Genomic DNA, 57671 nt, shown 5'->3' on the forward strand with positions numbered 1-57671 from the left:
CAACGACACCGCGCGCGGCATCCGCAGCAGCGTGAAGGAAGTGCAATCGACGCTGCTCGAAGGCGCATTCCTGACGGTGGCGATCGTGTTCCTGTTCCTCGGCTCCTGGCGCAGCACGGTGATCACCGGCCTGACGCTGCCGATCGCGCTGATCGGCACCTTCGGCGTGATGTATATGTGTGGCTTCACGCTCAACGTGATCACGCTGATGGCGCTGTCGCTGTGCGTAGGCCTGTTGATCGACGATGCCATCGTGGTGCGCGAGAACATCGTGCGCCACAATCTGATGGGCAAGGACCACCGCACGGCAGCGCTGGACGGCACCAACGAGATCGGGCTGGCGGTGCTAGCCACCACCTTCTCGATCGTGGCGGTGTTCCTGCCGGTGGGCTTCATGGGCGGCATCATCGGGCGCTTCTTCCACCAGTTCGGCATCACCGTGGTGGCGGCCGTGCTGATCTCGATGTTCGTCTCGTTCACGCTGGACCCGATGCTGTCCTCGGTCTGGCACGATCCCGACCTGCACGGTACCGGCAACAAGAAGAGCTGGTACGGACGCACGGTGGGGCGTTTGCTTGACTGGTTCTCGGCGCGGATGGACCGCCTCGGCAACGGCTACGCCGCCATGCTGGGCTGGGCGCTGAAGCACCGGCTGGCGACCGCGTTGATCGCGGTGGTGACCTTCTTCGGCAGCTTTGCTCTGGTACCGCTGATCGGCACGGAATTCGTGCCCAATGCGGATCTTGGCGAGACCCAGGTCGGCTTCACTACGCCGGTGGGCACGTCCATCGAAGTCACCGAGTCCAAGGTGCGGCAGGTGGAAGCGGCGCTGAAATCCTTCCCGGAAGTCGCCTACACCTACGCCACCATCAATTCGGGCAACGCCTCGGGCCGCAACAACGCGCTGGTGTCGGTGCGGCTGACCGAGCGGCGCGCGCGCAAGCTGACCACCGCGCAACTCAACCCGCTGATCCGCGAGCGGCTGGCGAGCATCGCCGGCATCACGCTGACCATGGTCGGCATGCCCGACGGCGCCGGCGGCCAGAAGGCGATCCAGGTATCGATCCAGGGCGACGACCTGGACGAACTGCGCCGGCTGTCGCAGGAGGCCAGCCGCCGCATGCGGGCGATCCAGGGACTGGCCGACCTGGATTCGAGCATGAAGGATGACCGCCCCACCATCGAGGTCCGCATCCGGCGCGAACTGGCCTCGGACCTGGGCGTCGGCGTGGCGCAGATCGGCAACGCACTGCGCCCGCTGCTGGCCGGCGACGCCATCAGCTCGTGGCGCGCACCGAACGACGAGAACTACGACGTACGCGTGCGCCTGCCCAAGGACGCGCGCACCGGCATGGCTGATCTGAACGGGCTGATGATCGCCAGCAGCCAGACCAACGGCGACGGCTCGCCGAAGATGGTGCCGCTGCGCCAGATCGCCGAGCTGGTGCCCACCACCGGCGCCAACCAGATCAGCCGGCGCGACCTGAACCGCGAGGTCGAACTGACCGCCAACGTCGCCGGGCGCTCGGCCGGCGAGGTGGCGCGCGACGTCAAGAGCACGCTCGACGGCATGACCTGGCCGGCCGGCTACAAGTACCGTTTCGGCGGCTCGACCAAGTCGATGAACGAGTCCTTCGGCTACGCCGTGTCGGCGCTGGCGCTGGCGGTGATCTTTATCTACATGATCCTGGCCTCGCAGTTCGCCAGCTTCTTCCAGCCGGTCGCCATCATGACCTCGCTGCCACTGACGCTGGTGGGGGTGTTCGCGGCGCTGCTGCTGTTCCGCTCGACGCTGAATATGTTCTCGATCATCGGCTTCATCATGCTGATGGGGCTGGTGACCAAGAACGCGATCCTGCTGGTGGACTTTGCCAACCAGGCCCGGCACGGCCATGTGGACGGCGCCGACGGCCGGCAGCCGCTGTCGCGGGAAGCGGCCCTGGTGGAGGCGGCGCGCGTGCGGCTGCGCCCGATCCTGATGACCACGCTGGCGATGATCTTCGGCATGGTGCCGCTGGCCTTCAGCCTGGGCGAAGGCGCCGAGCAGCGCGCGCCGATGGGCCAGACCGTGATCGGCGGGATCGTCACCTCGTCGATCCTGACGCTGGTGGTGGTGCCGGTGATCTATACGTATCTGGACGACCTGGCGGCGTGGTTGCGGCGGCTGTGGTTCGGCAAGGCCGCCGTGCAGCCCGCGGCGCACCCCTCAGGACATCCGCAGGCAAGCTCCGGCCAGCCCGCGGCCCCGGAACTGCCGGCGCCCAGGGAGGCCAGCGCGGAATGAGCCTGGCGGCGTCCGCAAGGTTAAAATAAAGGGTTTGATAAGACTGTCCGGCCGTGGGCACCGCGCGGCCGGCGCACAGAACGACAGCGGTTGGCCTTGGTAAGGAATGGCAAGATGGATCTCGAAAAAGCCCGATTCAACATGATCGAACAACAAATCCGCCCGTGGGACGTGCTGGACCAGGAAATCCTGGACCTGCTGGCGGTGGTCAAGCGGGAGCAGTTCGTCCCGACCGCGTACGCCTCGCTGGCGTTCGTCGACATGGAGATTCCGCTGCCCGCCGGGCAGAACATGCTGCCGCCGCGGGTGGAAGCCCGCATCCTGCAGGACCTGGCCGTGCGCAAGCATGAAAACGTGCTGGAAATCGGCGCTGGCTCCGGCTACATGGCCGCCCTGCTGGCCAACCGTGCCCGCCACGTGCTGACCGTGGACATCGTCCCTGAGCTGGTCGAGCTGGCCCGCACCAACCTGGCCAACGCCGGCATCACCAACGTCGACGTGGCCGAAGGCAACGCCGCCGACGGCTGGAGCGCCGCCGCGCCGTACGACGTGATCTGCATCTCGGGCTCGCTGCCGGCCATCCCGCAGTCGATCCTGTCGCAGGTCAAGGTGGGCGGGCGCATCGCCGCCTTCGTGGGCGAACTGCCGGTGATGGAAGCGCGCCTGATCACGCGCGTGTCCGAAACCGAATACCAGGTCGTCAACCTGTTCGAGACCGCGGTCAAGCCCCTGCAGGGCGCGGCCCGGCCCTCGCAGTTCCAGTTCTGAGGACGGAGTCATCATGCAGGTCATCAAGCCGACCGAACTGGCACAGTGGCTGGCCGACGCCAGCCGCGCCAAACCGGTCCTGCTCGACGTGCGTGAAGGCTGGGAGGTGCAGACCTGCGCCATGCCCGGCATCACCCACATCCCGATGCGAGACATCCCCGCGCGCGCAGCCGAGCTGGACGAGGACGCCGACATCGTCTGCATCTGCCACCACGGCATGCGCAGCATGCAGGTGGCCGCCTACCTGGAGCGCCAGGGCTACGCCAAGGTCTACAACCTGACCGGCGGCGTCGACGCGTGGGCCAGCGAGGTCGACCCGGCCATGCCGAAGTACTGAAGCCAGCCGCGGCCTGCCGGTAACCGACCGGCGGGCCGGCCGCGACCGCGGCAGTCCTGGGCAGGCACCCAGGCAGCAATCCGAAGAAGAAACGACCGTAGGCCGTGGCTGTGCCCGGCAACCTGGAGGTGTCATGACGTTTGCGCCCAACGCCCTGTCCGGAGCAATCCGGACACGCCTGGCGATCGCGGTTTCCCTGCTTGCCCCGCTGTTGGCCGTGATGCCCGCGGCATCGGCAAGCGCGGCCGACCTGCTGCAGGTCTATCGCGATGCGCAAGCCAATGACGCGCAGTTCGCCAGCGCCCGCTCGCAGTTGCTGGCCACGCGCGAGAGGCTGCCGCAGGGGCGCGCCGGGCTGCTGCCGCAGGTCATCGGCACCGCTGGCGCGTCGCGCACCAAGCTTGACCAGACCGCGTCGCTGCCGCTCGGCACCGGCGCCAGTGCCTCCGGCACGCGCTTCTTCAACAACAACAACTGGCAGCTGCAGCTGAGCCAGCCGCTGTTCCGCTGGGACCGCTGGGAAACCTACAAGCAGGGCGAACTGGCCGCGCTGGCGGGCGAAGTCACCTTCCACCAGGCCGAGCTCGACCTGATCACGCGCGCAGCGCAGGCCTACTTCGACGTGCTGGCGGCGCAGGACAACCTGTACCTGGCGCGCGCGCAGAAGAAGGCCATCGGCGAGCAACTGGAGCAGGCCAAGCGCAACTTCGAGGTCGGCACCGCCACCATCACCGACACCAACGACGCCCAGGCCCGCTACGACCTGGCGACCTCGACCGAGATCGCCGCGCAGAGCGACCTGGAGATCCGGCGCGCCACGCTGCAGCAGATCACTGGCAAGCCGGTCGACGAAGTGCTGGGCCTGCGCCCCGAGGCGCCCATCCCCGGCCCGCAGCCGCCCGATGTCAACGCGTGGGCCGCGCAGGCGGAGAGCAGCAACCTGCAGGTCAACCTGGCCAGCTACAACCTCGAGACCGCGCAGCGCGAGACCAACAAGGCCAAGGCCGGGCACCTGCCGTCGGTCGACCTGGTGGCTTCGTACGGGTACACCAACCAGACCGGCAGCGCCACGCAGGCGATCTCGACCCACTACAACGCGTCGCAGATCGGCGTACAGCTGACCATGCCGATCTTTGCCGGCGGCCAGATCCAGTCGCGCGTGCGCGAAACGCTGGCGCTCGCCGACAAGGCCGCCAGCGACCTGGAATTTGCCCGCCGCACCGCCGCACAGACGGCGCGGCAGACGTATTCGGGCGTGTCCAACGGGCTGGCGCAGGTGAAGGCGCTGGAAGCCGCGGAACGCTCGGCGCAGAGCGCGGTGGAGTCCAACCAGCTTGGCTATGAGGTGGGTGTGCGTATCAATATCGACGTGCTCAACGCCGAGGCGCAGCTATTCTCCACCCGCCGCGACCTGGCCAGGGCGCGTTATGACACCATCATGAACGGGCTGCGGCTGAAGGCTTCCACCGCCGTGCTGCAGGAGTCGGACGTGGTGCAGATCAATACGCTGCTGACCTCGTCGCCGGGCGCGTTGTACAAGCTGCCGGTGCCAGCGCAGGCGAACGGCAAGGTGCCGGCAAAACCCGCGTCCGCGGCCGAACGCCGGGGCGGGCGGCGTGAAGCGGTTCCGACCGGCACGCCGCGCTCCTGAGCGGCGGTCACAAAGCAAAACGGGCCGCGATTGGCCCGTTTTGCTTTGGTGACGGCTTACCCTACCGTGCCCGCGTGCGCGACTCCACATTCAGCAGCTGCCACCGGATCGACGACGCATCCGCCGGCGGGTTCGGCACCTGGTACTCGCGCACGCGCAGCTTGTAGGACACGCCATGCTCGAAGTCCAGCCCTTCGATCGGGCCATACCAGAGCTGCCACGGCGCATCGGGCGATTCGCGCCAGCGGTAGCACATCATCTTGCCGACGCCCGTGCACTCCACGCGCTGCGAATCGATATAGACGGTCTTCTCCACCCCGCCCGCATCCGTGCGCGCGCCGCGCTTGCCCACGCCTTCACGCTCGACAAACTGCAGCAGGTCGCCACTGGCGGTCTTCCAGACGATCTGCCGGCCGGTGCTGCCCGCCGACGGCTGCGTGCCGACGGTGGCGAACGGCGTCTGCATCGCTTTGAGCAGCGCGGATTCGAGCTCCATGCGCGCCGGCGGGCAGGCCATGCGCGTGCCGGCGACGCGGTCGAAGCGGATGCCGGTGTCGGTCTTGCCATAGCTGCCGGTAAAACGGTTGCAGCCGCTGGTGCCGCTGACCGTGCCCTGCGCGGCATCGATGCCGTCGTTGAACTCGAAGATGATGGGCTCGCCGTTGTCGCCATGCGGGATGTCGCGCAGCGTACCGTCGGCTTGCTGCCAGCGCACCAGTTCCCAGCGGCTCGGGCCGGAGGGCTGGGTCTGGTTCAGGCTGGCGCCGGCACTGGGCAGGCCCGGCGCCGGGCCGGTGGTGCAGGCGGCAAGTGTGGCGGCAACGGTGACGAGGGCAAAGGCGGCGCAGCGCAGGCCGATCGTCCGACAGTTACCACGAAGGGATGTCTGCATAGGGGAAAGCTCCTGTGACAAGGCGCCGGGGCCATTTGCGGCCATCGACGCTACATGCTGGCTTAGAGCCTGGCGGATTCGAGCAAGTTCAGCATTGCCGGCTGCACAATGCTGCTGGGTAGTGTACCGCGCTGGCATTTCATGCCACGATCCGCCACCATCGCGGCGCAAACCCAAGGATAATTGCGGACCCACCCTGCCCTCCGACTCTATCGCCCTGATAGCCATGCATCGCCACAACCCGCGCGCAGCCAGCCGCTACGCTGCGCCACAGCCGCACCCATGACGGGCCGCCGTATCTGCTTCCTGACCGGCACGCTCAACGCGATGGCGGGGGCCGAGCGCATGACCGCGACCATCGCCAACGCGCTCGCGGCGCTCGGCCACCACGTCACCATCCTGAGCCTGTGGGATACGGCCAGCCAGTTCCCGCTGCATCCGGCCATCCGCCATCAAGCGCTGTTCGCGCAGCGGCCGTCGTTCCGGCGCGAATATCTCGCCACCGTGGCCGGCATCCGCCGCCATTGCGCCGCGCACCGGACCGAGGTGCTGGTACAGGTCGACACCATGCTCGCGCTGTTCGTGCTGCCGGCCACCGCCGGCATGGGACTGCACCATATCGCCTGGGAGCATTGCCACTTCGACGAGGATCTCGGCAAGCCGGCACGCAAGCTCGCCAGGCGCCTGGCGGCGCGCTTCTGCCGGCAGGTGGTGGTGCTGACGGAGCGGGATCGCAGCCGCTGGCTGGAAGCCCTGCGCCCGCGCAGCGACGTGGTTTGCCTGCCCAACCCGCTGCCCTTCCCCATGCCCGCCGCGCCCGCTCCGCGTACTCGGAAGACCGTGCTTGCCATGGGGCGGCTGGTGGCGGCAAAGGGCTTCGATGTGTTGCTGCGCGCCTGGCAGCAGGTCGCGGCACAGGAGCCGGAATGGCAACTGCTCATCCACGGCGAAGGCGAGGAGCGCCCTGCCCTGACCGCGTTGGCCGCGCAGCTCGGCCTGGAAGGCCGGGTCAGCCTGCCGGGCGTCTGCCACGACCCGGCGCAGGCCTATGGGCGCGCGTCGGTGTTCTGTCTGAGTTCGCGCTATGAAGGCTTTGGCCTGGTGCTGATCGAAGCCATGGCCTTCGGCCTGCCGATCGTATCGACCGATTGCGAGACCGGGCCGCGCGAACTGCTCGCGCCGGGACAAGACGCACTGGTCGTTCCCGCGGACAACGCCGAGGCGCTGGCCTCGGCGCTGCTGACGGTGATCCGGGAGCCGGAAACCGCAAGCCGGCTTGCTGCCAGCGGCCGGGCCAAGGCGAACGGATTTGCGCTGGAGCGGATTTCCGCGCAGTGGGACGCGCTGGTCAAGGCGCCGCCATCCAGCGCGGCGCCTTAGTCGTCAGCTCAGTCTTCCAGCACGGGCGCCAGCGCGGCCAGCGTGCGGACGGTCGCGCCGCGATGCAGGCCGGCAAAGGTCTGCGCATGCGCATGCATGTCGGCCAGGCGCGCCGGCTCGGCCAGCACGCCGGCGGCGGTGCGTACCAGCTCATCGGCATTGCCGACGCGCAGGCAAGCACCCGCGGCAATCGCATCCTCCGTCGCCTGCGCGAAATTGAAGGTATGCGGGCCGATCAGCACCGGCGTGCCGACCGCGCAGGCCTCGATCAGGTTCTGCCCGCCTAGCGGCATCAGGCTGCCGCCGATGAAGGCGAGGTCCGATGCGGCGAAGTACATCGCCATCTCGCCCATCGAATCGCCCAGCACGATATCCGCCGTGATCGGAGCCTGCACCTTGTCGAGATCCAGCGCACTGCGGCGTTGGACCGAAAATCCCGCCCGCGCAGCCATCGCCGCCACTTCATCGAAGCGCTGCGGATGGCGCGGGATCAGCAGCAAGGCCGGACGCGGCACGTCGCCGGCCAACGCCTGCCAGCGCGAGAAGGCGTCGAGCAGCAGAGGCTCCTCCCCTTCGCGCGTGCTGGCGGCCGCGAGCACCTTGCGTGCGCCGAACGCCTTGCGCAGCCGTTCGCCCAGCGCCACGCCCGCCGGTGCGGGCTGCATGTCGAACTTCAGGTTGCCGGTGATCTGTACCGCCGGCACGCCCAGCGCGCGAAAGCGCTCGGCATCGCCAGCCGTCTGCGCCAGCACGCCCGCAAAGTCCCGGTACATCGACGCCGCCGCGCGCCCGAAGCGCGCCGTGCGCCGGAAGCTGCGCGGCGACAGGCGCGCGTTGACCAGGTACAGCGGCACCCCCGCCTTGCGCGCGCCGTGCACGACATTGGGCCACACCTCGGTCTCCATCAGCATGCCCGCCTCCGGCCGGAAATACCGCATAAACCGCCCCACCAGCCACGGCAGGTCATACGGCAGGTAGCACTGCAGGATGCGCGGCTCCTTGCCGAACAGCTGCGCGCCGGTATGGCGGCCGGTCGGCGTCATGTGCGTGAGCAACAGGCGGTGGTGCGGATAGGCACCGAGCAGGGCTTCGATCAGCGGCTGCGCGGCGCGGGTCTCGCCGACTGACACGGCGTGGACCCAGAGCCACGGGCCCTTCCTTGGCAGGTTGCCGTAGACGCCCAGGCGCTCGCCGACATGCTGCACGTAGCCCGGCTCCTTGCGCGCACGCCATGCCAGGCGCAACAGCGCGAGCGGCAACACGGCCAGCCACAACAGGCTGTAGATCAGGCGCAGCATCAGGCAGGCACCCCGCGCACGCGGCAGGCCGCCTCGTAGACTTCATCGACCGACGGCACCACGCCGTCGTCGCCGACATTGGCGATGCGCCCGGACCAGTAGCCCTCGGTCTTCCAGCGCCAGGTGGCGGTGTAGATTTCCACCGTGGGGCGGCACAGCGCCGCGGCGATATGGACCAGACCCGTATCGACGCCGATCACGACCTCGGCCCGGTTGATCAGCCCGAAGCCCTGCATTACCGAGAATCGCGGCAGCACCTGTGCCTGCGGCACGCCGGCGGCGATCTCTTCGGCGGCCTGGCGCTCCTTGTCATTGCCCCACGGCAGCAGCATGGCCAGGCCCTCGGCACGCAGCCGGTTGCCCAGCGCGTGCCAGTTCTGCACCGCCCACTTCTTGCGCGCGCCGGCCGTCGCATGGAAGCACACGGCATAGCGCGCAGGCAGGTTCGCCCACAACGGATCGTCGACATGCAAGGACTGCGCGGCCTGCCCGAAGAACCGCGGCGGCTCCGCCGGCGCCATCCCGGTCAGCGCCGCGCCCAGCAAGCGCGAGCGGCGCACCGAATGGGTCTGGCGCGGCACCTGCACCGGATCGGTGTACAGCAGCCGTGCCGCCGGCTCATAGCCCGAGCCCTGCGTGGCATTGCCCAGCCCGATGATCGGCGCACCCGGCGCACGCGTCGCCACGCGCGCGACCACCGCGGTCTTGAGCAAACCCTGGCTTTCGATCACGGCGTCGTAGCGCTCGGCCCGCAGCGCATCGCGCACCGCGCCGATCTCGCGCCAGGTGCCGCCCTGCAGGATGCGCTTGCGCCAGCGCCGCAGCGCGAACGGGATCACGCGGCGCACATCCGGCAACAGGCGCACCAGTTCGACGTAGCCCTCTTCCACCACCCAGTCGATCTCGGCGTCCGGCCAGCGCATGCGCAGGTCGTGCACCAGCGGCATGTTGTGGACCACGTCGCCCAGCGACGACACCTTGACCAGCAGGATGCGCGGCCGCTCCGGCAACGGGAACGGCGCCGCCGCCGGCATGGGCTGCACCACCCCGGACGCGTCCGGCGATGCCTGTGGCACCGCCGCGCGCTCAGAACGGGAGCTGAGCATCCGGCTTCTCGGCCAGGATCACGCGCTTGAACTCCGCCTGGATGCGCGCCAGCGCCGCGTCGTTGTCAGCCTCGAAGCGCATCACCACCACCGGCGTTGTGTTGGACGGACGCGCCAGGCCAAAGCCATCGGCATATTCCACGCGCACGCCGTCGATGGTGATCACCTCGCGTGCGCCTTCGAATTTGGCGTTCGCCTTGATCTTGTCCAGCAGCGTGAACGGCTCGCCCTCGGCGCACTTGAGCTGCAGCTCCGGCGTATTGTTGGCGTTCGGCAGCGCGTTCAGCACCGCGCTCGGATCGGCGTGGCGCGACAGGATTTCCAGCAGGCGCGCGCCGGTGTACAGGCCATCGTCAAAGCCGTACCAGCGGTCCTTGAAGAACACGTGGCCGCTCATCTCGCCGGCGATCGGCGCACCGGTTTCCTTCAGCTTGGCCTTCACCAGCGAATGGCCGGTCTTCCACATCAGCGGCTCGCCGCCATGCTGGCGGATCCATGGCGCCAGCTTGCCGGTGCACTTGACGTCGTAGATCACCTGAGCGCCCGGATTGCGCGACAGGATCTCCTCGGCGAACAGCATCAGCTGGCGGTCCGGGAAAATCACCTGCCCATCCTTGGTTACCACGCCCAGGCGGTCGCCGTCGCCATCGAAGGCAAGGCCCAGCTCGCAGTCGGTCTCGCGCAGGCACTGCATCAGGTCCTGCAGGTTCTCCACATGCGCGGGATCGGGGTGGTGGTTGGGGAAGTTGCCGTCGACGTCACAGAACAGCTCCGTCACCTGGCAGCCCAGGCCGCGGAACAGGTCGCCGACGAAGGCGCCGGCTACGCCGTTGCCGGCATCCAGTGCGATCTTCATCGGACGGGCCAGCTTGACGTCGCCGATGATGCGGTCGAGGTACTTCTGGCGCACATCGACTTGCTTGTAGGTGCCGCTGCCGCTGGCGAAAGCGCCGGCCTCGATGCGCTGGCGCAGCGCCTGGATCTGCTCGCCGTAGATCGCCTGGCCGGCCAGGACCATTTTGAAGCCGTTGTAGTCGGGCGGGTTGTGGCTGCCGGTGACCATGATGCCGGAGGTGGCGCACACGCCGTCGATTTCGATGTTGGTGGCGAAATAGACCATCGGGGTGGCGACAAGGCCGATGTCGATCACGTCCAGGCCGGCGGCACGCAGGCCTTCTACCAGGCCGGCGATCAGGTCGGGGCCGGAGAGGCGGCCGTCGCGGCCTACTACGACGGTTTTCTCGCCGAGCTCTGCAGCGGCCGAACCGAACGACAAGCCAATCAGGCGTGCGACGTCGCGGTGGAGCGTTTTGCCCACGATGCCGCGGATGTCATAGGCTTTGAAAATAGAAGGTTCGATTTGCATATGGCTTCCTGTCAGTCTGTCGGGCGCGACGCACACTGCCAAGACGTGGACGACGACACCAGATCGGGCTCTTGGAACGAATCAAAGGGGCTATTTTGCCGGATTGCGCGACTGGCGGGCGGTATAATCGCCGCAATATACCGGACCGGCGCAATTTTCAGCGTCTGTCCTACACCTGAAGCTACACTTCGCCGCCCGCTAGGCCGCGCCTTTCGCTATCCGGTCGCATTGGACCCGACGGCGATTGCCCGACAATACGGAAGCTGCCATAACTCGCCGGTGCTTTCCGGCCAAGTGGCGGTTGCGACCTAGCTAATTTCGTACGCACACTTGACGTCCACCGCACAGCCTTCGCCGCGCCTGCGCATCGCTTATCTGATCACCAATTCGGAGATCGGGGGGGCGCAGTCGCATGTCGGTGACCTGCTGCAGTCAATGCAGGGACGCGCCGAAACCGTCTTGCTGGCGGGCGGCGAGGGGCCGCTGTTCGATATCGCCACCCGTACCGGGGCGAAAATCATGCGGCTTTCCCGGCTCGACAACGCCCTTTCTCCCTGGCGCGCCGTTACCGCATTGCGCGAGCTGGTGCAAGCGCTGAAGACGGCGGCCCCTGACCTGATCCATGCGCACAGTGCCAAGGCAGGCGCGCTTGGCCGCATCGCCGGCTTCCTGCTGAGAATCCCCGTGGTCTACACGGTGCATGGTTTTGCCTTCAAGCCCGAAGCGCCATGGCGCCAACGTCTAGCAGCGCGCGCGGCGGAGTGGCTGCTGGCGCCGCTGGCGTCGCGCGTGATCTGCGTTGCCGAGGCCGAGCTCCGGCTTGCCCGGTCACTGCCGATTCCCGCCGATCGCATCGCGGTGATTGCCAATGGCATTCCGGACACCGATCATCGCGCGGCACCGCAAGCGCCGCTGCGCAGGATTGTGATGGTCGCGCGCTTTGCCGCGCCAAAGCGACCCGACGCGGTCATCCGCGCGTTTGCGCGAGCAAATCTTCACGATTGCGAACTGGTGTTGGCAGGCGACGGCCCGCAGCGCAAAGCCATGGAGCAGCTCGCACAACAGCTCGCGCCCGGGCGCGTACGTTTTCCGGGCAATGTAGCGGACATTGCCGCCCTGCTGGCGTCCGCGCAGGCCTTTGTGCTGGCCTCGGACCATGAGGGCTTGCCGCTGTCGGTGCTCGAAGCCATGCGGGCCGGACTGGCCGTGATCGCGTCGGACCTGCCCGGCATCCGCGAACAGATCGGGCACAACAAGCATGGGCTGCTGGTCGACCACAATGACGAGCCCGGGTTTTCTGCATCGCTGGAACGCCTTGCCTCAGACGCCACACTGCGCGGCGCGCTCGGCAGTGCTGCGCGCCTGCGTTGGGAGCAACACTATGGACTGGAACGGATGACCGAAGCGACTTGGTCCGTCTATCGCGATGCACTGGTGCGCACGCCTCGCGCCGCTCGGGTGCCGACATGATGAACACAAAATCCGACAGCCTGCGCCGCCACGCCCTGCGCCGCCACATCGGCGGCTCCGAGACGGTGCGCCGCGTGAGCCGGATGCTGACGTGGGCGGTGCTCGGCCTGGCGTTGTTCGCGATCAGCGCGGTATTCGCCGAGATGGCCCATCGCGCGGGCTTTGTCACCTACGTGTTCACGCGCACGTTGCTGTGGTCGGTGGTGCCGTACCTGTTCGCGTTCATGCTGCTCAACCGCTCGCTGCACCTGCCAGCCATGGAAGGCAACAGCCTGGCGGGGCTGGCGGTCACGCTGCCCTTCTGCGGGCTGCTTTTTGCCTTTGCCGCGTTTCATATCGAGTATTCACGAGGCGCCCTGCTGCTGGCATATGTCATCACGCTGGCCTGGATCTGGGCCGGTTACCGCCGCTTCGTGCAGAACTACGTGCCATTGTTCGGATATACCGATTCGCACACATTGACGCAGCTCGAGGCAATACTCGCCATGCCCGGCGCCGCACCGGCAGCCCGCATCCGCTTCGAGCCGGTTGGCTCGCTGGAGGACGCCAGGCATTTCGACGGCCTGATGGTCGAGCGCAGCGTCACCGGCGATCCGGAACGCACGCGCCTGCTCGCGCACTACAAGATGAGCCATGTGCGGATGTATTCGGTAGAGCGCGTAGGCGAAATGCTGACCGGCCGGGTTGGCCTGGCACATATCGACGAGAACTTCCTGGACGACTACGCGGCCCATTACCTGTACGGCTACCTGAAGCGTGTGGTCGATATCGTCACCGTCCTGTGCCTGGCGCCGATCGCCGTGCCGCTGGGCCTGGCCGTCGCGCTCGCGATCCGGCTGGAAACGCCTGGCGGCGCCATCTTCCGCCAGCAGCGCGTCGGCCTCTTCGGCAAACCGTTCGTGATGCTCAAGTTCCGCAGCATGGGCGCCGACAGCAGCGCGCCCGCCATGTTCGCCGCACGCCGCGATCCGCGTATCACGCGCGTCGGCCGAGTCATTCGCAAGTATCGCCTGGACGAGATCCCGCAGCTGTGGAATGTGCTGCTGGGGCATATGAGCCTGATCGGTCCTCGGCCAGAACAGGCTCCGATGGTAGATCGCTTCTCCGAGACCATCGCCTATTACCCCTACCGCCACCTCGTGCGGCCGGGCCTGTCGGGTTGGGCACAGGTGCAGCAGGGCTATGCCGGCAGCCATGAGGAAACCGTGACCAAGCTTAGCTACGACCTGTACTACGTCAAGCACTGTGCGCTGGCGCTGGATTTGCTGATTGCGGTGAAGACGCTGCGGACGCTGGCAACCGGCTACGGGGCGCGTTGATGTCTGCCGTTGGCGGACGCGCTGGACAGCGGCCCTTGCGTATCCTGCTCGTTACCACGGGGCTCAAGCTTGGCGGCGCCGAGCAGCAGGTCGCCGCCCTTGCCCGCGCCTTCGTCGAACTTGGCAACGAGGTTGCCATCCTGAGCCTGACCGCGGGCCGGGAAATCGAACTGCCCCCCGATATCGCCGTCACCGAACTCGGCATGCGCAAGACACCCCAGTCGATGCTGGCGGCACTGCGCAAGGCCAGACAGATCGTGCTTCGGTGGCAGCCCGACGTCATCCATGCGCACATGGTCCACAGCAACCTGTTTGCCCGGGCGCTGACTCGGCTGGGCCGCACTCCGCCTTTGATCTGCACTGCGCACAGCGCGCGGGAAGGCGGCAGGCTGCGCGCCATGGCCTATCGCATGACTGACCGGTGGTGCACGCTGACCACGCATGTCAGCGATGCCGGCAGGGACGCCATGATCGCCAGCGGCGCGGTACCGGCCCGACGCGTCACGGTGATCCCCAACGGCATTGATACCGGCTGCTTCCGGCCAGACGACGCCTCGCGCGAGCGCGCACGCCGCGAACTCGGCCTGAGCCCCGGGAATGTCCTGCTGCTGAACGTCGGCAGGCTGGTCCCCGAGAAAGACCAGGCCATGTTGATCGAGGCATTCCGTGAAGTGGCCGCGCTGATTCCCGGCACAAGGCTGATGATTGCCGGCGATGGACCGCTGCGGTCAGACCTGGCGGCCAAGATCGCGCAGCATGGGCTGAACGGCTCCGTCCTGCTGGCCGGCGCAAGAAGCGACGTCCCCGAGCTGTTGCGGGCGGCCGACGTCTTCGTGCTGTCGTCGCGAATCGAAGGCATGCCACTTGCGGTGGGCGAAGCGCTGGCCAGTGGCCTGCCTGTGGTCTCGACGGCCGCAGCAGGCGTATCGGAACTGGCGGGCGGCACCGCCACGCTGACGCCCGTAGGGGATGCGCATGCCCTGGCGCGCGCCCTGCGCGAAGCGATCGCCCGGCTGCCAGGCACGCAGGCCGAACGAGACCGCCGCCGGCAGCAGATCGTCAGCCGCTTCGATGTGGCAGCCGTGGCCCGGCAATGGCTAGCGCAGTACCAGGACCTGAAGGAAAAACACTGATGCGCCGCAGAGTCGCAGGCAATCTGCTCTGGATGCTAGCCGACCGAGGCCTGCAGGTGGCCGTGGGGATCGGCGTCGTCGCCATGCTGGCACGCGCCCTCGGCGCCGAGGGCTTCGGGCACTTTCAATACGCGCAGTCGCTGGTGTTCATAGCGGCGTCGATACCGCTGCTGTGCTCGGCGGAGGTGGTGGTGCCCCGGCTGGTGGCAATGGCCACGCCGGAGGCCAGGCATGTTCTGGTCGCACACGCCTTCGCGATTCGGCTGACCGCCGGCATAGCCGGCTACGCGCTGATGTGCCTCTGGCTGGCGATCACCCAGCAGCCCGCCGACACCTGGATTCCTGCCGCCATTCTCGGTACTGCCGTCATGATGCGCGAGCCGTTCGGCGTCGTGATCGCGTGGATGCAGGCGCGCACCCACAACCGGCCCAACGTCGTGTTCAACCTGGTCGCCCTCGCGGCAAAGGCTGGAATGATCGCAACGCTGTTCTTTGCCGGTGTGGAACTGGTACCTGCCTATGCCACCGCATTCGCCATCGAGCCGCTGATCGCGGCAGTGCTGCTCACCTGGTACTACTTGTCCCGCGCCCCCCGGGTCGTCCCGTCGCACGAACCGGCGCTCACTCGCGAACTGGTGCGCGACGGCTCGCTGTTCTGGATCAGCTTTATGCTGATGGTCGCCGCGCGCCGCGCCGACCAGTTGATTCTGAAGCCGGCCGTGCCGCTGGCCGAACTGGGGACTTATGCTGCCACCATGCAGGTGCTCGACAACTTCACCACCATCGCCACCATCCTGGCCGCGGGCGTGGCGCCGATGTACGTGTTCGCGCAACAATCAGCCGCCGCTGCGCGGCGCAACGTGCTGCGCGTGGCGGCGGGCATGTCGATCATCGGCGTAACTGGTGCCATCATTCTTGCGCTCTGCGCCGGGCCCGTGGTGCGGCTGCTCTACGGCGAGGCCTTCGGGGAAACCGTGGTGCTGTTGCGACTGGCGGCGCTGGCGTCCACACTGATCTTTGCCGACGTTGGTCTGAGCTTGTTGCCCGTCTACCTGCGCAAACCACGCTGGGTGGCGATCAAGTGGGGACTTGTCCTGGCGACCACGGTCGTCGTCGACATTGTCGCGGTCCCGCGTCTTGGCGCCCGTGGCGCGGTCCTCGGCTACGCGATTGCCAACGCCGTCGCCGTCATCTTTGGCCTGGTCCTGGTGCTCCGTACCAGCCGCGCCACCACTACCGCGACGGTCTCTGCTTAAACCCGGCCGGAATCCACAGCAAGGGTCTTACTCAGAGTCGTCCCGAACGCCGAGCCCACGCTTGCCGCGCAAGACAATGCGACGACCAACCCGGAGGCAACGCCATGCGTTGCGCATCAACAGCAAGTGAACCGCGGTGACGCCCAGGAACGCAAGGAACAGCACCTGCTCCGAGACCCCCTGCTTCCAGCCATAGACGCCGATAAAGCCCAGCAGCGCATTGCTGACAAGAATGACCCACACGATCGCGTCGGGACTCAGGCCAAGGCGAAGCAGCACATGATGCAAGTGTGTCCGGTCTGCGGACAAGGGATTGCGACGCTTCATGGCCCGGCGGATGACCACCACCAGCAGGTCGATCAGTACGAATCCGAGCACCCAGAGCATCACGACGGGCGGAACACGCTGACCATTGTTGTATGGCTTCTGGGACAGTTCCACCGCGAACCAGACGATGCCATATCCAAGCATCAGGCTGCCGGCGTCCCCGAGAAACACGCGCAGACTGCCCCGGAAGGGATTGCGCATATTGAAGATCAGAAAGCCGAGAATTGCGCCGCAGAAGATCACGCAGACACGCTGGGCGGCCAGGTTCCCGAGTTCACCGGCGAGGTAACTGAACCAGCCAAAGACAATGAGCGACAAGCCACCTGCCAGCCCATCGAGCCCGTCGCTCATGTTCATGGCATTGATCACGGCGACCACGGCAAAAAGCGTGAGCGGGATGGCCCAGTTTGCCAGTTCGACTTCGCGCCTGCCAAAAATATCGCCCAGCGACGTCAGGTAGACGCCGCCCCATGACGTCATCAGGATGGCGGCAAACAGCTGTGCGGCAAGCTTGGCCACCGGCGACATGCCTTGCATGTCATCGATCAGCCCGACGAAGGCGAGCAACGTCAGACCACCCAGCAATGCCACGTAATAGCCCTGGTTGCGCATGAACAGCAGGCAACCCGCCCATATGGCCAGCGTTACGGCAATGCCCCCGACCAGCGGCACGGCGCCATGGTGACGCTTGCGGTTGTCGGGGCGGTCCAGCAGACCGCCGACCATTGCCACCGGGCGCAGGAGCAGGACACCCAGCGCCGAAACCAGGAAGGCAAAGGACGGGACCCAGAAAAAGTCGAACATGGAATCGTTTTAATAATTGTTCATTTGCCGGGCTGCTACATTGCCGAAGCGGAACCGCCAGTATGCGCTGGATGTGAACAACCTCAGCATGCTGGCCGAATGCCATCGCAGGTAACGGAACCTGCGATGACTGTCGCGGCGCGCATCATGCATCACTATTGCCTCGTTAGCCCAAGAGACGGTTCCGCCATTCAGCCAGGTCCGGAGGCAGACGTCCACATCCTCACAATAGAGATGATATCGGTCGTCGAAGCCACCCAGTCGCTTGAATACCTGCGCATCGAACAGAAGAAACATACCAGCAGCCCAGTCCACCGGAATCGTCCCTTCACTTTTGTAGTCCGGAGGTAGGCGCTTTTTCGTCAGCCTGGCGAGCGCACGCTGAAGGAGGACGGAAGGCCGCGGCACTTTCCGCGCGCTGTCTTCGATGGTTCCATCCTCCGCCACCACACGCGGCGCGACAACGCCCGGCATTGCCCGCGCTTGCGCCAAGAGTGCAGGAAAGGGATTCTCGATTAGCCGGACGTCGGGATTGACGACACAGAAATACGGCGTGTTGCAGTAAGCGAACGCGGCATTGTGGTTGGCGCCAAAGCCCTTTGGTTCTGTATTCTGGATATACAGGACATCCAGGCCAGCGAGCCCGTCATCGGCGCCGCGTTGCTCGCGCAGATTCTCGGTGACAATTACCTGAAGCGGCAGTTCCCCGGCGATCGCGGACAATTGCCCGATCAGCGGGCGCATCAGTTCCCACTGTCCATGACTGACCAGGGAAACCGTCAGCAATTTAGCGGTCGGTTCCACGGCCTTGCCTCGCATCCACCAGTGCGCCGCCACGGCCTTTTATGCCGTCGATGATGCCTTTGGTCATCAATCGGATCCGCCTGAGGCGCGGCGACATGCCGAGACCGAAAAACACCGCAAACTGCGACAGGCGGTACAGATGCGTAATCCGCCAGGCAATGCTCATCGGCGTCGTCAGCAGCATGCGCACCGTATTCCGGAACATGTAGTAGTCGCGCACAGGCGAGTGCACCGGCACCTCGCGCCAGCGGCCCAGCCAGACGCGCACGACATGGTCGCCCAGCGCATGCTCGAGCCGTGCGCCCGGCACAGCAAAGAGCCGCATGCCCTGCGCCTTCACGCGCAGGCACCACTCGGTGTCGACGTGGTCGATAAAGTAGCCCTCGTTCATCATGCCGTGGCGCTCCAGCACGGAGATGGCGATCATGGTGCCGGAGGCGATCAGGAAGTCGGCCTCGACATAAGACTCCGAGGGCGAGCAGGCAAGCCGCTGCACGCGGCCGCGCACCATCCGCAACACCTTGGATGTGGTCCCGGTGCGGCGATCGAAGGTCACCGCGCCCACGGCGCCCACCTGAATGCCGGCATCGCGAAGTTGCCGGTCGGCCTGGCACAACGCCGCGACCATGTTGTCCTCCGGTACGCTGTCGTGGTCCAGCAGTAGCACGTATTCCGCACCAGCAGCCTTTGCGGCTTCGATGCCGCGGTTCTGGGCAGCGGCGATGCCTTGGTTAGCGCCCAAGGGAACATAGCTGATGCGACCGGCTTCGGCGTCTTGCGACGCGCAGATTGCCGCGACGTTGACATGCTGAGAGCCGTTGTCGACGACCACCACAGATCGGACTTGGAGGAGCGTAGCAGCCAGCAATTTTCCGAATACCGCCACATCAGGGTTGAAGGTGACCACCACCGCGGCGACGTCACTTTTGAGCTTGCCTGCCGCTTTGCTGCAGTCAATCTCGCCTGCGGAGAGACTCATTCGCTAACTCCCACGTGGCCGGCTCGGATAAGCCTCTTCAAACCAAGCTTCACACGGATCAACTTCAGGTGAACTCGCAGAGCGGTACGGGCTACCCAACCGTCCATGCGAATTCTCAAAGTTGCCACGGCCAGGGCACGTGTTCCGATGTTTGGAAAACGAGTCGAAGACGCAAATTCGGCCAGTACCGAGCGCCATTGCTTGGCGACAACCGACTGGGCATAGTTCGACTTCACATCGCTATATGCCGCCTCAGCGATAGCTGAACGCAGCGTCGAGTCAACCACAAGGCGCGCCATTGCCTCATACCAATCCTCTTGACGATGGCGGACCAACAACCCGGTTTTTTCGTTCTGAACAGAATTTCGATACGGCGGGCTGTCAGTATAAATACCTGCAATACGTAGCGCACCATATTCCCGGTACTTATTATTGGTTTTGTATCGGTTTGACTCGATTTCTGCGATCGGCGCAATTCCTATATCTAGAGCGGCGCCCTGCTTCAGTTTGATGAATTTCTCGTAACTATCCACATGGGGGTAAAAGTTTACGCGAGCATGCCCTGACAGCGCTGGCGGGCAGTATCCGAAAAAATATAGCACCACTTTTTCGAAATCCTGCAATATGCGCTGCAGTGCTGGAATAACCTCGCAAAAATCTTGCTCCCTCGACACACTGCCCGCGAAGCCAATTCTGATCTCCGACGATTTGTTGCACACGTCATCCTCTGTCAGGAGGCTGAAATCGAAGGGGGCATGCAGAATCTTTACATTGGCCCCAAACCGCTTCTGAATGAAGTCACCCAAAAGCTGCGAATTCACAAGAACGGCATGGGCATTTTTAACCGCCAACTCAAGCGTATCCCGAACTTCTTTTGCCTGATAATACAGCGCCAAAGGAGATTCCCCCTTCAGTGCCCAAAAATTATCATCAATATAATATAGAAAAGGAATATTGTTTTTCGCCATCCACCTAAGCATTGGAGCAACGCTGGGATCGCCAACACGAACCAACATCGGAATAACATCGCTACCAAGTGCAGATGGAGTAAACAGATGCGCATACATCTGCTGGACACGAGCGGCGTCGCCTGTTGCTTCTTCGAGGAGCCGGCGAACAATATGCGTTGTCGGGATCTCCCCTTCGATTACGACCTTTATGCATCGTGCATCTAGCGATTCTAGCAATTCGTCACTCATTATCAAGTTTGAGGCTACCAGTTTTCCCCTTATTTCCGTTTCACGAACAAACAGAAAAGAGAGGAACCGCGCCTCGACGGAGCTATACCAGGAGTACTAGGCAACTGATGGGCGGTTGGTCGCGTAAAATGTAACTGTACGGTGGGTCATGTCAGCACTCCCTCATCACCCACGGAGTTGCCAACGCCAGATTTTTATGGCAACAGCGAAAATTACCGAGCGGCATGGGCTGAGTACTCAGCCAATACTTCTTTGACCGGTCCATCCATCGCCACCTCTCCACGACGCAACCAGATTGCGCGCTCGCAAAAATCTTCCACAAGCGACAGGGCGTGACTGGAGAATACGAGTATCTTCCCCTGCTCCATGAACTCATACATCCGGCGCTTCGCTTTTTCCGCGAACACCAGGTCACCGGCCCCCATGACCTCATCGAGCAGGAGAATTTCCGGATTGATCGCTGTCGAAACGGAGAACGCCAACCGGATAAACATTCCCGCAGAATACGTCTTCACGGGATAGTCTAGGAAATGGCCCAACTCGGAGAATTCCGCAATATCGTGAATTCGGTCTTCCACCTCTTCGGGGGTGAGACCCAGCAGCATGGCTCTTATGCGAATGTTATCCCACCCGGTTTGAGTCATTTCGAAACCCGTGGCCAACTCAAACATCGGCGATACATGCCCGACTACTTCAGTTTCACCCGACGTCGGAGGATAAATTCCTGCCATCACTTTCAGAATGGTGCTCTTACCTGCCCCATTCAGCCCCACCAAACCAACGCGCTCCCCGTGATTAATCTCCACGTTCACACCCTTGAGCGCATCAACATACTGACGGTCGTTCGCCCCGCCCCCGCGCAAAACGTTCAGGAGCGCTCCTTTTAAACTATCCTGCCGCAAAGAAACGTCGAAGCGAACTCGCACGTTTCGTAAGCTAATTTTCAAGTCGGTTGTCATAGAACGTAGACGATCCGGTGCGACATCTTTTTCACCACTGCGATTGCAACAACTCCAACCACGACGGCATATGCCAATGCCATCCAACATACTTGCTCTGGTGGCGCACTGCTTCTCAGCAGGGGATACCGGACAATCTCCATCACGTAATAGAGCGGATTAAGTTGGTACACAAGACCGATACCCCGATCCTTCAGCATCTCCACCGTGTACATTACCGGAGTAACGTAGTAGGCAATCTGCATCAAACCACCCAACAGATGCGGAAGATCTCGATACCTTGCGGCAAGATGCGCCACAATGACCAAGTGGATGAAATTAATTACGAGAAACAACAGAAATCCAGGTATCACCCAAAGCACACCCAAGTCAAAATGGCGCCCATAAGAAAGGGAAACCACCAAGAAGACGAGAATACCAACACCAAAAACAAAGATGTATGGCACCATTGCGCGATAGAGATACGTCACCTTCGGGAACGAGAACTGCTTTATGTAGCCTTCCGCATTCACAAAAGCATTCCCACCCTCAGTCAGAGCGGCCGTCATAAAAGTCCATATGGCCAGTCCTAACGTGAGAAAAGGTAGAAACTCCTCCATTGGCTGATGAAACAGCTTGCCGAATATGATACCCACCGCAGCCATCGTGGCCGACAGATTTACCAATATCCAAAGCGGGCCAAGAACCGAATTTCTGAATCGTCCTTTTACATCTTGAACGCCCATATGGAGCCAGACTCGCCACAGTTTCGCTGCAGCTACATATTCAGACAGCGGATGATTCCGGCTACTCTTATATGCCGCCATCTAAATTGCGCTCCATCTTGATTAATGCACCATCCCTTCCAAGTTCTCGAAAACCCAATCGCTGGTAGAGGCCGAAGGCATGTGTATTGGACTCCAGCACTTCAAGATACGCCGCCGACAATCCAAGCTTGTCGCGCGCGAACACCAGGAGTGCCTCAATTGCCCGGCGCATCTTTCCTTGGCCGGCAGTTTCCGGCGCCACGACAAAGCGGCCGATTTCGGCACGCCCAGACACCACATCCACGTCGTAGATTGCCACCTGTCCGACCAGTGCGCCGGTTTCCGTATCGTGTACCACGAATACGAAATCGTCGGGCTTTTCTGAGTACTTCCGGAACCAGCCTTGGTGGCCTTCCAGGGTAAGCACGTCAGAGAAAATGAACTGCTGCCTGACGCCCTCGCGGTTGCGCCAGGCAAGCGTCAACGGAAGGTCTTCCGTCGCAAGAGGGCGCAGTTGCACCCCCTTGGCTTCGAACGGCTCGAAGTTTGGCTTCATGCTGCGTACTTGCGAACCAGTTCACAGACGAATTCAACATCCTTGCGGCTGACACCCATGTGCATCGGCAGCGAAAGCACTTCGTTGCTGGCAGCGTGGGCGCGCGGGCACTTACCCTTGCCGCTTGCGTACATGCGGTACTCGGTGTTGTCCCGATAGTGGACTCCCGGGTACACCTCATGCTCGTGCAACGCCAGCATCAGTTCATCACGGTTCTTGACTCGAATCTGGAACAGATGGCGCGACGAGTCGCAGCCCTTGGTGATCGGCGTCAGACGGATGTTGCCGTGGCCCGACAGCAGTTCCTCATACCAGTTGGCCAGTTGGCGGCGGTAGGCATTGTCGTTGTCCAGGTACTTCAACTGGACCAAACCGATGGCCGCCATGATCGAATTGCCGTGGTACTTGTAACCGACCTCCTCCACGTCGTACATCCACTTGTACGCGCCTTGCGTGGTGGTACGGGCGAACGTGTCCTTGTTGATGCCCAGCCACGTCATCTTGCGCACGCGCTCGTCGTCCTCAGCTTCCTGGAAGCAGATCATGCCCGAGTCGGCCGTCGGCAAGTTCTTCACGGCCTGGAAGCTGAAAACAGTCACGTCGGCGTCATGGCCGACGTGGCGGCCGTTATGGCGCGTACCGGACATATGGGCCGCGTCAAGCACCAGCTTGATGCCCTTCTCCTTGCACATTGCGACCACCTTGTCATACTGGCCGACGTTGCCACCCAAGCCAACGAAGATCACGGCGCGGGTACGGTCCGTGATGCGTTCCGCGATGCTGTCCGGATCCAGGCACAGGGAATCATCGACGTCCGCGAAAACGGGGGTCAGGCCCGAATACAGGATGGCGTGGTTCGTGGAAACGAACGTCAGCGGCGTGGTAATGACTTCGTCGCCGTCGGCCCAGCCATACTTGGTCTTGAACAGTTCAAAGGCCAAGTGCAGGCCAACGGTATTCGAGCCGAGGAAGTGGGCGTGCGGCAGGCCCGTGTAGGACTTCCAGGCTTCTTCCATGGCGTTGGTCTTGAAACCCAGGCCAGTCCAGCCCTTCTCCAGGCATTCCTGGATTTCTTTCAGGCATTCCTGAACGCGAAAATTGGGTACAAACAGTTGGATCGCCATCTTTTTTCTCCCAGGGGAATTCATATGTAATTAGTTACGCAAACAACTCTGCGGCCGCAAGCGCAGGCGCGTCCTCATCCTTCTTCGACAGGCTCGGCGCGCCCTCGAATGGCCACTTGATAGCCAGCGCCGGATCATCCCAGCGCAGCGAACGCTCGAACTGGGGTGCGTAGTAATCCGTGGTCTTGTAAAGGAACTCGGCACTCTCCGACAGCACGACAAAGCCGTGCGCAAACCCCTCGGGTACCCACAGCTGGCGCTTATTCTCTGCCGAGAGCTCCACGCCCACCCATTTGCCGAAGTTCGGCGAACTGCGCCGGATATCCACGGCCACGTCGAACACCGTGCCGGCCACCACCCGCACCAGCTTGCCCTGCGGCTGCTGGATCTGGTAGTGCAGGCCACGCAGCACATTCCGTGCAGAACGCGAATGGTTGTCCTGCACGAAATCCCGTTTCAGGCGCGTGGCATCCTCAAACTGCCGTGCATTGAAGCTTTCGAAAAAGAACCCTCGGTCATCGCCGAATACTTTTGGCTCGAGGATCAGGACCTCGGGAAGTGCAGTCTTGACAACGTTCATGCTCATGCAATCGACTCCTTCAGCACCTGCTGCAGGTACTGGCCATAACCATTTTTGGACAATTCAGACGCCACTTTCTGCATCATCTCCGCAGAGATCCAATCGCTGCGGAATGCAATCTCTTCCGGGCACGCCACCATCAGGCCCTGGCGTTTCTGCAGCGTCGCGATGAACGTTGCCGCTTCCTGCAGCGAATCATGCGTACCGGTATCCAGCCAAGCATATCCGCGGCCCATGATTTCCACGTCGAGCTGGCCGGTCTCGAGGTAACGCTTGTTGACGTCGGTGATTTCCAGCTCGCCGCGCGCGGACGGGCGGATATCGGCGGCGATATCGCAGACCTGGTTGTCATAGAAGTACAGGCCGGTAACCGCATAGTTCGAGCGCGGCTCGCGGGGCTTTTCTTCCAGTGACAGCGCACGGAAGCTCTCATCGAACTCGACCACGCCATACCGCTCGGGATCGTGCACGTGGTAAGCGAATACTGTGGCGCCGGTATCGCGCGACGCAGCCCGCTGCAGCTGCTTGGCCAAGTCGTGGCCGTGGAAGATGTTGTCGCCCAGGATCAGCGTGGACGAATCACTCCCGACAAACGACTTGCCGATGATGAATGCCTGAGCCAGGCCGTCCGGAGACGGTTGCACTGCATACTGCAGATTCAGACCCCACTGGCTGCCGTCGCCGAGCATTTCGGTAAAGCGCGGCGTATCCTGCGGCGTCGAAATGATCAGGATGTCCCGAATACCCGCCAGCATCAGTGTGCAGAGCGGGTAGTAAATCATCGGCTTGTCATAGACGGGGAGCAGCTGCTTCGAAACCGATCGAGTAATAGGATAAAGGCGGGTGCCAGAGCCACCGGCCAGAATGATACCTTTGCGTTTCATTTTCTGTCTTCCGAAATCCTGTTGGCTGTCACCAGGGCAAACTCTGCGATATCGATGAACTCACGCAGCGTCCGTTCAACGTCTCGGTTCCATTGTGGAATGGCGATGCCGAACGCATCGCGCAGCTTGGAGGTATCGAGACGAGAATTCGTCGGGCGGGGGGCCGGGCTGCCGTACTCCTTCGCACTGATAGCGTGGATCCGCTCCGGCGAGAGCGCCAACGGCACGCCATTTTCCAGAAGATAGCGAACGATATGCCTCGCATACTCGCACCAGTTGGTCTCACCCAGCGCCGCGAGATGGTAGATGCCAGGGACGAATCGCTGTTCCGCACGGTTGAGGTATCGTGCCACAGCAAATGCCGTGACATCGGCGACCAGCGACGCCGGCGTGGGTGCCCCCCACTGGTCAGCGACGACATTCAGCGATTCCCGCACGGTTGCGGCACGTACGATACTCTTGAGAAAGTTGCCCCCATGCAGACCGTACACCCAGCTGGTGCGGAAAATCAGGTAGTTGTCAGTCGCGGCTTCAACCAGCCGTTCCCCACCCAGCTTAGACTTGCCATACGCCGAAAGCGGATTCGGCGCATCGGTCTCGACATACGCCCCTGCCTTCTCGCCGTCAAATACGTAGTCGGTCGAGTAGTGAACCATCAGTGCACCCACCGACTCAGCTTCCTCGGCAAGGACGCCAGGTGCTACCACATTGACGGCGTCGGCCAAGTCAGTTTCCTCCTGAGCACGGTCCACTGCCGTATAGGCGCCAGCATTGACCACGACGTCCGGCCGCACATCACGGACTGCCTGCCTGACACTTTCCACGTTGGAAAGGTCACATTGACGACGGTCCATCGACACCACGGTACCCTGAAGTGACAGGCTGCGCGTCAGCTCAAATCCAAGTTGACCATTGCACCCGGTAAGGAGAATGGTAGGAAAGAAGCCTTTGTCAAGCGGCATACTGTTTCGCCACCCAGTTCCGGTATTCTCCCGACATCACGTCCTGAACCCAGGCCTGGTTTTCCAGGTACCACTGCACCGTCTTGCGCATGCCTGTCTCGAACGTCTCGGCGGGCTTCCAGCCCAATTCGCGCTCCAGCTTGCGGGCATCGATCGCATAGCGGCGATCGTGTCCGGGTCGGTCCTTAACGAAGGTAATTTGGTCGCGGTACGAGCCGTGGGCCTTTGGGCGCAGTTCGTCGAGTAGGTCGCAAAGCGTATGCACGACGTCGAGGTTGGTCTTTTCGTTCCAACCGCCAACGTTGTAAGTTTCGCCGAGGCGGCCGCGAGCAAGCACTTCACGGATCGCCGAGCAGTGGTCGCCAACATACAGCCAGTCGCGCACATTTTGGCCATCGCCATAGATTGGTAGTGGCTTGCCGGCCAGCGCATTGGCGATGATCAAGGGGATCAGCTTCTCTGGGAAATGATACGGTCCGTAGTTGTTAGAGCAGTTGGTCGTCAGGACCGGCAGACCGTAGGTATGGTGGTAAGCGCGGACCAAGTGGTCCGCGGCGGCCTTGGAAGCCGAATATGGGCTGTTGGGCGCGTACGGGGTGATTTCCGAGAACTGCGGGTCCGTTTCGCCAAGCGAGCCGAACACCTCGTCTGTGGACACGTGCAGGAAGCGGAACGTAGATGCTTCCAGCCCTTTCAGGCTGTCAAAGTAGGCGCGCGCGGCTTCCAGCAGCGTGAACGTGCCGACAATATTGGTCTGGATGAACTCGCCCGGCCCGTGAATGGACCGGTCAACGTGGCTCTCAGCTGCGAAATGCACAACGGCGCGGGGCTTGTAGGTGGCAAACAATTGATCCAGCGCTGCCCGGTCGCAAATATCCGTTTGCGAAAAGACATGACGCTTGTCGCCATCCAGGGAGGCCAGCGTCTTCCGGTTGCCAGCGTAGGTGAGCTTATCGACATTGACGATGCCGTCGGCTGCCTCGTCGTGCAACCATGTCAGAACGAAGTTAGCGCCGATGAACCCTGCGCCGCCGGTGACCAAAATATGCGACAAAGCTTTGCTCCCTGCTTCGAAATGTTTCGAGGACCCGACAAAAGCCGAGCGCCCGCCTGATCCTCTTCCGGATGGCGGGACATTAAGTACTTGCAGAAGTGGCGGTATTCTATCCGACTGGCTGGCTCGCCCAGCCGATGTCCCGACTCTTTTTGTAGCCTGTTGTAACGATTTGGCCGGTTAACGGTCACATCGCTACAAACAGAAGCGACTGAATTTCCTTGTTACGTATCTTCAACGCACAAAAGTGATATTAACAGCACCTTACGCCATTGGCGACCTTCAGGGCTGCGCGGACTCACTGGAGCAGTTGCTTAAGCAACTGCCGCCTGATGCTCCCCTGCGCTTCGTCGGCGACCTCGTCAACCGGGGCCCCTTGTCGCTCCAGACACTACGAATGGTTCGCGATATGGGAGCGCGGGCGAAAACCGTACTCGGCAATCATGACATTCATCTTTTGGCCGTCGCGGCCGGTGTGCGCAAGAAGGGCAAATCCGACTCGCTTGACGACATCCTGGCCGCCGCCGATTGCAGCGAGCTGTTAGCTTGGCTGCGCCACCAGCCACTGGCGCTGTGCGAAGAAGGCTTCCTGCTCGTCCATGCCGGCGTACTACCACAGTGGACCGTCAGCCAGGTCATGGACCTCGCCGCGGAAGTCGAGCAGCAGTTGCAGGGACCTGATTGGCAGAGCTTCCTAGGCGACCTATTTGGCAACGCGGCTGACCGCTGGCATGACGGGCTACATGGCATCGAGCGCCATCGGGTAGTGGTCAACGCACTAACGCGCCTGCGATACTGCGATACGAACGGGGTGATGGACCTGGCCACAAAAGAAGGCCTTGGCAAGGTGCCGCCCGGCTTCTGCCCGTGGTTCGACGTGCCAGGCCGTCGCACCAATGGCACGCCGATCGTCTGTGGGCATTGGTCGACCCTAGGCCTCGTCGTACGGCCCGACCTGATCGCGCTCGATACCGGGTGCGTCTGGGGCGGCAAGCTCACAGCAGTGCAGCTCTCACAACCACCACAAGCTCGCACTGTTATCCAAACAAGCTGCCCAATGTATCGCAATCCCTAAACGAACACCGCGAGAAGCGGCTGCTAGCCGATGCAACCAGCCGCAATCCCATTGCCAAACGCCGCTTACGTCACGGAGACAAAGGGCAACTTCCGAGCAGGCAGAAGTCCAGCTAGCCGATCACGTACCACTTCATAAACCCAAATGGGTCCTTCGCAATCCTTCGCGAATAGCCGCAAAAAATATGTTCTCCTTCCTCCTTTTACTGCAGAGCGAAGCGGGATGGAAACGGGAGCAGACGAGTCGATAGAAGAAACCGGCAGCGTTTCATGTGAAACTATCTCACCTTTCTCATCGACAAGTTCCATACCAAAAATCCCGCTCATACCGGCAACCGAAATACTCACCGCCGTGCTGACGGTATGAAAGTCTAAAGGCAAATTATCAATCCGATATTCTCTATAGGGAACGGAACGCAGGTCGTCGGACAGTAACAACCTCGTACCATCGCGCATCCCCCGGTCAGAAATGAACCGAACAATATCGTCGAATTCACGAGAAACACTGGCCCAAAGGTCTTCTTTTCCCAAAAAACGCCGGCGGAAACGGTGAATACGGGAATGCTGCATGCCCACGAAATACTCAGCGAACTCTATCGCGCGAGCCTTATGCACTGACGATTGGCCGGTTATCAACATCGGTGCGGCATAAGTTGCACCATGCCCGATGAGTGGCATGGTGACCGCGCGCTTCAATCCGGTATGCCGCATCGCAATGTGCCTCTTATTTGTCAGGGCATCGTGCGTTGCGCCGTCAACCACCTCCAGCAGGCGGTTAGCGTACAAGTTCGCCAGATATCTAATCTCATATCGAGATTCGGCAAGCTCTCGGCCGCTGTTTCCCATTTGGCGCGCGACTTCGCGATTCTCGGCGAGGAACTTTATCTTCTCCGCCAATGCCGATACATTGTTTTTTTCGATCAGGAACCCAGTGACGCCATCGTCAATAATGGCTTCTGGACCACCACATCTTGTCGCAACAACCGGTCGACCCCGACTCATGGCCTCGATCGTCACAAACGAGAAGGATTCTAACTGACTCGTTACGATAACCGCTGCCGCGCTGTCATAGATCTCATTGATCTTTGTGGATTTCTTATGGATATATACGATCTTGCCCAGGCGCGCCTCCCATATGAAGTCAGCCAGCAATGACGCATATGCGGGGTCGCCCTCTCCATAAATATGGAACTCAAAATTGGTCAAGCCGTCGTCCCTGAGTCGCTTGGCCGCTTCAGCAAACATTAGAACGTTTTTGTTTACTTCCAGCGAGCAAAGCATAACGAACTTGAGCGGACCTTCAGACTCCGTTTCAACTTCCGACCACGTCGAGCAGTGAGTACCGTTTGGAATGACCTCAATCGATTCCCGGGGAACACCGTAAAAATCCACATATAGATCCGCCACCATCTGGGATGGGCAAATAACAGTCATGGCAGAGAGCATCTGCGCCGGATCTTCAAATGACCACAAACTTGCGTTGAGGCGCCCGTAGAGCCTTTGACTAATCATCCCGTGAGAATGAAGGACGACCGGCAGCTCCAATTTCGCTGCCGCATATACCGCAGCCGACAGCGCATTGGTGTTGACTACCACCGCATCAAGTTCTAATTCTTTGAATAAAGTGGTAAAGCGATCCTCAATAACACGGGCCTTCTCCTCCATCGCATGTAGGTGAAACAGATCGCCCGTACTTGGCAGAATCGTGTCGTAGTCCAATTCTATGGTAGGGATTCCTGCATTCCGCACCTCATCCTGAATCGGGCCTGACAGCATCGGAAAGATGGCGACAGGCTGTATGGAATCAGGGAGGTTGGTAATAAAATTCGCAAAAGCCCGCTCTGCACCGCCCGTCCTCGGGGAGTGCGAAACAAATGCAATCCTAGTTCCTCTAGTCATGACCTTTCTTCTTCCCCTCAGCGACGCACCGCCTCAAGGAGCAGCCCGTAGAACTCATCAAGAACAACCGTCGTGGAGAAGTGCTCCCTAACATCTTCCATCGCACGCTTCGCAAGCCTTGAACGCAAGGGCCTGTCGTCTACCAACTCTTCGATGGCGGCTACCCACGCATCCTTGCTCTCCTCTACTAGCAGTCCCGTCTCATATGGCTTAACAAAGCTACGATAGGGTTCGACATCGCTGTATATCCCCACAGCACCGATAGCTGAGATCTCTAAATACTTATTAGGACACTTGGAGGCCTCGGTTCGTGTTGAGCCTAACGGCGCGATGAGAATGTCAGGCACTCGATTGCTCAAAAGACTTGCATAACGCCGATAACCGAATACGTAAGGCTCTATCTTCACCTTCTCTTTTGGTAGGCCCACGAATTCCCGCGGAACTACCGTCGTCATCACGAACAGCTCAATATCATCCCGCATCTCGGCAACTTCCCGGAGTGCAGCGAAAGCAGTTGTAGCCTGCCGAGCGGTACCAACATAACCAACCATGGTCTTCTGCCGGCCATTCCGATTTGCAGGATTGAACAGAGAAAGATCAATATTTGTTGGCAACAATGTAACTCGCTTTGCATAAGGGGCTATGTCTTCCGCGAGGATCTTGTTATAAGTTAAGACCGAATCGGCGTTACGCAGGCAATGAAGGAAATTCTCGTACATTTCCGCACCCGGCGAGAATAATGCAGCGTACTCAGGCCACTCCTTCCCAACCACAAACCAGTTATCATCCAGCATGTAGATTGTGGGAATAGAATTAGCGACACAGAAATCCATCAGCCTACAACCCTCCTCCGACTTGACCCTGCTAAAAAAGACCAAGTCACTCTTGAGCAAATCTGCTTGCGTCGCTGCGGTATCCAGTATCGTGCGCCACGTAATCTTACTCGATTTCTCCAGAATGGAAAAATAATTGAAGAAACAGAGCTGATTATGTGCCGGCTCATTCGGCCCACCCAAAACCGTAACGCGAAGGGGCAAATCTTCCGACGCCTCTCTGGAAAAAGTAATATCGCCAGCCCTCTTTACAATTCCGCTAGATAGCGCAAATCGCTGCAATTGAGAAAACAATCTCGCACTATCACTCGGCGATAGGCTTTGCGAAAATTCGGACACGTCATCCCAGTCGATAGATTGATTCGACCTTATGACCTCAGAGTTTTGGCCACGCATTATACGACGCGCCATGATATCGCCACTTACTCCCACATCACAGGTAAGCGGATATGAATACCAGGTCCAAACGCTCGATGGGACGCCCAACGACCTACATGAGAATGGGCTTTCCCTACTAGCCCTTAGCGTAAAGTCCCACCAGAAGCCTCGCTGAAGCAGCGGAGATGACGAAAATCCTCCGATACGCTCAAACATCTCCCTGCGAACCAAACATGAGTTCATCGGAACGATATCCGCTAGTTCAATCCATCCGGGTGGATACGAATCGGGTCGCACCGAAGGGCAATGCCACAACCAAGACTCCAATCTTTGTCCATTCGCATGAAGCGCGGAAGGCCCGGCAAGTAGATCGACGCTCTCGTCGATTCCGTCGGCCAGGTTTCTTAGAGCGCGTGCCCAGGCTCGGCTATCAACGCCTGGCCAGATGAACGCCAAGAACTCACCATTCGCTTCGCAGGCCGCAATATTAAATAAATGACTCGGCATTGAATTACAATGCGCAGTCAAGAATTTGAACGATTTATTCTGTGGAATTGCCGAGAAATCCGCAGTTTGACTCCAGTGCTCACCGTCCGCAACGAAGATAACCTCAAGGCGAAGCGTTTCAATTGCATAGGCTTCTGCGAGCCCACTCAACAACTGCGGCAAGTGAGGCTGCACTTGCAGGTAGTCACCAAGCAAAGGAACTATTGCAGTGATGCTTTTCTTCATAGGCTTGTAGCTTAAGGTAGGTAATCAAAATAATGCCAGAGACTTCTTGGCCACATTTCTACTGAAGACTCCACGATGATAACGAATCCAGGGAAAACTCACTGATTCGGATCCCTCATGGCGAGAGCAACAGTGCAGATACTGAACCCAAAGGCCGTGCCCAACGGCATCAGAGCCAGTTCGGTCACAGACTATTTCGATTCGGACGCTCCAGCCTCCACCGACATCTCAAGCCGGTCGGAGCCGCGGGGATGTATGGGCGACGAAGCGGTTTCACAGCTTAGGTCGACGTCCGGAAACCGTAATCTCGTCACCAGCTCCTGTGCTGATTCCGCCAGCTCGCGCCGGGTTACCGATGTGGCGTACAACAACGGCCCCACCGCCAGCCGGACCTTGATCCGCGGCGCGCGCAGGATGGCCTCGAGCGATTGCAGCAGCGTGGTGTCACCGATGTAGGCGGCCGCCAGCGTCGGCTGTCCTGTTGCCGCATCGAGATAATTCAGCCCCAGCGGCTGCACCGGCAACCCGCCGGAGATCGGCGCCTGCATCAGGTTCGCGTGGAACGGCAGCACCGCGGTGCCATCGGTGGTGGTGCCTTCCGGGAACACCCCGACCAGGTCGCCCTGCAGCATCACGTCGGTGATGTTGTGCAGCACGCGGTGCGCGTCACGCTTGCGGCCGCGTTCGATAAAGATGGTGCCGGTCTTGTCGCACAGCCAGCCGATCACGGGCCAGTCGCGGATCTCGGACTTGGCGACGAAGCGCACCGGCCGCCAGCAGTGGATCACGTAGATATCCAGCCAGGAAATATGGTTGGAGACCACCATCGCGCCCTGGCGCGCCGCGCCGTGCACCGCGGCGCCGGTGGCGTCGACCACTTCCAGTTCCACGCCCAGGATGCGCAGCAGCCGGCGCGACCAGCGCCGGATATGCCAGGCGCGCGAACTCACGCCCAGCCACGGGAACAGCACGGCGCAGGTCAGCAGCCCGCGCAGCAGGTGCAGCACCAGCGCGGTCTTGCGCAGCCAGATCATGCGTTTGCGTGGTTTCCGTAGACGACCTGGCCGCCGACCAGCGTCATGCGCACCTTGCCTTCCATCTCGTAGCCGAGCCACGGCGAGTTCTTGCCCTGGCTCTTGATCGAGCGGCGGTCGACCTTCCACACCTGCTTCGGATCGAACAGACAGATGTCGGCGGCGCTGCCCGTGGCAATCGTCCCGGCCTTCAGGCCGATCACGCGCGCGGGTTCCGAGGTGATGCGCGCCAGCGCCTGCGCCAGCGGCACCTTGTGCTCGGTGGCCCAGCGCAGCGTCAGCGGAAGCAGCAGTTCCAGGCCGATGGCACCGGGGGTGGCTTCGGCGAACGGCAGCAGCTTCTCGTCGTCGTCCACCGGGGTGTGGTCGGAGCAAAGCGCGTCGATGGTGCCGTCGGCCAGCGCGGCGACGATGGCGTCACGGTCGCGGGTGCTGCGCAGCGGCGGCGAGAAGCGCATCTGCGAATTGAAGTAGCCGATGTCCATGTCCGTCAGCGAGACGTGGTGGATATTGACGTCGCAGCTCACCGGCAGGCCTTCGCGCTTGGCCTGGCGCACCAGTTCCAGCCCCGCGGCCGAGGACAGGCGGCACAGGTGCACGCGCGCGCCGGTGCTGCGCATCAGTTCGAAGATGGTGTGCAGGCGCACGGTCTCGGCGATCACCGACACGCCGGACAGGCCCAGGCGCGACGCTACCGCGCCGCTGGCCGCCACGCCGCCGCCGAGGAAGGGGTCTTCCGGGCGCAGCCACACGGTGAAGCCGAAGGTCTGCGCGTACTGCAACGCGCGCAGCAGCACCTGGGTGTTGCGCACCGGCTGCTCTGCCTGGCTGAAGCCGACGCAGCCGGCCTCGGTCAGCTGGTTCATCTCGGTCAGGATCTCGCCCTTGAGGCCCAGCGTCAGCGCACCCAGCGGGTAGACGTGGGTCTGGTTCAGCGTGCGGGCGCGGAACTTGAGCATCTCGACCAGGCCGGGCTCGTCCAGCACCGGGTCGGTGTCAGGCGGGCATACCAGGCTGGTGACGCCGCCAGCGGCCGCCGCGGCGACTTCGGATTCGAGCGTGGCCTTGTATTCGTAGCCGGGCTCGCGCAGGCGCGCGCACAGGTCGACCAGGCCCGGGCACACGATCAGCCCCTTGGCATCGATGGCCTTGTTGGCGGTGAAATCCACCGGGGCGCTGCCCACGCCGACGATCTTGCCGGCGGCGATATAGAGGTCCTGCGTGGCGTCGGTGTTGCTGGCCGGATCGATCAGGCGGCCGCCCTTGATGTGAATCTTCATAGCTTGGCTTGTCGTGTCGCTTGGCGTGTTCGGTATGTTGTGGCTCGACGGCATCGTTATTCGTCGCTGTTCCCGGCCACGATGCCCATCACCGCCATGCGCACGGCGATGCCGAAGGTCACCTGGTTCAGGATCACCGATTGCGGGCCGTCGGCCACGGCGGAGTCGATTTCCACGCCGCGGTTCATCGGGCCCGGGTGCATCACGATGGCGTCGCGATTGGCCAGCGCCAGGCGCTCCGGCGTGAGGCCGTAGGCCTTGAAGTATTCCTGCGCCGACGGCAGCAGCGCGCCGCTCATGCGCTCGTTCTGCAGCCGCAGCATGATGACCACGTCCACGCCCTTCAGGCCCTCTTCCATGTTGTGGAAGACGCGCAGGCCCATCTGCTCCAGCCCGGTCGGCAGCAGCGTGCGCGGCCCGATCGCGCGCACTTCCGGCACGCCCAGCGTGGTCAGCGCGTGGATGTCGGAGCGTGCCACGCGCGAGTGCAGGATGTCGCCGACGATGGCCACCGTCAGGTTGGTAAAGTCTTTCTTGAAGTGCCGGATCGTGTACATATCCAGCAGCCCCTGCGTCGGGTGCGCGTGGCGGCCATCGCCGGCGTTGATCACGTGCACGTGCGGGGCGACGTGCTCGGCGATCAGGTAAGGCGCGCCCGAGCTGGCATGGCGCACCACGAACATGTCGGCGGACATGGCCGACAGGTTGTTGATAGTGTCCAGCAGCGACTCGCCCTTGCTGGTCGACGAGGCGTTGATGTTCAGGTTGAGCACGTCCGCCGACAGCCGCTTGGCCGCGATCTCGAAGGTGGTCCGGGTGCGGGTGGAGTTCTCGAAGAACAGGTTGAACACGCTCTTGCCGCGCAGCAGCGGCACCTTCTTGACATCGCGGTCTGAGTCGGACAGCGATACGAACTGGCTGGCGGTGTCGAGGATGTGCGTGATCATGTCACGCGACAACCCCTCGATCGACAGCAAGTGCTTCAGTTCGCCATTCTTGGTGAGCTGCGGGTTGCGGAACGTCTTGGTCATGGCTGGTCGGGCGCGGGCAAAAAACGGGGGGATCTGGTCTCAGGGCGTGGTGTCAGGCGCGCCGGGTGCGCGTCGGGCAATCGGGCATGCAGGCCGGCTCAGTTTCCGGCGGTCGGTTCGGTGGCGAAGGCGAAGCGCGCCGCGGCGCCCTCGCCCTGGCGCGACAGCACCAGCGTCGTGCCGGGCGGCAGCGCCATCTCGGCGGCGGTCAGGTCGGCGGCAACCGGCAGCTGGCGCCCGCCGCGGTCGACCAGCACGCCCAGCGCCACGCGCGCGGGGCGGCCGTAGTCGAACAGTTCGTTGACGGCGGCGCGGATGGTGCGGCCGGTGGCCAGCACATCGTCGATCAGCAGGATGTTGCGGTCTTCGACCGAAAACGGCAGCGTGGTCGGCTGGGCCTGGCTGTGCAGGCCCTTCTTGGCGTAGTCGTCGCGATGGAAGGCGACGTTGATCACGCCATGATCGGGCAGATTCAGGTCGGCGGCGAGCCGCGCGGCGATCCATGCACCGCCGGAATGAATGCCGGCCACCGACCAGCGCGCGCGCTCGGCGTCGGGAATAAGCGCCCGGGCCTGGTCCAGCAGCTTGCGGTACAGCGACTCGGCGTCGGGAACGGAAATCTGCGTCATAGCGGGAATTGGTCGAAATATTGTTGCAGGATGATGCGGGCGGCTTCGGCGTCCAGCTCACCGCGGCGGGCGCCGGCCATCGAGGCGGCGCGCGAGGAATAACGTTCGTCCACCCATTCCACCGGCAGATTGAAGCGGCCGTTGAGCTGGTTGCCGAAGCGCCGCGCCAGCCGCATCATCGGCTGCTCGTCGCCTTCCGGGTTGACCGGCATGCCGACGATCAGCTGCACCGGGTTCCACTCGCGGATCAGCTCGCCGACGGCCTCGAAGCGGCCTTCAACCGTGATATTGGGGAGGATGGTCAGCGCACGCGCCTCGCGCGTGATGAAATTGCCCAGCGCGACGCCGATCTTTTTTTCGCCATAGTCGAATGCCAGGACCGTGCCGTCGCGGGGCAGTTCGAGCCCCACGGCGTCAGGCATGCCCGGCCTCGCCCGACAGCATGTTGACGTCGACGCCCAACAGGCCGATGGCCGCGGCAAAGCGCCCTTCGGGCGGCACGCTGAAGATGATCTCGGGATCGGCCTGGACGGTCAGCCAGCCGTTGCGGCTGAGCTCTTCCTCCAGTTGGCCGGCACCCCAGCCGGAATAACCCAGCGTCAGCAAAAAGCGGTGCGGGCCGCTGCCGTTGGCCACGGCCTCCAGCACGTCCTTGGAGGTGGTCATTTCCAGTCCGCCCGGCACCGCCAGCGACGAGACGTAGACGCCGAGCGGGTCGTGCAGCACAAAGCCGCGCTCGGTCTGCACCGGGCCGCCGAAATAAACCGGCTGGTGCGCCACGGGCTGGATCTCGAGCTTGAGGTCGATCTTGTCGAACAGCGTGGCCATGTCGATATCGATGGGCCGGTTGATCACCAGCCCGAGCGCGCCACGCTCGTTGTGTTCGCAGATGTAGACGACGGAACCCGAAAAGGTCGGATCGGCCATGCCAGGCATGGCAATCAGGAACTGATTGGTCAGATTGATGGGTGCTTCGGGCTTCGCCATGCCTTGCATTTTATCAAATCGCCGGGGGTCTTCCGGAAAAGATTGGCGGGCGTTGCAGTGCAGCAATGAGCGCCCGGCCACGCTGTCCGCTTGTCATCAAACTGCCGTTCGCCTTATTCCTTGCCGCTCAGCAGCGCCAGGTCTTGCGCCGTCAGCCAGCGCCACTCGCCTTCGGCCAATGCGGGATCGAGCTGCAAACCGCCGATCGCGCTGCGATGCAGCGCGTCCACATGGTTGCCGGCCGCGGCCACCATGCGCTTGACCTGATGGTACTTGCCTTGCAGCAGGGTCAGCCGCAGGCTGCGTTCGCCGGTGATCTCGCAGGCTTCTGCGGCGATCGGGGCGGGTTCATCGATCAGCTGGACGCCGGCGCACAGCGCCTCGGCCTGCGCCTGCGTGACCGGCTCGGCAGTCGTCACTTCGTAGACCTTGGGCACCTTGCGCTTGGGCGAGGTCTGGGCGTGAATGAACTGGCCGTCGTCGGTCAGCAGCAGCAGGCCGGTGGTGTCGTGGTCTAGGCGGCCCACGGCCTGCACTTCGCGCTGGCGCAGCGGCACCGGCAGCAGGTTGTACACGCTCTCATGGTGGCGCGGGCGCTGCGAGCATTCGTAGCCCGTCGGCTTGTTCAGCATCAGGTAGGCCTTGGTGCAGGCGAGCCATTCCTCGCCATCGACGGTCAGCCGCAGGCCGTCCACTTCGAACTGCGCGCGCGGGTTTTCGCACAGTTCGCCGTTGACCTCGACCAGGCCGGCGGCGATCAGGTCGCCGCAGTACCGGCGCGTGCCAAAGCCCTGGGATTGGAGGATACGGTCGAGTGTCATGTGTGCTTCGGTAAGAAAGTTGCAGTGGTGTCCGGAATGGCAGGGCGGCGGCTTGCCGTTGCCGCCTTGCTTCGCCGAATCGCTATGTTAGGGTATCGCGGCGACCGCCCCTGCGTTCGCGCGATTTCCCATTGTCCTGGTTTCCTTCAATCGACAGGCGAGCATGCAGGCAGCAGACACTCCGGCATCGGCGCGCAAACCCTACCGGATCGGCCAGCACTTCGAGCGCGGGCTGGTCTGGTTCCGGCGCGACCTGCGCACCGCCGACCACGCGGCGCTGCATTATGCCCTCAGGCACTGTGCCCGGGTGTGGTGTGTGTTCGTGTTCGACCGCGACATCCTGGATCCGCTGCTGGCACGCGGCCTGCAAGCCGACCGGCGCGTCGGGTTCATCCGGCAATCGCTGCTGGAGCTGGCCGACACGCTCACTGCGGCCGGCGGTGGCCTGGTCGTGCTGCATGACCGCGCCGAAGACGCCATCCCAGCGCTGGCGCGCGAGCTCGATGTGCAGGCCGTCTTCGCCAACCACGACTACGAGCCCGCCGCCAACGCCCGCGACGAAGCCTTGCGGCGCGCACTGGCGGCGCAGGCGCGCGTGTTCTTCAGCTTCAAGGACCAGGTGGTGTTCGAGCGCGACGAGGTCCTGACCGGCCAGGGCAAGCCGTTCTCGGTGTTCACGCCTTACAAGAATGCCTGGCTGCGCACGGTGCAGCCATTCGACCTGCGCCCCTATCCGATCGCCCCGTACCTGCAGGCACTGGCGCCGTTGCCGCAGGCGCACCGCAAGCCCGTGCCGACACTCGAACAGCTCGGCTTCCGCGAAAGCAACCTCACAGAGATCGCCATGCCCACCGGCGCCTCGGGCGCGCTGGCACTGTTCGAGGAGTTCAGCAACCGCATCGGCGACTACGGCCGCCGGCGCGACTACCCTGCCCTGCGCGGCCCGAGCTACCTGTCGGTGCACCTGCGCTTCGGCACGATCTCGATCCGCACGCTGGCGCGCACTGCGCATGAAGCCGTGCTGCGCGGCGGCGCCGACAGCGTGGGCGCCGCGGTGTGGCTGTCCGAACTGATCTGGCGCGATTTCTATTTCATGATCCTGCACCACCATCCGCGCGTGGCGGACGGCGCGGCCTTCCATCCGGCCTATGACAACATCCGCTGGCAGGACGGCGAGACCGGCGAACGCTATTTCCGCGCCTGGTGCGGAGCCGCCACCGGCTATCCGCTGGTCGACGCCGCCATGCTGCAGATCCGGCAGAGCGGCTATATGCACAACCGGCTGCGCATGGTCACGGCGAGTTTCCTGGTCAAGGACCTTGGCGTCGACTGGCGACGGGGCGAGCAGTACTTTGCCGACCAGCTCAACGATTTCGACTTTGCCGCCAACAACGGCGGCTGGCAGTGGGCAGCCTCGACCGGCTGCGACGCGCAGCCGTGGTTCCGCATCTTCAACCCGGTGACGCAGTCGGAGAAGTTCGATCCGCAGGGGCGCTTTATCCGCAAGTACCTGCCGCAGCTGGCGGCGCTGCCGGACAAGTACCTGCATGCGCCATGGACGGCGCCGGAGGACGTGCTGGCGGCTGCCGGCGTGCGCCTGGGCGACAACTACCCGCGCCCGCTGGTGCAGCATGACGTGGCGCGCAGGCAGACGCTGGCGCGTTATGGGGTGGTGAAGGAAGCCGGCAAGCGCGACGCGGCCGGCATCATGGAGGACTGAGGCACCTCGGGATGGAAGAAATGCCGGCGGCTCAGGCCGCCAGCATCGCGCTCTCGCGATAGTGGCGCTGCGCCTCCTCGAAGCGCTCGGTTTCCTCGAACAGCCGCGCCAGCGCCAGGTGGGTGCGCACGCGCAGGCGGCGCTGCTGGTCGGGATCGGCATACTTCAGCGCACGCTCGAAGCTGGACTGGGCCTTGCCCCACAGCTTCTCGCCCAGGCACAGCACGCCCAGCGTGTAGTAGAGGTCGGCGTCGGCGGGATGCGCGGCCAGCCATTTCTCGGCCTGCTGGATCTGCGGCAGCGCGTGGCCGGGCACGGCGCAATCGGCGTAGCGCAGCACCAGGCGGCTGTCCCAGTTGACCTTGAGCGCGTCCTCGACAATGCGGCGGGCTTCGTTCTGGCGGCCCAGCGCGGCAAAGTAGCGCGCCGCGGGTTCGGCGATGCGCGTGGCGCGGCGTTCATCGGCGGACAGCGAGCGCCAGAACTCGGTCAGCGCGTCGGCATCGTGGCGGCGCTCTTCGAGCATGGCTTCGACCGCCATCTGCTTCAGGCGCAGGGCCAGCACCGGATGCAGCGAATTGCGTTTTTCCAGCGAGCGCGCCAGGCGCAGCACCTCTGACCAGTTCTTCAGGTGCTGGTGCGCGCGCAGCGCAATGCGCTGCACGTGGATCTGGCGCGCGCCCTGCGCCTGCAGCTGGGCGATGGTTTCCAGTGCGCCGTCGGCGTCGCGGGCATCGACCAGCAGTTCGGCCATCGATACCAGCCGCGCCTGTTCGCGCTCGGGATCCGTGACCTGCGCCATCCAGGCGTCGCGCCGGTCGGTCTCCTGCATCCGGTGCGCGGCGCGGGCGCCGATCAGCGCGGCGGTCTGGGCCTGATCTTCCCAGGACTGAGCCTCGCGCGCGCAACGCTCGGCGCGGGCGAAGCGGCCCGCGAACAGGTTCTCGATCGATTCGCGCAGCGCCGCCTGCGCCTTGTTCATGCGGCTGCGCTCGCGGTAGGCGGCGGCGCGGCGCGGCATGTCGGACAGGTGGCGGATGGTGGTCATCACCGTCCACACCACAAAGAACACCAGCAGCAGCAACGCCAGCGCGAGGTTCAGCGACAGCTCGACGCGATATGGCGGATAGAACAGCACCACATTGCTGTGGTTGAACTGCGTGAACAGTGCCAGCCCGACGGCGCCGCCAAACAGGACCGCAACCCAGAACAGAAGGCGCATGGGCTTACTCCTTCTTCAGGGCCTGCAGCGCGCCCAGGCTTTCGGACATGGTCGGCAGCTGCACCGTGACCGCGCCCGCCTGCGCCTGCTTGAGCAGGGTCAGCACGCCCTGCACGCGGCGCGACTTGGTATCGAAATAGCGGCCGATCATGGCCTGCGCCGCCGCCAGGTCATTGCGGAACACCGGCTCGTTGCGCGACAGCAGCGCCAGGCGCGCATTGAGCAGGCGCAGCTTGACGTTCTCGCGCAGGAACCAGCCCTGGTCCCCGGAAAGCAGCAGCGCTTCCGCGTCGTCAACCTTGCGGATGCGGATCACTTGCGCCAGTTCTTCGCGCAGGTAGTCCCACACGCGCGTGAACCAGCCGCCGGTGGCGGCGTTGCCATTGGCGGCCGGCGCGCTGGCCCCGGCCGCGCCGCTGCGCGCGGCATCCTTGCGGGCATCGGCTTCGCTGCGCTCGAGCATGCGCTCGCTGGACAGCAGCGGCAGCACGTCGACCTGGTTGATGGCCTCGTCCAGCTTGATCGCGGCGCCGGTCAGGTCGGTGTCGGGCACGGCCTTCATGCGCGCGATATCGCGCGCGATCGCACGGCGCAGCAGGTTGTATTGCGGCTTGTCGGCGCGCGCCAGGCGGGCGTCGGCACTTTGCAGGGCGGCCAGTGCCACCTGCACGTTGCCGGTCAGTTGCAGCTGCTGTCCGGCATTGGTCAGCAGTTGCTGGATCTCGGCGATTTCCCAATCATCGCGGTTGCGCATCAGGTCCTGGTAGACCTGCTCGAGCGCCACCTGCTTGTCGCGGGTCTCACCGACCTGGCTTTCCAGCGCGCCGACCTTGGCCTGCAGTTCCTTGACGGTGTCCTGTGCGTTACGCGTCAGCACGCGCGATTCCTGCACCAGCGCATCGTTGCTCTGCTGGCGGCGGGCCAGCTCGCCGGTCAGGTGGTCCACGCGCTGCTGCAGCCACCAGAAGCCGCCGGCGGTGGCCACCACCAGCAGGGCGACCAGCGCCCACAGCGCGGCGGGACGGCGTGAAGCGGATCCGGGGGCACCGTTGACGGCGGGATTGCCTGGGCCCGGTGCGGGCGCGGAGGCCGCGGTGGGCGGCGGCGTAGCGGAGGAGGACGTGGTTTCTTGCGTCACGCGTTCGACCTTCGTTGACGTTGCAGGGACTGCTGTGGGTACTGCGGCGGGCGCCGGGGAGGCGGCCGGTACGGGTGGCGGTGGCGTGCCGGCAATGGCTGGGGCCGGCACGGCTTTGGCAGGCGTGCCGGCCGGTGCCGGGCCGGCATGGGCATCGGCCCACTGCAGGCACGCCGCCAACAGGCCGGCATCGCCGGGCGCGGCACGCTGGATATGAGTAAAGCCCAGCGACTGCGCCTGTTCGGCGATTCTCGCATGCGGCGCGATGCACTGCACCTGCCGCAGGTCGGCGGCTTCCTCCGCAGACAGGTGTTGCCGCGCCAGCGCATCGAGGTTGCGCACCGCTTCGGAGCTGGTCAGCAGCCAGGCATAGGGCGGCGCGCCGGGGCGCAGGCTGTCGCGGATGGCCTGCCATTGCATCGCGGTGGGCTCGGGCAGCGTGCGGCGGTAGGCCTCGACCGCCTCGACCCGCGCACCGGCTTCACGCAGCCGGTCGCCGAGCCAGTCGCGCCCGCCGTTGCCGCGGATGATCAGCACCTGCTTGCCCGCCAGTGCGGCGGGATCGAGCTGTGCCCACAGGGCTTCGGAATCGAAGCGCGGCGTGTCGGCATCGTGGCTGCCGTCGTCGGTACCGTTGCCGTTGGCGGCAGCGCCGGCCGGCGCGATCACGTGGAAGGCTGGCGGCGCGATCCCGCGGTCGGCCAGTGCGGCCACGCTGGCGGGGCCGACCACGGCCACGGGCACCTGCGCCGGCCATTGGGCCACAGCAGCGCCGTGCACGGCCGCCAGCGCATCGAGCGCATAGGCAATCGCATTGGGGCTGACGAAGACCACCAGCGCAAACTCGGGCAGCCGCGCCAGCACCGCGCGCAGCGGCACGTCGTCGGCGGTGGGGCCGATTGCCAGCAAGGGAAAGCTGAGTACGTCGAGACCCGCGGCCTGCAGCGCCTCGGTCAGTTGCCGGGACTGCCCGGCGGGTCGTGTCACAACGACGGTCGGGCGGGGCATCGGGCGGGCCTCAGGCAGGAGCTTGGGAGCCGGAGGGATCGGCAAGCGCCGCGAGGATGGCCTCGGCCCCCTGCGCGACCAGTTCGCGCGCGCACGCCTGGCCGAGCGCTTCGGCAGCGGCCGCGTCCGCGGCGGGCCCGGAAGCCGAGGCACGGATGGCGCGGGAGCCGTCGGGCAGCGCCACAAAAGCGTCCAGCTTCAGCTGGTCACCCTCCCAGCGGGCGTGGGCGGCCAGCGGCACCTGGCACGAGCCGCCCAGCATGCGCGACACGGCGCGCTCGGCGGTCACGGCCAGCAGGGTCGGCTGGTGGTTCAGCGGCGCCAGCCATTCGGCCAGTTCGGGACGGTTGGCCAGAATCTCGATGCCAAGCGCGCCCTGCCCCGCGGCGGGCAGCGACGCCTCGATCGGGATCAGCGCGCGGATGCGCTCGCCCAGGCCCAGGCGCTTGAGCCCGGCGGCAGCCAGGATGATGGCGCCGTACTCGCCGCGGTCGAGCTTGCCGAGCCGGGTATCCAGGTTGCCGCGCAGCGGCTTGATCACCAGCTGCGGGTAGCGGCTGCGCAGCGCCGCCTCACGGCGCAAGCTGGAGGTGCCGACCACGGTGCCGGCCGGCATCTCGTCCAGCGAGACGTAGGTGGAAGACACCAGCGCATCGCGCGGGTCTTCGCGCTCCATCACCGCGGTCAGGGCGAAGCCGGCGGGCAACTCCATCGGCACATCCTTGAGCGAATGCACCGCCAGGTCCGCGCGGCCTTCGTCCATCGCGAACTCCAGTTCTTTGACAAACAGACCCTTGCCGCCGACTTTGGACAGCGTACGGTCTAGAATCTGGTCTCCGCGCGTGGTCATGCCAAGAATGGACACGTCGCACGCGGGATAGTATTGTTGCAACGCAACACGCACATGTTCGGCCTGCCACATGGCCAGGCGGCTCTCTCGGGAGGCGATGACGAGCGTTTGCGGAAGATTGCGAGACACGACAGCGGTAGAGGAAGAGGTGGCAGACAAGATGGCGGGTGCTTGCATCCGTCTATGGTAGCACGCGACCCAATAGCCGCTCCGCCCCATTAGATAAGCATACGAGGAGATTGCATGACGCAGCATGCTGCGCGCCCCGGCGGCCGGCGGACCGGTTCGGCCGCCAAAAACCAGACCCCAGTCACGGCCTCCGGTCATAGTGACGCAGGAGGCGCATCCACTCCCAAATCCCCCCGTTCGGCTCCTGGCAAAGGCGCTAAGCGCGCTACCCAGCCACAGCTTTCGATCGTGTCGAGCAACGGAACCACCCTCGCCTCGCCCGTGCGTCGCACCGCCGACAAGGACCTGCCGCTGCGCGAGGACATCCGCTTCCTGGGCCGCCTGCTGGGCGACTGCCTGCGCGAACAGGAAGGCGACGCCGCCTTCGAGGTGGTCGAGACCATCCGCCAGACCGCGGTGCGCTTCCGCCGCGAGAACGACCGCGCCGCCGGCGCCGAGCTGGACCGCCTGCTCAAGCGCCTGTCGCGCGACCAGACCAACCAGGTGGTGCGCGCGTTCAGCTATTTCTCGCACCTGGCCAATATCGCCGAGGACCAGCACCACAACCGCCGCCGCCGCGTGCATGCGCTGGCCGGCTCGCCGCCGCAGGCGGGCAGCCTGCCGCACGCGCTGGAGGCGATCGACGCCGCCGGCGTGACCGGCAAGCAACTGCGCAAGTTCCTGGACGAGGCGCTGATCGTGCCGGTGTTGACCGCGCACCCGACCGAAGTCCAGCGCAAGAGTATTCTCGACGCCGAGCGCGAGATCGCCCGCCTGCTGGCCGAGCGCGACCTGCCGATGACGGCACGCGAGCGCGAGCACAACACCGCGCAGCTGCGCGCCAAGGTCACCACGCTGTGGCAGACCCGCATGCTGCGCGACGCGCGCCTGACGGTGGCCGACGAGATCGAGAACGCGCTGTCGTACTACCGCACTACCTTCCTGCGCGGCATCCCGCAGCTGATGAGCGAACTGGAAGAAGACATCGCCGCGGTGTTCCCGGCCATGCGCAAGCGCAAGGGCACGCCCGGCGCCCAGCCGACCCCGCTCGCGCCTTTCATGCAGATGGGCTCGTGGATCGGCGGCGATCGCGACGGCAATCCCAACGTCACCGCCGAGACGCTCGAGCATGCCGCCAGCCAGCAGGCCCAGCTGATCCTGGACTGGTACCTGGACGAAGTGCATGCACTGGGCGCCGAGCTGTCGATGTCCACGCTGATGGTCGACGCCAGCCCCGAGCTGCTGGCGCTGGCCGAACGCTCGCCCGACCACTCCGAGCACCGCGCCGACGAACCCTATCGCCGCGCGCTGATCGGCATCTACGCGCGCCTGGCCGCGACCTGCAAGACGCTCACCGGCCACGCCGCAACGCGCCGCCCGGTGGCGCCGGCCGAGCCGTATGACAGCGCCGAGTCCTTTGCCGCGGACGTGCAGGTGGTGATCGATTCGTTGCGCGCCCACCACGGCCAGGCGCTGGCCAGCAACCGCATCGACGCACTGGCGCGCGCGATCGCCGTGTTCGGCTTCCACCTGGCTTCGGTCGACATGCGCCAGGTGTCGGACGTGCACGAGGCGGTCATCGCCGAACTGTTCGCCGCCGCCGGCATCGCCGCCGACTACGCCAAGCTGCCCGAGCAGCGCAAGCTGGAACTGCTGCTGGCGGAGCTGCGCCAGCCGCGCCTGCTGACGCTGCCCTGGCACGAGTACTCGGAGCAGACCCGCAAGGAACTGGCGATCTTCGCCGCCGCGCGCGAGCTGCGTGGCCGCTACGGCAAGCGCATCGCGCGCAACTACATCATCTCGCACACCGAGACGCTGTCGGACCTGGTCGAAGTGATGCTGCTGCAGAAGGAGTCCGGCATGCTGCAGGGCACGCTGGGCAGCAAGACCGACCCGGCGCGCATGGAGCTGATGGTGATCCCGCTGTTCGAGACCATTGAAGACTTGCGCAATGCCGCCGGCATCATGCAGTCGCTGCTGGACCTGCCGGGCTTCGATTCGGTGATCGCGCACCATGGCGTCGAGCAGGAAGTGATGCTCGGCTACTCCGACTCGAACAAGGACGGCGGCTTCCTGACCTCGACCTGGGAGCTGTACAAGGCCGAACTGGCGCTGGTGCAGCTGTTTGAGCAGCGCAAGGTCAAGCTGCGCCTGTTCCATGGCCGCGGCGGCACCGTCGGCCGCGGCGGTGGCCCGACCTACGACGCCATCCTGTCGCAGCCGCCGGGCACGGTGAACGGCCAGATCCGCCTGACCGAACAGGGCGAGATCATCAACAGCAAGTTCGCCAACGCCGAGATCGGCCGGCGCAACCTGGAGACGGTGGTCGCCGCCACGCTGGAAGCGTCGCTGCTGCCGCAGCAGAACGCGCCCAAGGACCTCGACATGTTCGAGGCGGTGATGCAGCAGCTGTCGGACCGCGCCTTCACGGCCTACCGTGACCTGGTGTACGAGACCCCCGGCTTCAAGGACTACTTCTTCGCCACCACGCCGATCACCGAGATCGCCGACCTGAACCTGGGTTCGCGTCCGGCCTCGCGCAAGCTGATGGACAAGAAGAACCGCCGCATCGAAGACCTGCGCGCGATCCCGTGGGGCTTCTCGTGGGGCCAGTGCCGGCTGCTGCTGCCGGGCTGGTACGGCTTCGGCAGCGCGGTCAGGGAGCTGCTGGACAGCGCGCCCGATGACAAGGCGCGCAAGTCGGCCGTCACCACGCTGCGCCGCATGGTCAAGACCTGGCCCTTCTTCTCGACGCTGCTGTCCAATATGGACATGGTGCTGGCCAAGACCGACCTGGCGGTGGCCTCGCGCTACGCGCAGCTGTGCGACGACGCGGCGCTGCGCCGCAACGTGTTCAACCGCATCAGCAAGGAATGGCACCTGACCTGCGAGATGCTGGCGCTGATCACCGGCCACCAGGAACGGCTGGCGGACAATCCGCTGCTGGCGCGCTCGATCAAGAACCGCTTTGCCTACCTCGATCCGCTGAACCACTTGCAGGTTGAGTTGCTCAAGCGCTACCGCTCGGTCAAGGATGGCGATGACATCCGGGTTCGGCGAGGTATCCACCTGACCATCAACGGGGTGGCGGCGGGGTTGCGTAATACGGGCTGATCGCACGCACAGCGCGGGTCGCTCCCCTCTCCCGCGCCAGTGGGAGAGGGGCCGGGGGTGAGGGCTGGCGCCTGCAACGGGCGACGGCCTCCCCTGCGCCGGGCCCGGCTCTGCCGGAACTTCGACCCCTGCAGTACTGCCAACGCCTGCCCTCACCCCCTGCCCCTCTTCCTCATGTGGTAGAGGGGAGCAAACAAGGGGCGGGCTTGCGCCTCATCACCCCACGAACGCACCTGGCACCGGGTCCTCACCCAACGCATGCAGCAGCACCGCCCAGTGCATCGCCTCGTCACCGAGGATGCTGCCCGCTGCCCGCGTCAGCTCACGATTGTAGAAGTTCGGCAGCACGCCCAGGTAGGCCGCGGTGGCGCCCTTCTCCAGCCCCGCGGCAAAGCGCAGCACATCAGCCTGGGTCTTCAGCTGGCCAGCCGGGAAGTTGTATTCGGAGGTCTTCTTCGCCATCACCGGCGTGCCCCCCAGCTTCTGCACCGTGCCCGCCAGCACCTGCGCATGCGCCTTGTGGTGGCCCTGGAATTTCACCGCCGTATCCAGCACGGGCTTTTGCAGCAGCCCGCTTTCCGCGCCGACCTGGTAGGCGGCAATCGCCTGGTATTCCAGCCCCAGTGCGGTATTCAGGATATTGATGTCGTCTTTGGTGCTGCCTGATTCCGTCTGCGCCCAGGCCGGCATCGATTCGCCCAGCGTGATGACGGCCAGCGAGCCGAGCGCGAACAAGCCTGGCGCCTTGAGCAGCCCGCGCCGGCGGGCATCCGGCAGCGTGACGATGGTTTCAGTCTCGCGCGCGGGCATCTGTGACATGCGGTCCATGGTGATCTCCTGTGAGGGATGAAGACGTGGCGCCCCGGTCCGGGGTGCCTGGCTTGCGCCTGTCACTTGTACGCACGCGCCGCACGTTTGGATGCATCGCTATCTATAATCCCGCAGAGCCCCTGCGAGGACCCGTCCCGGTGCCCCCTTCTACCCAGCCGTCCTATGCCATGCCGGCCGATCCCGACCGGCTCGCGGCGTTGCTGCAATCCGTGGCCCTGGGCGACCGCCAGGCGCTGCGCGGCATCTATGACCTCACCGCAACGAAACTGTTTGGCCTCGCGCTGCGTATCACTGGTAGGCGCGATTGGGCGGAGGATGTCGTGCAGGAGAGCTTTGTCAGCATCTGGCACCACGCCGGCGACTACCGGCCGCACCTGGCCGCGCCGATGACCTGGATGACCGCGATCGTGCGCAACCGGGCGCTGGACTGCCTGCGCCGCGCCGCGGCTGCGCGCGTGCCGCAGACCGTCGAGTTGGAGGAAGACCTGGGCGAATGGCTTGCCGATGACGCTGCCGGCCCGGCCGAACTGGCCGACGCCAGCCAGCAGGCGCGCGCGCTGAACCGCTGCCTGCAGCGGCTGGAGCAGTCGCAGCGCCAGGCCATCGTGCTGGCCTACCTGCAGGACCTGAGCCACGCCGAGCTGGCCGCGCGGCTGCGCGTGCCGCTGGGGACGGTCAAGTCATGGGTGCGCCGCGGGCTGGAGCGGCTGCGCAGTTGCATGGAGGCGGCAACATGAAGCTGGCCTCCCATCCCGAACTGCTCGACCGCATCGCCGCCCAGTACGCGCTGGGCGTGCTGCGCGGTGGCGCGCGCCGCCGCCTGGAACAGATGGCGCGCGAAGAGCCCGCGGTGCGCGCCGCCATCCACCGCTGGCAGGATAGGCTCTCGGGCGTGGCCGAATTGCAGGCGGCCGCCGAGCCGGTCGACAAGGTCTGGTGCGGCATCGAGGAGCGGCTTGGCTGGAAGGCCGCCGAGGCTCGCGGCCAGTCCACCCGCCCCATCCGCCCTGCCGACCTCGCCGGCGGGTGGTGGCAGCGCCTGTGGTCGACCCCGGTCTTCTGGCGCGGCGCGGCGGCGGCGATGGCCCTGGTGGCGGTAGTGGCCATCGGGCTTGGGGTGCGCCTGGCCCAGCAGGGCGAAGCGGCGCCGGCGGAGATCGTCGCGGTGCTGAACGACGACCGCGCCCAGCCGGCCATGCTGGTGTCCTGGGATGCCGGCGCGCGCAGCCTGATCGTGCGGCGCCTGGATCACTTGGCACTAAGCGAGCGGCAGGTGCTGCAACTGTGGGCGCTGCCGGCCGGCGGCAAGCCAAGGTCGCTCGGCGTGATCGGACGGGCGCCGGAAGTGCGGCTGGCGCTGGCACAATTGCCCGAGGCTGTGCCCGCGCTGGCGGTCAGCATCGAGCCGCCCGGCGGCTCGCCCAATGCCGACGGGCCGAGCGGCCCGGTGGTATTCAAGGGACCTGTGATCCACAGCCGGCTCTGACGAACGGCGCCGTCGTGCCGGCCAGCGCCGCCAGCCGGCCGGCCGGCGATATAATCGCCCTTTTCCCAATTTCTCGCGCCCGTCGCCGTTCACACGGCGCCCGCCTGCCGCGAGCCACTGCAGCTGACGTCCATGTCCACCTCCCAACTTGCCAAGAAAGGCGAAGCCTGGTCCGCCCGCTTCTCCGAACCGATGTCCGACCTGGTGAAGCGCTACACCGCCTCGGTGTTCTTCGACAAGCGCCTGGCCCTGTTCGACATCCAGGGCTCGCTGGCCCACGCGGCCATGCTGGCAAAGCAGGGCATCATCGCCGAGGCCGACCGCGCCGAGATCGAGCGCGGCATGACGCAGATCCGCGGCGAGATCGAGGCCGGCGGCTTTGAATGGAAGCTGGACCTGGAAGACGTCCACCTGAATATCGAGGCACGCCTGACCGCGCTGGTGGGCGATGCCGGCAAGCGCCTGCACACCGGCCGCTCGCGCAACGATCAGGTCGCGACCGACATCCGCCTGTGGCTGCGCAGCGAGATCGACAACATCATCGCCCTGCTGGGCGCCCTGCGCGGCGCGCTGCTGGACCTGGCCGACCAGAACGCCGACACCATCCTGCCGGGCTTTACCCACCTGCAGGTGGCACAGCCGGTCACCTTCGGCCACCACCTGCTGGCCTACGTCGAGATGTTCACCCGCGACGCCGAGCGCATGGCCGACTGCCGCAAGCGCGTCAACCGCCTGCCGCTGGGCGCCGCCGCGCTGGCCGGGACCAGCTACCCGATCGACCGTGAATTCGTCGCGCAGCAGCTGGGCTTCGACGGCGTGTGCCGCAATTCGCTCGACGCCGTGTCGGACCGCGATTTCGCCATCGAATTCTGTGCCGCCGCCGCGCTGGTTATGACCCACGTGTCTCGCTTCTCGGAAGAACTGGTGCTGTGGATGAGCCCGCGCGTGGGCTTTATCGACATCGCCGACCGCTTCTGCACCGGCAGCTCGATCATGCCGCAGAAGAAGAACCCCGACGTGCCCGAGCTGGCGCGCGGCAAGACCGGCCGCGTCAACGGCCACCTGATTGGCCTGCTGACGCTGATGAAGGGCCAGCCGCTGGCGTACAACAAGGACAACCAGGAAGACAAGGAACCGCTGTTCGATACGGTCGATACCGTGGTCGACACGCTGCGCATCTTTGCCGACATGGTGCCGGGCATCACCGTCAAGCCGGAAGCCATGCGCGCCGCTGCGCTGCAGGGCTACGCCACCGCCACCGACCTGGCCGACTACCTGGTCAAGAAGGGCCTGCCCTTCCGCGACGCCCACGAAGCCGTGGCCCACGCCGTGCGCGCCTGCGACAGCCGCCAGTGCGACCTGGCCGACCTGACCGTGGCCGAGCTGCGCGACGTGTCCGGGCTGGGCGACAAGGCCGCGCTGATCGGCGACGACGTACACGCCGTGCTGACCCTGGAAGGCTCGGTCGCCGCGCGCAATCATATCGGCGGCACCGCGCCGGACCAGGTGCGCGCCGCCATCGCGGCCGCGCGCGCTGCCCTGTAATTCGGACGGCGCTGTAAGTTTCGCGTAAGTTTTGCGCAAGAAAAAGCCACCGCGGCGCGAGCCCGGTGGCTTTTTTCATAGGCGTTTCCCACTTTGGCGCAATCTCGTCGATCCCCGTAGGTAGTAGCCCCTAGCGCCGCCAAATTTTGTTACAGATAAACTAAGCGCCGCAAAAACCGGGGAGACAACCCATGTATTACTTGCTTGGTCTGTCACGACAGATCGACAGGTTGAATCAGCACACGGGCAGGCTTGCAAACATCATGATCCTGCTGTCGTGCCTGATCAGCGCAGGCAACGCCCTTCTGCGCTATGGCTTCAACTTGAGCGATAACTGGCCACTCGAACTGCAGTGGTATATGTTTGCCATCGCCGTGATGTTCGGCACCTCCTACACCTTCCAGCGCAATGAGCACGTGCGTGTAGACCTGATCTACGGCAACGTCTCGGAACGCGCGCAGCACTGGATCGACATCTTCGGGATCGTCGTGTTCCTGCTGCCCTCGTGCCTGCTGTTCACCTGGCTGTCGTGGGATTCGCTGTTCCTGCCCTCGTGGCGCATCCTCGAGCAATCGGGCAATTCCGGCGGCCTGCCGCGTTACCCGATCAAGCTGGTGGTGCCCGTCGGCTTCGCCCTGCTGACGCTGCAGGGCGTGTCCGAACTGATCAAGCGCTTCGCCGCCCTCAAAGGCCTGGTGCGCATCGAATCCAAGTACGAGAGGCCGGTTCAATGATTCCGTTGGAATATATGCCGCCGCTGATGTTCGGCGGCCTGGTGGTATTCATGCTGATCGGCTTCCCGGTCGCATTCTCGCTGTCGGCGGTGGGCCTGGCCTTCGGCTTCCTGGCGATCGAATGGGGCTACTTCCCGCTCAGCTTCCTGCAGGCCGTGCCCAGCCGCGTGTTCGGCAGCGTGCTGGCCAACGAGCTGCTGCTGGCGATCCCGTTCTTCACCTTCATGGGCGCCATCCTGGAGAAGTGCGGGCTGGCCGAGGACATGCTGGACTCCATGGGCCAGCTGTTTGGCCCGGTACGCGGCGGCCTGGGCTATTCAGTGATCATCGTCGGCTTCATCCTGGGTGCGATTACCGGCACGGTGGCGGCACAGGTGATCGCCATGGCGATGATCTCGCTGCCGGTGATGATGCGCTACCGCTACAACATGAAGTACGCCACCGGCGTGCTGGCCGCTTCGGGCACCATCACGCAGCTGGTGCCGCCGTCGCTGGTGCTGGTGGTGCTGGCCGACCAGCTCAAGACCCCGCTGGGCAGCGCCGACGTGGGCAGCATGTACCTGGGCGCGTGGGGCCCGTCGGTGGTGCAGATCGCGCTGTTCGCGCTCTATACCTTCATGCTGGCCCGCTTCAAGCCTGACTGGCTGCCGCCGGTGCCGCCGGAGGCGCGCACGCTGCGCGGCTGGGCGCTGTGGCGCAAATGCCTGCGCGGCATCGTCCCGTGCGCGGTGCTGATCTTCCTGGTGCTGGGGACGATCATGATGGGCATTGCCACGCCGACCGAATCCGGCGCCATGGGCGCAGTCGGCGCGCTGGTGCTGGCCGTGATCCGCGACAAGGCCTTCAGCCGCATCGACCGCCAGATCTATCGCGTCGGCATCGCCGCCACGCTGGTGGCCGCGGCCATCGGCATCTTCGCCTTCGGCTCACATGCGTTCCGTATCCCGCTGGCGGTGGTGTATCTGGTCATCCTCTGGCTGCTGCTGCGCGCCGGACAGATGACCGAGCTGCGCCTGCTGATCGTCGACGCCTACCAGTCCACCGCGCGCCTCACCGCGATGGTGGTGTTCATCCTGATCGGCTCCACCTGCTTCTCGGTGGTGTTCCAGGGCGTCGACGGCGGTGCGTGGGTGGAGCACCTGTTCACCTCGCTGCCGGGCGGCTGGATCGGCTTCCTGATCGTGGTGAACCTGTTCATCTTCTTCCTGGCCTTCTTCCTCGACTTCTTCGAGATCGCCTTCATCGTGGTGCCGATGCTGGCGCCGGTGGCGGTCAAGGTGCTGGCGCCGGTGGTGGCGGACTCCATGGGCGGCAATCCGGAAGCCGCCGCGACGGCTGCACTGGTATGGTTCGGCGTAATGCTGTGCGTGAACATGCAGACCTCGTTCATGCATCCGCCGTTCGGCTTTGCCCTGTTCTACCTGCGCGGCATCGCGCCGAAGGAAGTTAAGAGCTCGGACATCTACTGGGGCGCCCTGCCCTGGGTGGGTCTGCAGATGGTGATGGTCGTCATGGTGATGTTCCTGCCGGGCATGGTGACGGGGCTGCTGGACAAGGGCACGCTGCGCCATAGCAATGCCGCCGAGGTCAGCATCCCGCTTGGCGGGGAGCCGGAGAAGCCAGCCACACAGCCGGGGCCGGGTGCCGCCTCCGCGCCCGGTACGCTGGAACTGCCAGGTGCTGCGGAGCCGAGCGAGCCGGCCGCGCCGCAGTTCGAGTTCGAGAAGAAGAACTGAGCGGCAAATTGCCTCCGGCATGGCCGTGGAGCCCCGCAGCGATGCGGGGCTTTTTCATTGGTGCGTGCCTGCCGGAATGGCGCAACCGTGACTTCCCCGCGGCGACTGAGGCGCGAATTCGACACGGCAGGTGAACGCTGGCCTCATCGGGCCATGGCGCACTTGCAAGCCGGGCGCGCCTCACTACGATGATTGCAAGGTGCCCTTGAATAACGGGCGGCAGCCGTTGTCGGCGATCCTTTGGAATCGGCGCTGAGACAAGGCGGAAAAGACGATGAACACGCACATCCTGCAATCTGCACCACGGCTGGCACTCACGGCCGCTGCCCGTCGGCAGGCTATGATCTCCACAATGCCGAACTGTCGTGCCCGCAAGGGTAGCGAACATGCGCGGACAGCCTGAAGCAATGAGCGCCGGCGACAGGATACGCGTGGCGTCCGCGGCCTCCCTCAAGGAGGGCTGTCTGCTGCCGGTGCAGGCGGAGGGCGTCGAAATCGTACTGGTGCGCCACCGCGGCGCGGTATCTGCCTACCAGGGCCGCTGCCCGCATCGGGGCACGCTGCTGGCGGAGGGTACGCTCGAAGCCGGCATCCTGACCTGCCGCGGGCACGGCTGGCGTTTCGACTGTGCCTCGGGCGTGAAAGTCGACCAGCCTGAGGTCTGCCTGCGGCGCTTCAGAGCCTCGGTGGCAAGCGCAGAAGTGTTGCTGGATCGTGCCGAGGTGCTCGCGTGGAAGCGCGAGTCGGCTGACAGCGGCCGGCCCGAGGCGCGGGCAGCGACCGGCGCCCCGGCACGATCGCTGTCGCAGCTGCCTGGCCCCAGGGGGCTGCCCTGGCTGGGCAACGTCCTGCAGCTGCACAAGGCGCAGCTGCATGTCGATCTCGAACGGTGGAGCCAAGCGTTCGGCCCGATCTACCGCATCCACCTGATGCGACGCCCGGTCGTCGTGGTCGCGCATGGCGAATGGATCGACCGCATCCTCCATGACCGGCCGGAGACTTTTCGCCGCGCAAGAGCCATCGAAGCGCTATCCCGCGAGATTGGCTCCGTGGGCGTATTCTCCGCGGAAGGTGCGGACTGGCGCAGGCAGCGCCGCCCGGTTGCGCAGGCACTCGACGCACGCCATCTGCGCGACTTCTTTCCCACCCTGGCCATCGTCACCCTGAGGCTGAAGCGGCGTTGGGAAAAGGCGGCCGCCAGCAAGCGGCCAGTCGACGTACAGCAGGACCTGATGCGATACACGGTCGATGTCACCACCAGCCTTGCCTTCGGCTACGACATGAACACGCTGGAGCGCGAGGGCGGCGTCATTCAGCAACATCTGGTGCGGATCCTGCCGATGATCGACCGGCGGGTGAACGCGCCTTTTCCATACTGGCACTATTTCCGCCTGCCGGCCGACCGCGCATTCGACCGGGCCGTGGCAGCCGTGCGCGAGGCGATCGGCGAGTTCATCGCGGCGGCACGCCAGCGGCTGGCACAATCCCCGGCACTCGCAGCGAATCCCAGCAATTTCCTGGAAGCCATGATCGCCGCGCAGGCCGCGGGCGAAGCCCCGCTCAGCGATGACGAACTGTATGCCAATATCTTCACCATGCTGCTGGCGGGCGAAGACACGACAGCCAACACCATCGCCTGGATGATGCATTTCATGTGCCTCCACCCCGAGGTCCAGCGCAAGATGCAGCAGGAGGCAGATGCCGTGCTGGGCGAGGACTACGTCCTGCGGGACATCGGGGATGCCACGCGGCTCCCCTACATCGACGCGGTGGCGCAGGAATCGCTGCGCCTCAAGCCGGTCGCGCCACTCTTCTTTGTCGAACCCAACGAAGACGTCGAAATCGGCGGATACCGGCTGCCGCGGGGCACCTTCATGATGCTGCTGACCCGCCCCGACGCCCTCAGGGAGAGCAATTTCGCCGCGGCCCGCGAGTTCCGTCCGGAGCGCTGGCTGGATGACACTGCCGCCGCCCATCACCGCAGCGGCTTCGTGCCCTTTGGCTCAGGCCCGCGCCTGTGCCCCGGGCGCAGCCTAGCGCTACTGGAAATCAAGGCTGCGCTATCGATGGTCTGCCGGCAATTCACGCTCAGTTACGCGCCGGGGTCGGGGCCGGTCGACGAGTCATTTGGCTTCACGATGACGCCGACCCGGCTGCGAGTGGTATTTGCAGCGCGACACGCCTAGCGTCTGCGCGACTGTCTACCTGCCGTTTGCGAATTGCCTTATCGCCCCTCCGTCGGTGACGGACCACTTGGGACATCCCAGTTCAACGCGAGGGCATTCGACATGCAAGCCACGACAACAGTCATCCCGCGCTGGACAAGTTCATCGCGGCGACGGCGCTGATCCATGACCTGACCATTGTTACGCGCAATGTGGAGGGACTTCAGCGGAACCGGGGCGGCGCTGTTGAATCCGTTCAGCTAACGTCCCCGGCGCATTCAGGCGCCGGACGAAAAAAAGCCCCGCATTGACGTGGGGCTCTTCGTACTGACGTTTCCTACCGAATCTCAGCCGCCCTGCTTCACACAGTCGACAAAGTACGCCTTCTTCCCATCGACCTCATCCTCCACCAGCCCGTGGATATCGGTCTCGAAGCCCGGGAACAGCTTGTTGAACTCGCGCGCGAACTTCAGGTACTGCACGATGGTGCGGTTGAAGCGCTCGCCCGGGATCAGCAGCGGGATGCCCGGCGGATACGGCGTCAGCAGGATCGCGGTGACGCGGCCTTCCAGCTCGTCCACCGGCACGCGCTCGATCTCGCGGTGGGCCATCATCGCCCAGGCGTCCGACGGCTTCATCGCCGGCTCCATGTCCGACAGGTACATCTCGGTGGTCACGCGCGCCACGTCGTTGGCCTTGTACACGCTGTGGATCGCATCGCACAGGTCACGCAGGCCCATGCGCTCGTACTGCGGGAACTTGCCGACGAACTCGGGCAGCACGCGCCACAGCGGCTGGTTCTGGTCATAGTCGTCCTTGAACTGCTGCAGCTCGGTCACCAGCGAGTTCCAGCGGCCCTTCGTGATGCCGATGGTGAACATGATGAAGAACGAGTACAGGCCCGTCTTCTCGATGATAATGCCGTGCTCGGCCAGGTACTTGGTGACGATCGCCGCCGGGATGCCACGCTCGCTGAACTCGCCGTCCACGTCCAGGCCCGGGGTGATGATGGTGGCCTTGATCGGGTCGAGCAGGTTGAAGCCGTCGGCGAGGTCGCCGAAGCCGTGCCAGCGTTCGTTGGCCTTGAGTATCCACTCTTCGCGGTCGCCGATGCCGTCTTCGATCAGCGCTTCGGGGCCCCACACCTTGAACCACCAGTCGCCGTTCTTGCCGTCGTCATATTCGCCCTCGACCTTGCGCATGGCGCGGCGGAAGTCCATCGCCTCCTGGATGCTCTCCTCCACCAGCGCGGTGCCGCCCGGCGCCTCCATCATTGCCGCGGCCACGTCGCACGAGGCAATGATCGAGTACTGCGGGCTGGTCGAGGTGTGCATCAGGTACGCCTCGTTAAAGCGGTAGCGGTCCAGCTTGCGCGTGTCGGAGTCCTGCACGAGGATCTGCGAGGCTTGCGACAGGCCGGCCAGCAGCTTGTGCGTCGATTGCGTGGCGAACACCAGCGCGTCCTTGCTGCGCGGGCGATCCTTACCGATCGCGTGCATGTTGTGATAGAAATCGTGGAACGCCGCATGCGGCAGCCAGGCTTCATCGAAATGCAGCGTGTCGATCTCGGCCGCCAGCATCTCCTTGATTTGCTCGGCGTTGTACAGCACGCCGTCGTAGGTGCCCTGCGTGATCGTCAGGATGCGCGGCTTCTGGTTCTTGGCCTTGCTGGCGAACGGGTGCGCAGCGATCTTGCGCCTGATGGTCTCGGGATCGAACTCGCTCTTCGGGATCGGGCCGATGATGCCGTAGTGGTTGCGCGTGGGCATCAGGAAGACCGGGATCGCGCCCGTCATCATGATCGCGTGCAGGATCGACTTGTGGCAGTTGCGGTCCACCACCACGATATCGCCCGGCGCCACGTTGGCGTGCCACACCATCTTGTTCGACGTCGAGGTGCCGTTGGTGACGAAGAACATGTGGTCGGAATTGAAGATCCGTGCGGCGTTGCGCTCGGACGCCGCCACCGGGCCGGTGTGGTCCAGCAACTGGCCCAGTTCATCCACCGCGTTGCAGAC

The 57671-nt window shown here is 64.2% G+C and carries 48 protein-coding genes and 1 pseudogene (2 of these 49 running past the window's edge); 19 read left to right on the forward strand and 30 right to left on the reverse strand.

Annotated features, from left to right (window positions below; genetic code table 11):
- The 4 genes from AC10V3_RS16215 to AC10V3_RS16230 all read left to right on the forward strand — a co-directional run.
- Positions 1-2284 carry the 3' portion of an efflux RND transporter permease subunit gene (locus tag AC10V3_RS16215; RefSeq protein ID WP_490922548.1) on the forward strand. It extends 965 nt beyond the left edge of the window, so 2284 of the gene's 3249 nt are visible here — the last part of the coding sequence; its start codon lies off the left edge, out of view; the stop codon is at positions 2282-2284.
- Positions 2285-2398: 114 nt separating this feature from the next.
- Positions 2399-3052, forward strand: a complete 654-nt coding sequence (locus AC10V3_RS16220; protein ID WP_022536296.1) for a protein-L-isoaspartate O-methyltransferase family protein — start codon at positions 2399-2401, stop codon at positions 3050-3052.
- 13 nt (positions 3053-3065) lie between these two features.
- Complete coding sequence (locus AC10V3_RS16225; protein ID WP_490922550.1) at positions 3066-3389, forward strand: rhodanese-like domain-containing protein; 324 nt, start codon at positions 3066-3068, stop codon at positions 3387-3389.
- 133 nt (positions 3390-3522) lie between these two features.
- Positions 3523-5040, forward strand: coding sequence for a TolC family outer membrane protein (locus tag AC10V3_RS16230; RefSeq protein ID WP_490922552.1), 1518 nt, complete (start codon positions 3523-3525; stop codon positions 5038-5040).
- A 61-nt stretch (positions 5041-5101) separates the two neighbouring features.
- Here the strand turns inward: AC10V3_RS16230 and AC10V3_RS16235 are convergent, their stop codons facing one another.
- A complete protein-coding gene (locus tag AC10V3_RS16235; RefSeq protein WP_490922553.1) occupies positions 5102-5932 on the reverse strand; it encodes an META and DUF4377 domain-containing protein in 831 nt (276 codons plus the stop codon).
- 282 nt (positions 5933-6214) lie between these two features.
- Between AC10V3_RS16235 and AC10V3_RS16240 the strand changes: the two genes are divergently transcribed.
- Positions 6215-7312 (forward strand): glycosyltransferase family 4 protein, encoded by a 1098-nt coding sequence (locus AC10V3_RS16240; RefSeq protein ID WP_022536300.1) that lies wholly within the window; start codon positions 6215-6217, stop codon positions 7310-7312.
- A gap of 8 nt (positions 7313-7320) precedes the next feature.
- Here the strand turns inward: AC10V3_RS16240 and waaA are convergent, their stop codons facing one another.
- The 3 genes from waaA to AC10V3_RS16255 are packed head-to-tail and all read right to left on the reverse strand — an operon-like array spanning position 7321 to position 11082.
- Positions 7321-8610, reverse strand: a complete 1290-nt coding sequence (gene waaA / locus AC10V3_RS16245) for a lipid IV(A) 3-deoxy-D-manno-octulosonic acid transferase (protein ID WP_490922554.1) — start codon at positions 8608-8610, stop codon at positions 7321-7323.
- Positions 8610-9716, reverse strand: coding sequence for a lipopolysaccharide heptosyltransferase I (waaC, locus tag AC10V3_RS16250; RefSeq protein ID WP_490922555.1), 1107 nt, complete (start codon positions 9714-9716; stop codon positions 8610-8612). The genes waaA and waaC overlap by 1 nt, the downstream gene beginning before the upstream one ends.
- Entirely contained in the window at positions 9697-11082 is a 1386-nt protein-coding gene (locus tag AC10V3_RS16255; RefSeq protein ID WP_490922557.1) for a phosphomannomutase/phosphoglucomutase, read from the reverse strand. Before AC10V3_RS16255 ends, waaC begins: the two co-directional genes overlap by 20 nt.
- Positions 11083-11412: 330 nt before the next feature.
- Between AC10V3_RS16255 and AC10V3_RS16260 the strand changes: the two genes are divergently transcribed.
- Genes AC10V3_RS16260 through AC10V3_RS16275 form a run of 4 tightly spaced genes read left to right on the forward strand, consistent with a single transcriptional unit; the run spans position 11413 to position 16260 of the window.
- Positions 11413-12552, forward strand: coding sequence for a glycosyltransferase family 4 protein (locus AC10V3_RS16260; protein ID WP_490922558.1), 1140 nt, complete (start codon positions 11413-11415; stop codon positions 12550-12552).
- Complete coding sequence (locus tag AC10V3_RS16265; protein WP_490923686.1) at positions 12552-13871, forward strand: sugar transferase; 1320 nt, start codon at positions 12552-12554, stop codon at positions 13869-13871. Before AC10V3_RS16260 ends, AC10V3_RS16265 begins: the two co-directional genes overlap by 1 nt.
- Positions 13871-15004: a glycosyltransferase gene (locus AC10V3_RS16270; protein ID WP_490922560.1), complete on the forward strand. Its 1134-nt coding sequence runs from the start codon at positions 13871-13873 to the stop codon at positions 15002-15004. The genes AC10V3_RS16265 and AC10V3_RS16270 overlap by 1 nt, the downstream gene beginning before the upstream one ends.
- Positions 15004-16260 carry an oligosaccharide flippase family protein gene (locus AC10V3_RS16275; RefSeq protein ID WP_490922561.1) on the forward strand — a complete coding sequence of 419 codons (1257 nt, stop codon included), beginning with the start codon at positions 15004-15006 and terminating at the stop codon, positions 16258-16260. The genes AC10V3_RS16270 and AC10V3_RS16275 overlap by 1 nt, the downstream gene beginning before the upstream one ends.
- A 27-nt stretch (positions 16261-16287) precedes the next feature.
- Here AC10V3_RS16275 and AC10V3_RS16280 read toward each other — a convergent pair whose 3' ends face one another.
- The 12 genes from AC10V3_RS16280 to rfbB all read right to left on the reverse strand — a co-directional run bounded on the left by AC10V3_RS16280 (position 16288) and on the right by rfbB (position 27238).
- On the reverse strand, positions 16288-17391 hold the full coding sequence (locus AC10V3_RS16280) for an MraY family glycosyltransferase (protein WP_490922562.1): 1104 nt from the start codon (positions 17389-17391) through the stop codon (positions 16288-16290).
- Positions 17392-17400: 9 nt separating this feature from the next.
- Positions 17401-18195, reverse strand: a complete 795-nt coding sequence (locus AC10V3_RS16285) for a glycosyltransferase (protein ID WP_490922563.1) — start codon at positions 18193-18195, stop codon at positions 17401-17403.
- Positions 18179-19174 carry a rhamnosyltransferase gene (locus tag AC10V3_RS16290; RefSeq protein ID WP_490922565.1) on the reverse strand — a complete coding sequence of 332 codons (996 nt, stop codon included), beginning with the start codon at positions 19172-19174 and terminating at the stop codon, positions 18179-18181. Before AC10V3_RS16290 ends, AC10V3_RS16285 begins: the two co-directional genes overlap by 17 nt.
- Positions 19171-20373, reverse strand: a complete 1203-nt coding sequence (locus AC10V3_RS16295) for a glycosyltransferase family protein (protein ID WP_490922566.1) — start codon at positions 20371-20373, stop codon at positions 19171-19173. The genes AC10V3_RS16290 and AC10V3_RS16295 overlap by 4 nt, the downstream gene beginning before the upstream one ends.
- Positions 20374-20585: 212 nt before the next feature.
- Positions 20586-21332: an ABC transporter ATP-binding protein gene (locus AC10V3_RS16300; RefSeq protein WP_490922568.1), complete on the reverse strand. Its 747-nt coding sequence runs from the start codon at positions 21330-21332 to the stop codon at positions 20586-20588.
- Complete coding sequence (locus AC10V3_RS16305; RefSeq protein ID WP_490922570.1) at positions 21329-22138, reverse strand: ABC transporter permease; 810 nt, start codon at positions 22136-22138, stop codon at positions 21329-21331. The genes AC10V3_RS16300 and AC10V3_RS16305 overlap by 4 nt, the downstream gene beginning before the upstream one ends.
- Positions 22125-22634 carry a GNAT family N-acetyltransferase gene (locus AC10V3_RS16310; RefSeq protein ID WP_490922571.1) on the reverse strand — a complete coding sequence of 170 codons (510 nt, stop codon included), beginning with the start codon at positions 22632-22634 and terminating at the stop codon, positions 22125-22127. The genes AC10V3_RS16305 and AC10V3_RS16310 overlap by 14 nt, the downstream gene beginning before the upstream one ends.
- A complete protein-coding gene (locus tag AC10V3_RS16315; RefSeq protein WP_490922573.1) occupies positions 22631-23758 on the reverse strand; it encodes a DegT/DnrJ/EryC1/StrS family aminotransferase in 1128 nt (375 codons plus the stop codon). The genes AC10V3_RS16310 and AC10V3_RS16315 overlap by 4 nt, the downstream gene beginning before the upstream one ends.
- A 34-nt stretch (positions 23759-23792) precedes the next feature.
- Entirely contained in the window at positions 23793-24344 is a 552-nt protein-coding gene (rfbC, locus tag AC10V3_RS16320; RefSeq protein WP_490922575.1) for a dTDP-4-dehydrorhamnose 3,5-epimerase, read from the reverse strand.
- The gene (gene rfbA, locus AC10V3_RS16325; RefSeq protein ID WP_490922576.1) at positions 24341-25222 is read right to left on the reverse strand and encodes a glucose-1-phosphate thymidylyltransferase RfbA; all 882 of its coding nucleotides are present in this window, start codon (positions 25220-25222) and stop codon (positions 24341-24343) included. The genes rfbC and rfbA overlap by 4 nt, the downstream gene beginning before the upstream one ends.
- Positions 25219-26184 (reverse strand): dTDP-4-dehydrorhamnose reductase, encoded by a 966-nt coding sequence (rfbD, locus tag AC10V3_RS16330; protein WP_490922578.1) that lies wholly within the window; start codon positions 26182-26184, stop codon positions 25219-25221. Before rfbD ends, rfbA begins: the two co-directional genes overlap by 4 nt.
- On the reverse strand, positions 26174-27238 hold the full coding sequence (gene rfbB, locus AC10V3_RS16335; RefSeq protein WP_490922579.1) for a dTDP-glucose 4,6-dehydratase: 1065 nt from the start codon (positions 27236-27238) through the stop codon (positions 26174-26176). Before rfbB ends, rfbD begins: the two co-directional genes overlap by 11 nt.
- Before the next feature lie 247 nt (positions 27239-27485).
- Between rfbB and AC10V3_RS16340 the strand changes: the two genes are divergently transcribed.
- Positions 27486-28313 (forward strand): symmetrical bis(5'-nucleosyl)-tetraphosphatase, encoded by an 828-nt coding sequence (locus AC10V3_RS16340; protein ID WP_490922580.1) that lies wholly within the window; start codon positions 27486-27488, stop codon positions 28311-28313.
- 65 nt (positions 28314-28378) lie between these two features.
- Here AC10V3_RS16340 and AC10V3_RS16345 read toward each other — a convergent pair whose 3' ends face one another.
- The 9 genes from AC10V3_RS16345 to AC10V3_RS16385 form a co-directional block, all read right to left on the reverse strand.
- Positions 28379-30211: a glycosyltransferase family 4 protein gene (locus AC10V3_RS16345; protein WP_490922582.1), complete on the reverse strand. Its 1833-nt coding sequence runs from the start codon at positions 30209-30211 to the stop codon at positions 28379-28381.
- 17 nt (positions 30212-30228) lie between these two features.
- Entirely contained in the window at positions 30229-32154 is a 1926-nt protein-coding gene (locus AC10V3_RS16350; RefSeq protein WP_490922583.1) for a glycosyltransferase, read from the reverse strand.
- Positions 32155-32345: 191 nt separating this feature from the next.
- On the reverse strand, positions 32346-33188 hold the full coding sequence (locus AC10V3_RS16355) for a lysophospholipid acyltransferase family protein (protein WP_490922585.1): 843 nt from the start codon (positions 33186-33188) through the stop codon (positions 32346-32348).
- Complete coding sequence (locus AC10V3_RS16360) at positions 33185-34468, reverse strand: dihydroorotase (protein WP_490922587.1); 1284 nt, start codon at positions 34466-34468, stop codon at positions 33185-33187. Before AC10V3_RS16360 ends, AC10V3_RS16355 begins: the two co-directional genes overlap by 4 nt.
- A 56-nt stretch (positions 34469-34524) precedes the next feature.
- Positions 34525-35499, reverse strand: coding sequence for an aspartate carbamoyltransferase catalytic subunit (locus AC10V3_RS16365; protein ID WP_022536335.1), 975 nt, complete (start codon positions 35497-35499; stop codon positions 34525-34527).
- Positions 35500-35597: 98 nt separating this feature from the next.
- Positions 35598-36128: a bifunctional pyr operon transcriptional regulator/uracil phosphoribosyltransferase PyrR gene (gene pyrR / locus AC10V3_RS16370; RefSeq protein ID WP_022536336.1), complete on the reverse strand. Its 531-nt coding sequence runs from the start codon at positions 36126-36128 to the stop codon at positions 35598-35600.
- Positions 36125-36550, reverse strand: coding sequence for a Holliday junction resolvase RuvX (ruvX, locus tag AC10V3_RS16375; protein ID WP_490922588.1), 426 nt, complete (start codon positions 36548-36550; stop codon positions 36125-36127). The genes pyrR and ruvX overlap by 4 nt, the downstream gene beginning before the upstream one ends.
- Positions 36543-37115 (reverse strand): YqgE/AlgH family protein, encoded by a 573-nt coding sequence (locus AC10V3_RS16380; RefSeq protein ID WP_490922590.1) that lies wholly within the window; start codon positions 37113-37115, stop codon positions 36543-36545. The genes ruvX and AC10V3_RS16380 overlap by 8 nt, the downstream gene beginning before the upstream one ends.
- A gap of 113 nt (positions 37116-37228) precedes the next feature.
- Complete coding sequence (locus AC10V3_RS16385; protein ID WP_490922591.1) at positions 37229-37936, reverse strand: 16S rRNA pseudouridine(516) synthase; 708 nt, start codon at positions 37934-37936, stop codon at positions 37229-37231.
- Positions 37937-38099: 163 nt separating this feature from the next.
- On the opposite strand from AC10V3_RS16385, the gene AC10V3_RS16390 reads away from it, so the two are divergent.
- The gene (locus AC10V3_RS16390; RefSeq protein ID WP_490922592.1) at positions 38100-39656 is read left to right on the forward strand and encodes a cryptochrome/photolyase family protein; all 1557 of its coding nucleotides are present in this window, start codon (positions 38100-38102) and stop codon (positions 39654-39656) included.
- Positions 39657-39687: 31 nt separating this feature from the next.
- Here AC10V3_RS16390 and AC10V3_RS16395 read toward each other — a convergent pair whose 3' ends face one another.
- Genes AC10V3_RS16395 through hemC form a run of 3 tightly spaced genes read right to left on the reverse strand, consistent with a single transcriptional unit; the run spans position 39688 to position 44051 of the window.
- On the reverse strand, positions 39688-40878 hold the full coding sequence (locus AC10V3_RS16395) for a heme biosynthesis protein HemY (protein WP_454752360.1): 1191 nt from the start codon (positions 40876-40878) through the stop codon (positions 39688-39690).
- A gap of 4 nt (positions 40879-40882) precedes the next feature.
- Positions 40883-43024, reverse strand: coding sequence for a fused uroporphyrinogen-III synthase HemD/membrane protein HemX (gene hemDX / locus AC10V3_RS16400; protein ID WP_490922593.1), 2142 nt, complete (start codon positions 43022-43024; stop codon positions 40883-40885).
- A 10-nt stretch (positions 43025-43034) separates the two neighbouring features.
- Positions 43035-44051 (reverse strand): hydroxymethylbilane synthase, encoded by a 1017-nt coding sequence (hemC, locus tag AC10V3_RS16405; protein ID WP_490922594.1) that lies wholly within the window; start codon positions 44049-44051, stop codon positions 43035-43037.
- Between the two features lie 66 nt (positions 44052-44117).
- On the opposite strand from hemC, the gene ppc reads away from it, so the two are divergent.
- Entirely contained in the window at positions 44118-47156 is a 3039-nt protein-coding gene (gene ppc / locus AC10V3_RS16410) for a phosphoenolpyruvate carboxylase (RefSeq protein WP_374063620.1), read from the forward strand.
- 216 nt (positions 47157-47372) lie between these two features.
- Here ppc and AC10V3_RS16415 read toward each other — a convergent pair whose 3' ends face one another.
- A complete protein-coding gene (locus AC10V3_RS16415; RefSeq protein WP_374063621.1) occupies positions 47373-47984 on the reverse strand; it encodes a ferritin-like domain-containing protein in 612 nt (203 codons plus the stop codon).
- Between the two features lie 140 nt (positions 47985-48124).
- On the opposite strand from AC10V3_RS16415, the gene AC10V3_RS16420 reads away from it, so the two are divergent.
- The 7 genes and pseudogenes from AC10V3_RS16420 to AC10V3_RS16450 all read left to right on the forward strand — a co-directional run.
- A complete protein-coding gene (locus AC10V3_RS16420) occupies positions 48125-48724 on the forward strand; it encodes a sigma-70 family RNA polymerase sigma factor (RefSeq protein WP_041681135.1) in 600 nt (199 codons plus the stop codon).
- Entirely contained in the window at positions 48721-49473 is a 753-nt protein-coding gene (locus tag AC10V3_RS16425) for an anti-sigma factor (protein WP_490922595.1), read from the forward strand. Before AC10V3_RS16420 ends, AC10V3_RS16425 begins: the two co-directional genes overlap by 4 nt.
- Before the next feature lie 132 nt (positions 49474-49605).
- Positions 49606-51018, forward strand: a complete 1413-nt coding sequence (gene argH, locus AC10V3_RS16430) for an argininosuccinate lyase (RefSeq protein ID WP_490922597.1) — start codon at positions 49606-49608, stop codon at positions 51016-51018.
- A 191-nt stretch (positions 51019-51209) separates the two neighbouring features.
- Positions 51210-51752, forward strand: a complete 543-nt coding sequence (locus tag AC10V3_RS16435; RefSeq protein WP_022536349.1) for a TRAP transporter small permease subunit — start codon at positions 51210-51212, stop codon at positions 51750-51752.
- Entirely contained in the window at positions 51749-53488 is a 1740-nt protein-coding gene (locus AC10V3_RS16440) for a TRAP transporter large permease (protein ID WP_022536350.1), read from the forward strand. Before AC10V3_RS16435 ends, AC10V3_RS16440 begins: the two co-directional genes overlap by 4 nt.
- A gap of 386 nt (positions 53489-53874) precedes the next feature.
- Positions 53875-55674 carry a cytochrome P450 gene (locus tag AC10V3_RS16445; protein WP_349606218.1) on the forward strand — a complete coding sequence of 600 codons (1800 nt, stop codon included), beginning with the start codon at positions 53875-53877 and terminating at the stop codon, positions 55672-55674.
- Positions 55675-55802: 128 nt separating this feature from the next.
- Positions 55803-55917: pseudogene (locus tag AC10V3_RS16450) on the forward strand (VapC toxin family PIN domain ribonuclease); the annotation flags it as partial.
- 83 nt (positions 55918-56000) lie between these two features.
- On the opposite strand, the gene AC10V3_RS16455 reads toward AC10V3_RS16450, so the two are convergent.
- On the reverse strand, positions 56001-57671 hold the 3' portion of the coding sequence (locus tag AC10V3_RS16455) for an Orn/Lys/Arg family decarboxylase (RefSeq protein WP_454752365.1). The gene runs 603 nt beyond the window's last position; only the last 1671 of its 2274 coding nucleotides appear in the window; its start codon lies off the right edge, out of view; its stop codon occupies positions 56001-56003.

It is taken from the genome of Cupriavidus sp. PB-02, from assembly GCF_058252315.1.

Bases quoted from the DNA above. Each gene is read 5' to 3' on its own strand.
- hemDX (WP_490922593.1), bottom strand. From the start codon at position 43,024: ATGCCCCGCCCGACCGTCGTTGTGACACGACCCGCCGGGCAGTCCCGG.
- AC10V3_RS16225 (WP_490922550.1), top strand. From the start codon at position 3,066: ATGCAGGTCATCAAGCCGACCGAACTGGCACAGTGGCTGGCCGACGCC.
- AC10V3_RS16220 (WP_022536296.1), top strand. From the start codon at position 2,399: ATGGATCTCGAAAAAGCCCGATTCAACATGATCGAACAACAAATCCGC.
- AC10V3_RS16395 (WP_454752360.1), bottom strand. From the start codon at position 40,878: ATGCGCCTTCTGTTCTGGGTTGCGGTCCTGTTTGGCGGCGCCGTCGGG.
- ruvX (WP_490922588.1), bottom strand. From the start codon at position 36,550: ATGCCTGACGCCGTGGGGCTCGAACTGCCCCGCGACGGCACGGTCCTG.
- AC10V3_RS16350 (WP_490922583.1), bottom strand. From the start codon at position 32,154: ATGAAGAAAAGCATCACTGCAATAGTTCCTTTGCTTGGTGACTACCTG.
- AC10V3_RS16275 (WP_490922561.1), top strand. From the start codon at position 15,004: ATGCGCCGCAGAGTCGCAGGCAATCTGCTCTGGATGCTAGCCGACCGA.
- waaA (WP_490922554.1), bottom strand. From the start codon at position 8,610: ATGCTGCGCCTGATCTACAGCCTGTTGTGGCTGGCCGTGTTGCCGCTC.
- AC10V3_RS16445 (WP_349606218.1), top strand. From the start codon at position 53,875: ATGCGCGGACAGCCTGAAGCAATGAGCGCCGGCGACAGGATACGCGTG.
- AC10V3_RS16290 (WP_490922565.1), bottom strand. From the start codon at position 19,174: ATGAGTCTCTCCGCAGGCGAGATTGACTGCAGCAAAGCGGCAGGCAAG.
- AC10V3_RS16310 (WP_490922571.1), bottom strand. From the start codon at position 22,634: ATGAAGCCAAACTTCGAGCCGTTCGAAGCCAAGGGGGTGCAACTGCGC.
- rfbC (WP_490922575.1), bottom strand. From the start codon at position 24,344: ATGAGCATGAACGTTGTCAAGACTGCACTTCCCGAGGTCCTGATCCTC.
- AC10V3_RS16305 (WP_490922570.1), bottom strand. From the start codon at position 22,138: ATGGCGGCATATAAGAGTAGCCGGAATCATCCGCTGTCTGAATATGTA.
- AC10V3_RS16235 (WP_490922553.1), bottom strand. From the start codon at position 5,932: ATGCAGACATCCCTTCGTGGTAACTGTCGGACGATCGGCCTGCGCTGC.
- AC10V3_RS16230 (WP_490922552.1), top strand. From the start codon at position 3,523: ATGACGTTTGCGCCCAACGCCCTGTCCGGAGCAATCCGGACACGCCTG.
- argH (WP_490922597.1), top strand. From the start codon at position 49,606: ATGTCCACCTCCCAACTTGCCAAGAAAGGCGAAGCCTGGTCCGCCCGC.
- AC10V3_RS16255 (WP_490922557.1), bottom strand. From the start codon at position 11,082: ATGCAAATCGAACCTTCTATTTTCAAAGCCTATGACATCCGCGGCATC.
- ppc (WP_374063620.1), top strand. From the start codon at position 44,118: ATGACGCAGCATGCTGCGCGCCCCGGCGGCCGGCGGACCGGTTCGGCC.
- AC10V3_RS16280 (WP_490922562.1), bottom strand. From the start codon at position 17,391: ATGTTCGACTTTTTCTGGGTCCCGTCCTTTGCCTTCCTGGTTTCGGCG.
- AC10V3_RS16440 (WP_022536350.1), top strand. From the start codon at position 51,749: ATGATTCCGTTGGAATATATGCCGCCGCTGATGTTCGGCGGCCTGGTG.
- AC10V3_RS16415 (WP_374063621.1), bottom strand. From the start codon at position 47,984: ATGGACCGCATGTCACAGATGCCCGCGCGCGAGACTGAAACCATCGTC.
- AC10V3_RS16390 (WP_490922592.1), top strand. From the start codon at position 38,100: ATGCAGGCAGCAGACACTCCGGCATCGGCGCGCAAACCCTACCGGATC.
- rfbD (WP_490922578.1), bottom strand. From the start codon at position 26,184: ATGCCGCTTGACAAAGGCTTCTTTCCTACCATTCTCCTTACCGGGTGC.
- AC10V3_RS16315 (WP_490922573.1), bottom strand. From the start codon at position 23,758: ATGGCGATCCAACTGTTTGTACCCAATTTTCGCGTTCAGGAATGCCTG.
- AC10V3_RS16435 (WP_022536349.1), top strand. From the start codon at position 51,210: ATGTATTACTTGCTTGGTCTGTCACGACAGATCGACAGGTTGAATCAG.
- pyrR (WP_022536336.1), bottom strand. From the start codon at position 36,128: ATGACGCAGATTTCCGTTCCCGACGCCGAGTCGCTGTACCGCAAGCTG.
- AC10V3_RS16365 (WP_022536335.1), bottom strand. From the start codon at position 35,499: ATGACCAAGACGTTCCGCAACCCGCAGCTCACCAAGAATGGCGAACTG.
- AC10V3_RS16425 (WP_490922595.1), top strand. From the start codon at position 48,721: ATGAAGCTGGCCTCCCATCCCGAACTGCTCGACCGCATCGCCGCCCAG.
- AC10V3_RS16355 (WP_490922585.1), bottom strand. From the start codon at position 33,188: ATGATCTGGCTGCGCAAGACCGCGCTGGTGCTGCACCTGCTGCGCGGG.
- AC10V3_RS16300 (WP_490922568.1), bottom strand. From the start codon at position 21,332: ATGACAACCGACTTGAAAATTAGCTTACGAAACGTGCGAGTTCGCTTC.
- AC10V3_RS16345 (WP_490922582.1), bottom strand. From the start codon at position 30,211: ATGACTAGAGGAACTAGGATTGCATTTGTTTCGCACTCCCCGAGGACG.
- waaC (WP_490922555.1), bottom strand. From the start codon at position 9,716: ATGCTCAGCTCCCGTTCTGAGCGCGCGGCGGTGCCACAGGCATCGCCG.
- hemC (WP_490922594.1), bottom strand. From the start codon at position 44,051: ATGCAAGCACCCGCCATCTTGTCTGCCACCTCTTCCTCTACCGCTGTC.
- AC10V3_RS16240 (WP_022536300.1), top strand. From the start codon at position 6,215: ATGACGGGCCGCCGTATCTGCTTCCTGACCGGCACGCTCAACGCGATG.
- AC10V3_RS16265 (WP_490923686.1), top strand. From the start codon at position 12,552: ATGAACACAAAATCCGACAGCCTGCGCCGCCACGCCCTGCGCCGCCAC.
- AC10V3_RS16360 (WP_490922587.1), bottom strand. From the start codon at position 34,468: ATGAAGATTCACATCAAGGGCGGCCGCCTGATCGATCCGGCCAGCAAC.
- AC10V3_RS16270 (WP_490922560.1), top strand. From the start codon at position 13,871: ATGTCTGCCGTTGGCGGACGCGCTGGACAGCGGCCCTTGCGTATCCTG.
- AC10V3_RS16385 (WP_490922591.1), bottom strand. From the start codon at position 37,936: ATGACACTCGACCGTATCCTCCAATCCCAGGGCTTTGGCACGCGCCGG.
- rfbA (WP_490922576.1), bottom strand. From the start codon at position 25,222: ATGAAACGCAAAGGTATCATTCTGGCCGGTGGCTCTGGCACCCGCCTT.
- AC10V3_RS16380 (WP_490922590.1), bottom strand. From the start codon at position 37,115: ATGGCGAAGCCCGAAGCACCCATCAATCTGACCAATCAGTTCCTGATT.
- AC10V3_RS16295 (WP_490922566.1), bottom strand. From the start codon at position 20,373: ATGAGTGACGAATTGCTAGAATCGCTAGATGCACGATGCATAAAGGTC.